General features: G+C 69.3%; 52 protein-coding genes (1 of these 52 cut by a window edge). 16 read left to right on the forward strand and 36 right to left on the reverse strand.

Going from position 1 to position 55,672, the window contains the following annotated elements:
• Positions 1-23: 23 nt before the first annotated feature.
• The 16 genes from D7Y13_RS02595 to D7Y13_RS02670 form a co-directional block, all read right to left on the reverse strand.
• Positions 24-1,928, reverse strand: coding sequence for an ATP-binding protein (locus tag D7Y13_RS02595; protein WP_120581804.1), 1,905 nt, complete (start codon positions 1,926-1,928; stop codon positions 24-26).
• A 98-nt stretch (positions 1,929-2,026) separates the two neighbouring features.
• A complete protein-coding gene (gene rplS, locus D7Y13_RS02600) occupies positions 2,027-2,431 on the reverse strand; it encodes a 50S ribosomal protein L19 (RefSeq protein ID WP_120530938.1) in 405 nt (134 codons plus the stop codon).
• A gap of 117 nt (positions 2,432-2,548) precedes the next feature.
• Positions 2,549-3,286: a tRNA (guanosine(37)-N1)-methyltransferase TrmD gene (gene trmD / locus D7Y13_RS02605; RefSeq protein ID WP_120530937.1), complete on the reverse strand. Its 738-nt coding sequence runs from the start codon at positions 3,284-3,286 to the stop codon at positions 2,549-2,551.
• Positions 3,283-3,828: a ribosome maturation factor RimM gene (gene rimM, locus D7Y13_RS02610; RefSeq protein WP_120530936.1), complete on the reverse strand. Its 546-nt coding sequence runs from the start codon at positions 3,826-3,828 to the stop codon at positions 3,283-3,285. The genes trmD and rimM overlap by 4 nt, the downstream gene beginning before the upstream one ends.
• A complete protein-coding gene (locus tag D7Y13_RS02615) occupies positions 3,825-4,109 on the reverse strand; it encodes a KH domain-containing protein (protein ID WP_120530935.1) in 285 nt (94 codons plus the stop codon). The genes rimM and D7Y13_RS02615 overlap by 4 nt, the downstream gene beginning before the upstream one ends.
• A 23-nt stretch (positions 4,110-4,132) precedes the next feature.
• Complete coding sequence (gene rpsP / locus D7Y13_RS02620; protein ID WP_120530934.1) at positions 4,133-4,393, reverse strand: 30S ribosomal protein S16; 261 nt, start codon at positions 4,391-4,393, stop codon at positions 4,133-4,135.
• A 100-nt stretch (positions 4,394-4,493) separates the two neighbouring features.
• Complete coding sequence (gene rlmN / locus D7Y13_RS02625) at positions 4,494-5,624, reverse strand: dual-specificity RNA methyltransferase RlmN (RefSeq protein ID WP_120530933.1); 1,131 nt, start codon at positions 5,622-5,624, stop codon at positions 4,494-4,496.
• 89 nt (positions 5,625-5,713) lie between these two features.
• Complete coding sequence (locus D7Y13_RS02630; protein WP_120581805.1) at positions 5,714-6,529, reverse strand: siderophore-interacting protein; 816 nt, start codon at positions 6,527-6,529, stop codon at positions 5,714-5,716.
• Positions 6,530-6,731: 202 nt separating this feature from the next.
• Positions 6,732-7,157, reverse strand: coding sequence for a nucleoside-diphosphate kinase (ndk, locus tag D7Y13_RS02635; RefSeq protein ID WP_120530931.1), 426 nt, complete (start codon positions 7,155-7,157; stop codon positions 6,732-6,734).
• A 38-nt stretch (positions 7,158-7,195) separates the two neighbouring features.
• Positions 7,196-8,095 carry a succinate--CoA ligase subunit alpha gene (sucD, locus tag D7Y13_RS02640; protein ID WP_120530930.1) on the reverse strand — a complete coding sequence of 300 codons (900 nt, stop codon included), beginning with the start codon at positions 8,093-8,095 and terminating at the stop codon, positions 7,196-7,198.
• A 32-nt stretch (positions 8,096-8,127) separates the two neighbouring features.
• The gene (gene sucC, locus D7Y13_RS02645) at positions 8,128-9,288 is read right to left on the reverse strand and encodes an ADP-forming succinate--CoA ligase subunit beta (RefSeq protein ID WP_120530929.1); all 1,161 of its coding nucleotides are present in this window, start codon (positions 9,286-9,288) and stop codon (positions 8,128-8,130) included.
• Between the two features lie 331 nt (positions 9,289-9,619).
• Positions 9,620-10,426: a succinate dehydrogenase iron-sulfur subunit gene (sdhB, locus tag D7Y13_RS02650; protein WP_120530928.1), complete on the reverse strand. Its 807-nt coding sequence runs from the start codon at positions 10,424-10,426 to the stop codon at positions 9,620-9,622.
• Between the two features lie 90 nt (positions 10,427-10,516).
• On the reverse strand, positions 10,517-12,394 hold the full coding sequence (gene sdhA, locus D7Y13_RS02655) for a succinate dehydrogenase flavoprotein subunit (protein WP_120530927.1): 1,878 nt from the start codon (positions 12,392-12,394) through the stop codon (positions 10,517-10,519).
• 233 nt (positions 12,395-12,627) lie between these two features.
• Positions 12,628-13,569, reverse strand: a complete 942-nt coding sequence (gene mdh, locus D7Y13_RS02660; protein ID WP_120530926.1) for a malate dehydrogenase — start codon at positions 13,567-13,569, stop codon at positions 12,628-12,630.
• A 30-nt stretch (positions 13,570-13,599) separates the two neighbouring features.
• Positions 13,600-14,895: an NADP-dependent isocitrate dehydrogenase gene (icd, locus tag D7Y13_RS02665; protein ID WP_120530925.1), complete on the reverse strand. Its 1,296-nt coding sequence runs from the start codon at positions 14,893-14,895 to the stop codon at positions 13,600-13,602.
• Positions 14,896-15,073: 178 nt separating this feature from the next.
• Positions 15,074-15,619 (reverse strand): histidine kinase, encoded by a 546-nt coding sequence (locus tag D7Y13_RS02670; RefSeq protein ID WP_120530924.1) that lies wholly within the window; start codon positions 15,617-15,619, stop codon positions 15,074-15,076.
• Positions 15,620-16,044: 425 nt separating this feature from the next.
• On the opposite strand from D7Y13_RS02670, the gene D7Y13_RS02675 reads away from it, so the two are divergent.
• Together D7Y13_RS02675 and D7Y13_RS02680 are read left to right on the forward strand one after the other, a co-directional pair.
• Positions 16,045-18,195, forward strand: coding sequence for a hypothetical protein (locus D7Y13_RS02675; protein ID WP_199732627.1), 2,151 nt, complete (start codon positions 16,045-16,047; stop codon positions 18,193-18,195).
• A gap of 14 nt (positions 18,196-18,209) precedes the next feature.
• Entirely contained in the window at positions 18,210-18,956 is a 747-nt protein-coding gene (locus D7Y13_RS02680; protein ID WP_120530922.1) for an iron-containing redox enzyme family protein, read from the forward strand.
• A gap of 93 nt (positions 18,957-19,049) precedes the next feature.
• Here D7Y13_RS02680 and D7Y13_RS02685 read toward each other — a convergent pair whose 3' ends face one another.
• Positions 19,050-20,690: a bifunctional 3-(3-hydroxy-phenyl)propionate/3-hydroxycinnamic acid hydroxylase gene (locus tag D7Y13_RS02685; protein ID WP_120530921.1), complete on the reverse strand. Its 1,641-nt coding sequence runs from the start codon at positions 20,688-20,690 to the stop codon at positions 19,050-19,052.
• A 463-nt stretch (positions 20,691-21,153) separates the two neighbouring features.
• Between D7Y13_RS02685 and D7Y13_RS02690 the strand changes: the two genes are divergently transcribed.
• Together D7Y13_RS02690 and D7Y13_RS02695 are read left to right on the forward strand one after the other, a co-directional pair.
• Positions 21,154-21,948, forward strand: a complete 795-nt coding sequence (locus D7Y13_RS02690) for a class I SAM-dependent methyltransferase (RefSeq protein WP_147444123.1) — start codon at positions 21,154-21,156, stop codon at positions 21,946-21,948.
• 107 nt (positions 21,949-22,055) lie between these two features.
• Positions 22,056-22,256: a hypothetical protein gene (locus D7Y13_RS02695; RefSeq protein ID WP_120530919.1), complete on the forward strand. Its 201-nt coding sequence runs from the start codon at positions 22,056-22,058 to the stop codon at positions 22,254-22,256.
• A gap of 60 nt (positions 22,257-22,316) precedes the next feature.
• Here D7Y13_RS02695 and D7Y13_RS02700 read toward each other — a convergent pair whose 3' ends face one another.
• The 7 genes from D7Y13_RS02700 to D7Y13_RS02730 form a co-directional block, all read right to left on the reverse strand.
• The gene (locus tag D7Y13_RS02700) at positions 22,317-23,555 is read right to left on the reverse strand and encodes a cytochrome P450 (protein WP_120530918.1); all 1,239 of its coding nucleotides are present in this window, start codon (positions 23,553-23,555) and stop codon (positions 22,317-22,319) included.
• Between the two features lie 219 nt (positions 23,556-23,774).
• Complete coding sequence (gene menE / locus D7Y13_RS02705; RefSeq protein WP_120581806.1) at positions 23,775-25,214, reverse strand: o-succinylbenzoate--CoA ligase; 1,440 nt, start codon at positions 25,212-25,214, stop codon at positions 23,775-23,777.
• A 178-nt stretch (positions 25,215-25,392) separates the two neighbouring features.
• Entirely contained in the window at positions 25,393-26,547 is a 1,155-nt protein-coding gene (gene menC / locus D7Y13_RS02710; RefSeq protein WP_120581807.1) for an o-succinylbenzoate synthase, read from the reverse strand.
• 9 nt (positions 26,548-26,556) lie between these two features.
• Positions 26,557-27,477, reverse strand: a complete 921-nt coding sequence (locus tag D7Y13_RS02715; RefSeq protein WP_120581808.1) for a 1,4-dihydroxy-2-naphthoate polyprenyltransferase — start codon at positions 27,475-27,477, stop codon at positions 26,557-26,559.
• Complete coding sequence (gene menH / locus D7Y13_RS02720) at positions 27,474-28,334, reverse strand: 2-succinyl-6-hydroxy-2,4-cyclohexadiene-1-carboxylate synthase (RefSeq protein WP_120581809.1); 861 nt, start codon at positions 28,332-28,334, stop codon at positions 27,474-27,476. The genes D7Y13_RS02715 and menH overlap by 4 nt, the downstream gene beginning before the upstream one ends.
• Positions 28,325-30,094, reverse strand: a complete 1,770-nt coding sequence (menD, locus tag D7Y13_RS02725) for a 2-succinyl-5-enolpyruvyl-6-hydroxy-3-cyclohexene-1-carboxylic-acid synthase (protein WP_120581810.1) — start codon at positions 30,092-30,094, stop codon at positions 28,325-28,327. The genes menH and menD overlap by 10 nt, the downstream gene beginning before the upstream one ends.
• Positions 30,078-31,388 carry an isochorismate synthase gene (locus D7Y13_RS02730; RefSeq protein ID WP_120530912.1) on the reverse strand — a complete coding sequence of 437 codons (1,311 nt, stop codon included), beginning with the start codon at positions 31,386-31,388 and terminating at the stop codon, positions 30,078-30,080. Before D7Y13_RS02730 ends, menD begins: the two co-directional genes overlap by 17 nt.
• A 119-nt stretch (positions 31,389-31,507) precedes the next feature.
• On the opposite strand from D7Y13_RS02730, the gene aroF reads away from it, so the two are divergent.
• The 8 genes from aroF to D7Y13_RS02770 all read left to right on the forward strand — a co-directional run bounded on the left by aroF (position 31,508) and on the right by D7Y13_RS02770 (position 39,684).
• Positions 31,508-32,404, forward strand: a complete 897-nt coding sequence (aroF, locus tag D7Y13_RS02735; protein ID WP_120530911.1) for a 3-deoxy-7-phosphoheptulonate synthase — start codon at positions 31,508-31,510, stop codon at positions 32,402-32,404.
• Positions 32,401-33,090, forward strand: coding sequence for a bifunctional demethylmenaquinone methyltransferase/2-methoxy-6-polyprenyl-1,4-benzoquinol methylase UbiE (ubiE, locus tag D7Y13_RS02740; protein ID WP_120530910.1), 690 nt, complete (start codon positions 32,401-32,403; stop codon positions 33,088-33,090). Before aroF ends, ubiE begins: the two co-directional genes overlap by 4 nt.
• Positions 33,091-33,208: 118 nt before the next feature.
• Positions 33,209-33,670, forward strand: a complete 462-nt coding sequence (locus tag D7Y13_RS02745) for a shikimate kinase (RefSeq protein WP_233595200.1) — start codon at positions 33,209-33,211, stop codon at positions 33,668-33,670.
• On the forward strand, positions 33,667-34,917 hold the full coding sequence (locus D7Y13_RS02750) for a shikimate dehydrogenase (protein WP_120581812.1): 1,251 nt from the start codon (positions 33,667-33,669) through the stop codon (positions 34,915-34,917). The genes D7Y13_RS02745 and D7Y13_RS02750 overlap by 4 nt, the downstream gene beginning before the upstream one ends.
• Positions 34,914-35,933: a chorismate synthase gene (gene aroC, locus D7Y13_RS02755; RefSeq protein ID WP_120530907.1), complete on the forward strand. Its 1,020-nt coding sequence runs from the start codon at positions 34,914-34,916 to the stop codon at positions 35,931-35,933. The genes D7Y13_RS02750 and aroC overlap by 4 nt, the downstream gene beginning before the upstream one ends.
• Positions 35,930-37,000, forward strand: coding sequence for a 3-dehydroquinate synthase (locus D7Y13_RS02760; RefSeq protein WP_120530906.1), 1,071 nt, complete (start codon positions 35,930-35,932; stop codon positions 36,998-37,000). Before aroC ends, D7Y13_RS02760 begins: the two co-directional genes overlap by 4 nt.
• Positions 36,997-38,292 carry a 3-phosphoshikimate 1-carboxyvinyltransferase gene (locus tag D7Y13_RS02765; protein WP_120530952.1) on the forward strand — a complete coding sequence of 432 codons (1,296 nt, stop codon included), beginning with the start codon at positions 36,997-36,999 and terminating at the stop codon, positions 38,290-38,292. The genes D7Y13_RS02760 and D7Y13_RS02765 overlap by 4 nt, the downstream gene beginning before the upstream one ends.
• A gap of 87 nt (positions 38,293-38,379) precedes the next feature.
• Positions 38,380-39,684, forward strand: coding sequence for a citrate synthase (locus D7Y13_RS02770; RefSeq protein WP_120530905.1), 1,305 nt, complete (start codon positions 38,380-38,382; stop codon positions 39,682-39,684).
• A gap of 77 nt (positions 39,685-39,761) precedes the next feature.
• Here the strand turns inward: D7Y13_RS02770 and D7Y13_RS02775 are convergent, their stop codons facing one another.
• Positions 39,762-41,582: an AMP-dependent synthetase/ligase gene (locus tag D7Y13_RS02775; protein WP_199732633.1), complete on the reverse strand. Its 1,821-nt coding sequence runs from the start codon at positions 41,580-41,582 to the stop codon at positions 39,762-39,764.
• A 94-nt stretch (positions 41,583-41,676) separates the two neighbouring features.
• Between D7Y13_RS02775 and D7Y13_RS46830 the strand changes: the two genes are divergently transcribed.
• The 3 genes from D7Y13_RS46830 to pyk all read left to right on the forward strand — a co-directional run bounded on the left by D7Y13_RS46830 (position 41,677) and on the right by pyk (position 44,575).
• Entirely contained in the window at positions 41,677-42,045 is a 369-nt protein-coding gene (locus tag D7Y13_RS46830) for a hypothetical protein (RefSeq protein ID WP_233595201.1), read from the forward strand.
• Between the two features lie 130 nt (positions 42,046-42,175).
• Complete coding sequence (locus tag D7Y13_RS02785; protein ID WP_199732630.1) at positions 42,176-42,973, forward strand: bifunctional nuclease family protein; 798 nt, start codon at positions 42,176-42,178, stop codon at positions 42,971-42,973.
• Between the two features lie 201 nt (positions 42,974-43,174).
• Positions 43,175-44,575 (forward strand): pyruvate kinase, encoded by a 1,401-nt coding sequence (gene pyk / locus D7Y13_RS02790; protein WP_120530903.1) that lies wholly within the window; start codon positions 43,175-43,177, stop codon positions 44,573-44,575.
• A gap of 43 nt (positions 44,576-44,618) precedes the next feature.
• Here the strand turns inward: pyk and D7Y13_RS02795 are convergent, their stop codons facing one another.
• From D7Y13_RS02795 to D7Y13_RS02835, 9 genes are all read right to left on the reverse strand, one after another.
• Positions 44,619-45,284 carry a DUF7986 domain-containing protein gene (locus D7Y13_RS02795; RefSeq protein ID WP_120530902.1) on the reverse strand — a complete coding sequence of 222 codons (666 nt, stop codon included), beginning with the start codon at positions 45,282-45,284 and terminating at the stop codon, positions 44,619-44,621.
• 19 nt (positions 45,285-45,303) lie between these two features.
• Positions 45,304-46,428: a glutamine-hydrolyzing carbamoyl-phosphate synthase small subunit gene (gene carA, locus D7Y13_RS02800; RefSeq protein ID WP_120530901.1), complete on the reverse strand. Its 1,125-nt coding sequence runs from the start codon at positions 46,426-46,428 to the stop codon at positions 45,304-45,306.
• Positions 46,428-47,729, reverse strand: a complete 1,302-nt coding sequence (locus D7Y13_RS02805; protein WP_199732631.1) for a dihydroorotase — start codon at positions 47,727-47,729, stop codon at positions 46,428-46,430. Before D7Y13_RS02805 ends, carA begins: the two co-directional genes overlap by 1 nt.
• On the reverse strand, positions 47,726-48,619 hold the full coding sequence (locus tag D7Y13_RS02810) for an aspartate carbamoyltransferase catalytic subunit (RefSeq protein WP_120581813.1): 894 nt from the start codon (positions 48,617-48,619) through the stop codon (positions 47,726-47,728). The genes D7Y13_RS02805 and D7Y13_RS02810 overlap by 4 nt, the downstream gene beginning before the upstream one ends.
• A 72-nt stretch (positions 48,620-48,691) precedes the next feature.
• Complete coding sequence (gene lepB / locus D7Y13_RS02815; protein WP_120581814.1) at positions 48,692-49,939, reverse strand: signal peptidase I; 1,248 nt, start codon at positions 49,937-49,939, stop codon at positions 48,692-48,694.
• A 4-nt stretch (positions 49,940-49,943) separates the two neighbouring features.
• The gene (gene lepA, locus D7Y13_RS02820) at positions 49,944-51,755 is read right to left on the reverse strand and encodes a translation elongation factor 4 (protein WP_120530898.1); all 1,812 of its coding nucleotides are present in this window, start codon (positions 51,753-51,755) and stop codon (positions 49,944-49,946) included.
• Between the two features lie 167 nt (positions 51,756-51,922).
• Positions 51,923-52,867 carry an NAD-dependent epimerase/dehydratase family protein gene (locus D7Y13_RS02825; protein WP_120530897.1) on the reverse strand — a complete coding sequence of 315 codons (945 nt, stop codon included), beginning with the start codon at positions 52,865-52,867 and terminating at the stop codon, positions 51,923-51,925.
• Positions 52,868-52,944: 77 nt separating this feature from the next.
• The gene (locus D7Y13_RS02830) at positions 52,945-53,904 is read right to left on the reverse strand and encodes a UDP-glucuronic acid decarboxylase family protein (protein ID WP_120581815.1); all 960 of its coding nucleotides are present in this window, start codon (positions 53,902-53,904) and stop codon (positions 52,945-52,947) included.
• Between the two features lie 24 nt (positions 53,905-53,928).
• A complete protein-coding gene (locus tag D7Y13_RS02835) occupies positions 53,929-54,111 on the reverse strand; it encodes a ribbon-helix-helix domain-containing protein (RefSeq protein WP_120530896.1) in 183 nt (60 codons plus the stop codon).
• A 93-nt stretch (positions 54,112-54,204) separates the two neighbouring features.
• On the opposite strand from D7Y13_RS02835, the gene D7Y13_RS02840 reads away from it, so the two are divergent.
• Complete coding sequence (locus tag D7Y13_RS02840) at positions 54,205-54,801, forward strand: hypothetical protein (RefSeq protein WP_120581816.1); 597 nt, start codon at positions 54,205-54,207, stop codon at positions 54,799-54,801.
• Positions 54,802-54,873: 72 nt separating this feature from the next.
• Here the strand turns inward: D7Y13_RS02840 and D7Y13_RS02845 are convergent, their stop codons facing one another.
• Together D7Y13_RS02845 and D7Y13_RS02850 are read right to left on the reverse strand one after the other, a co-directional pair.
• Positions 54,874-55,236: a cupin domain-containing protein gene (locus D7Y13_RS02845; protein ID WP_120530894.1), complete on the reverse strand. Its 363-nt coding sequence runs from the start codon at positions 55,234-55,236 to the stop codon at positions 54,874-54,876.
• A gap of 27 nt (positions 55,237-55,263) precedes the next feature.
• Positions 55,264-55,672: the end of an SPOR domain-containing protein gene (locus tag D7Y13_RS02850; RefSeq protein ID WP_120530893.1), read on the reverse strand. 500 nt of this gene lie beyond the right edge of the window; 409 of the gene's 909 nt are visible here — the last part of the coding sequence; its start codon lies beyond the right edge, outside the window; the stop codon is at positions 55,264-55,266.

A 55,672-nucleotide genomic window follows, 5' to 3' on the forward strand; every position in this document is an offset into this window, starting at 1 on the left:
GCACCCAACACTTCCGGCAGCGGCTACACGTTAACGGTGCCGTCCGACATCTGGGCGAAGCCGGGGTGGGCGGTGACGTGCAGCACCTGCGTCAGCGTGCCCAGGTGCTTGAGCATGCGCGCCACCAGGGGCAGCTTGGCCTCGTCCACGCCGGTGAGCACGTCGTCCAGCAGGAAGGGGCGCTTCACCCGGGCGCACGTCTTCTCCACCACCGTCATGCGCAGCGCCAGATAGTAGAGGTCCAGGTCCTTGGGGGGCAGCTCGCCCACCGGGATGCGGCTGTTCTGGGTGAGCGCGAAGGCGTTGCCGTCGCGGTCCCACTCCACGCCCTGGTAGCGACGGTCCGTGAGCGCGGTGAGGTACTGCACGCAGCGATCCTTCAGCAGCGCCTGCACCGACAGCAGGTCGGACGTGAGCACGTCCGCGGCCTGCGACAGCACCACCGGGGACGGATCCTCCAACGGATCCACCGGCGCAGGGGCCTGCCCTGGAGCCGTCGCGACCGGCACCGGCGGCGCCTTGGCCAGGGCGATGGACTCCTTCAGGCGGCCCAGCTCGCGCTCGACCTCGCGCAGGTCGCGCACGTAGGTGCCCTTGGCGGTCAGCTCCGCGTTGAGCTCCTCCTGCTGCGCGCGCATCTCCTGCCCCTGGCGCAGGGCGTCCTGGTACTCGGCGGACGCCTCGAACTCCTCCAGCTGCGTCTGCAGCTCGCCCAGGCGGATGCCCAGCAGGTCCTTCTTCTCCAGCGCGGGAGCGATCTCGTCGAGCGTCTCCACATCCAGGGCCTTGATGGCCATGCGCACCGGCGCGTCATCGACTTCGAACTCGTCGAGGATCTTCTTCTCCCGCACGCCCTTGCGGTTGTCCTTGGTGCCCCGGCGGGTGGCCTTCTGCAGGTCGTCCACGTAGCGCAGCGCCATCAGGGCGGCCGTGCCGAAGGCCGGGATGTTGAGCAGCGCCAGGTAGCGCCACATGGGCGCGCCCACGCTGGAGAAGCCCAGGCCCACGCTGAGCGCCAGGAACAACGCGCCTGAACCCAGGCCGCCCCAGAAGTAGCGGTTCTGGGTGAGCGGCGGCACCTTCAGCGCCGCGTCCTCCAGCTCCGGGTCGCGGTCCGTCTCCAGCCGCGCCAGCGCCTCGTCCCGCCGCGCCACCGCCTTCGGGTGCCGCTTCACGCGCGTGAGGATGTCCTGGGGCAGGCCCAGCGACTCCGGCGAGGGCGCCGCGCGCCAGGCCTTCTCCGCCTCCACGATGGCTTCCTTGAGGCCCTCGCCCCCCCGGAGCTTCGAGTCCGCCTCGAAGATGAGCGACGACAGCTCGTCCACCTTGAACTGGAGCTGATCCACCTCGCGGGAGACGACGATTTCCTTCTCCAGCGCCTTCACCTTCGCCTCGGCGGCCTGGAGATCCTCCGCGGGCCGCACCGCGCTGGCCGTCGCCAGGGACGGCGTGCTGCCGGAGGCCTTCGCCGCGGCCACCTGGGCGGACGCCTTGCGAGGCCGACGCGACGGCAGCATCACCAGTTGGAGGCAGTACACCTGCTCGAACGTGGTGCGCGGCGGCAGGCCCGCCTGGCCGCGCAGGTACTGGTTGATCTCCGCCGTGTCCGACGACATCAGCTCCGGCTGGCTGGTGGTGGGATTGAGCCGATGCAGCGAACCGGAACCGCCCAGCTCACGCAGCACGCGGTACGTCATCCCGTCCTGCCCCACGAACGTCAGCGCGGCCTTGCCGGAGCGCCCCCCCGAGCCCACGAAGCTGGAGTCACCGCCCCGGCCGTCCGAGAACAGCAGCGACAGCGACAGGCCCGCCAGCGGCAACACGTCCGCCGTGGGCGGCTTGAGGATGAGGTACCCGGTCTTCAACGGGAAACGGCCGGCGGGAGAAAACCCGCGGACGTTCTGGATGGCGACCTCGACGAAGTGCATGGCGTGCGCAGTCTAGCCCGAACGAAAAAAGGAGCGTCCAGTGACGGACGCTCCTTCTCGCACGCGGCCGCGAAGGCCGCGAGAGGGTTTCTCTGGACCTACGAGCCCTGGGCGGCGGCAGCGGCCTTGGCGGCCTTCTTCGCGGCGCGCTCCGGATCCACCTGCACGTCGACGCGAGAGGCCTTGCCCTTCAGGTCGCGGAGGTAGAAGAGACGCTTGCGGTTCACGTCGCCGCGGGTGAGGACTTCGATCTTCTCGTAGCGGGGGCTGTGGATGGGGAAGATGCGCTCCACGCCGACGCCGAAGGACATCTTGCGCACGGTGAACGTGGCGCGGTTGGTGCCCTTGGTCTTGCGGATGACCACGCCCTCGAAGGCCTGCACGCGCTCCTTCTCGCCTTCCTTGACCTTCCAGTGGACGCGAACGGAATCACCCGTACGGAACTGGGTGAGGTCCTGGCGCAGGAACTTGTTTTCGACGTGCTGAATGAGGCTGCGGCGCATGACGACTCCAAAAAGCGGAACTTGACGCGTAGGACGCGTGGAAAGAGCGGGCCGTACTAGCAGAGACTGCCGTGTCGGACAAGCCCGCTTCGAAGGGTTCCGCGAGGACGCGCAGGGTTACAACTCTTCCTCGCCCCTGGCGAGCAGTTTCTGATCCGCCTTGCCGAACTCCAGCCGCGAATACAGATCGGGACGCCGCTGCTGGGTGAGCTTGATGGCCTTCCAGCGCCGCCAGCGTGCGATCCTGGCGTGATCGCCGGACTGGAGGACGGCCGGGACCTCGACCCCCCGGAAGACGGGCGGCCGGGTGTAGTGCGGGTACTCCAGCAGACCCTCCTCGAAGCTCTCCGCCACCGAGGACGCCTCGTTGCCCAGCACGCCCGGCACCAGCCGCGTCACGGCGTCCACCACCGCCATCGCCGCGATCTCCCCGCCCGTGAGGACGAAGTCGCCCAGGGACAGCTCGCCATCCAGGTACGGCATCACCCGCTCGTCCACGCCCTCGTACCGGCCGCAGACGAGGATCAGCCCGGCCTCGTGCCGCACCAGCTCGCGAGCGGTGGCCTGGGTGAAGACGGGGCCCCGGGGGCTCATGAGCAGCGCCTTCGCCCCGGGCAGACGGGCGCGCGCGGCCTCGATGGCGGCCACCAGCGGCTCGGGCTTCATCACCATGCCGGCGCCCCCGCCGTAGGGCGAGTCGTCGGTGACGTGGTGCTTGCCCACGGCGAAGTCCCGCACGTCGGTGAGCGTGACGGAGAAGAGCCCCTTCTCCTGCGCCTTCCCGAGGATGCTCGCGCCCAGATAGCCGGACAGCATCCCCGGAAACAGCGTGAGGATCTCCACGGGGTAGCTCACCCCGCGTCTCCGTCGTCGCGCCCTTCGACCTCCAGGTATTCGGGAGGACGGATCACGATGCGCCCCGCGGCGATGTCCACCGACGGAACGAACTCGTCCGCGAAGGGCACCACCAGCTCCGGACGGCCCTTGGCGCGAATCACCAGGTTGGGAACTTCACCCGTGGCCCAGACCTCTTCCACCGTGCCCAGCGCGGTGCCCTGCTCGTCCACGGCGGCGAGCCCCACGAGGTCGCCCTGGAAGAACTCGCCCTCCTCGGGCGGCTCCAGGTCCTCGCGGTAGACGAGCACCTTCGCACCCACCAGGGCCTCGGCGGCGACGCGCGTCTCCACGCCCTCGAAGCCCAGCAGGTCTTCCTTGTTCGCACCGCGGAAGGTCTCCACCACCATCTCGCGCTCCTCACCGGAGCGCAGACGCAGGCGGACGCGATCGACGGTGCCCAGGGTCTCCGAGGCGGGGTCGAAGCTGCGGACCGCCACCTCGCCTTTCAGGCCGTGCGCACGCGCGACGTAGCCCAGCTCCAGACACGTGGACGCGCTCACCGCGCGTCGTCCGGAGCGGGCGGCACCACGGGAGCACCCGGGGCACGCCGATCGTCGAGAATCTCCAGGCGGACCTTCTGGCCCTGCTTCTGGGCGGCGGCAGTGAGCAGCGTCCGGAGGGCGTTCACCGTGCGCCCATCACGACCGATGACCTTGCCGACGTCCTCCGGGGCGACCTTCAGCTCATAGAGCCGGCCGCCATCCGCCTCGGAGATGCGCAGGGCGACCTGGTCCGGTTGATCGACCAGGGCCTTCGCCAGATACGTGAGCAGCGGCTCCACGTCTTGTCCAGACGGGTGCGAGCTCAGGCGGTGGTCGCCGGGGCCTGCTTCTTCGCCGTCTTGATCAGGTCCGCGACCGTCTCCGAGGGCACCGCGCCGCTCTTGATCCAGTAGGCCAGGCGCTCCTCGTTGAACTGCACCTTCGCGGGGCTGTGGTTGGGGTCGTAGGAGCCGACCTGCTCCAGGAACTTGCCGTCGCGCGGGCTGCGCGAGTCGGTGGCAACCACGTGGTAGTACGGCATCTTCTTGGCGCCCGCGCGGGCAAGACGGAGGACAACGGCCATGGAACGCTCCAGCGAACAGGTGACTTCAACAGTAACAGGCGGAGGGGGGCGCTCTTAGCGCCCCTACATCGGGATTGTCAAGGAAGCTCGGGTGCTTATGTCACGTCGGGGCTTCCGCGGCCGCTTCGCCCCGGTTGGCGAGCTGGCCACAGGCGCCGGCGATGTCCCGGCCCCGGTTCCTGCGGATGTAGGCCGCGACGTGGGCCTCGGAGAGGATGGCGCGAAACTCCTCCGCGCGAGCCTCCCCGGTGGTCTGGAACCCCAGGCCGGGGTTCTCGTTGTACGGGATCAGGTTCACCTTCGCCGGGATGTCCCGCAGCAGCTCCCGGAGCCGGTGCGCGTCCTCGTCGGTGTCGTTGAAGCCCTTGAGCAGCACGTACTCGAAGGTGATGCGCCGGCCCTGGCGAAGCGGGAACTTGCGGCACGCGTCCAGCAACGCCGCGATGTTCCACTTGCGGTTGACGGGCATCGTCTTGCTGCGCTGCTCGTCCGTGCTCGCGTTGAGCGAGATGGCCAGCTTGACGTCCGTCTCCTGACCGAAGCGTTCGATCATGGGCACCAGGCCCACGGTGGAGACGGTGATGTGACGGTGGCTGAAGTTGGGCCCATCCTGCGACTGGAGGATGGCGAGCGCCGTCTTGAGGTTCTCGAAGTTGTGCAGCGGCTCGCCCATGCCCATGAACACCAGGTTCGTGAGCGGGCGGAGCGTCTCCAGGGACTCGTTGCGCCGCACCTCGCGGTTCACCGCGTGCACCTGGGCGACAATCTCCCCGGGCGTGAGGTTGCGCTTGAGGCCCAGCGTGCCCGTCATGCAGAAGGTGCACGCCATCGCGCAGCCCACCTGGGTGGACACGCAGAGCGTCTTGCGGTCCTCCGACGGCATGTAGACGGACTCGATGAAGCGCCCGTCGCGCGTCTTGAAGCGGTACTTGATGGTCCCGTCGACGCTGCGCTGCTCCAGGTCCTTCACCAGCGGGACGATCTCCGCCTGGACCTTGAGCTTCTCGCGCAGGCCCTTGGACAGGTCCGTCATCTCGTCGAACGTCGTGGCCCCCCGCTGGTGCAGCCAGCGGTAGAGCTGCGCGGCGCGGAACGGGCGCTCGCCCAGCTGCTCGCTCAGGAACAGGGCGAGCTTCTCCTTGGACAAGCTGGCCACGTCGACCAGCTTCGCCGGCGTGGGCGCGGGCAGGGGCTCGGTGACGGGAAGGACTGTGGCGGTGGACTCAGACATCGTTCAGTCAGGCCTAACGGAAGGCAGCAGGGCGTGCTTCCCACAACAAGGCACGGCAAGTCAAAGGAGGGGCACGCCCCCTTCCCTGCCTACCCCTTGGAATCGTGATGCTCGGCGGCGCCGCGCTTCCAGTAGCCCGTCACGCGCATCCAGTCCTTGTTGAGACCGCGCTCGGCCACCAGGTGTTCCCGGATGGTCTTGAGCGACGTCGCCTCGCCCGCCACGAACACGAAACCCTCCCCGGGGGGCTGGGTCCACGCCCGCAGCGCATCCTCCAGGTGCTTCGTCGTGCCCGCGTCCGCGCTTCCCCGGTGCAGCCAGGTGAGCTGCACGTCCGCCTGGCTGTCGATGCGCTGCTCCTCCGACGCGTCCGCCACCTCGATGAAGGCGAACGCGCGCTTCCCCGCCGGCAGTTCCTCCAGGCGGCGGGCAATGGCCGGCAGCGCGCTCTGGTCACCCGCGAGCAGGTACCAGTCGAAGTCGTCCGCCACGTCGTGCGTGCTGCGAGGACCGCCAATGCCCAGGAAGTCACCGGGCTTCGTGTTGGCGGCCCACTGGCACGCGGGGCCTTCACCATGCAGCACGAAGTCGATGTCCAGCTCGCCCGCCTTCGGATCAAACCGGCGCGGCGTGTAGTCGCGCGACGCGGGCTTCGCGAGCCCCTCCGGCATGCTGAGGCCATGGGGGCCCACCACCGGCATGTTCGGCTTCTTCACCCCGGGCTCCGCGAAGAAGACCTTCACATGGTCGTCCGCGCCGGGCGAGGTGAAGCCCTCCAGCTCCGGGCCACCCAACGTCACCCGCAGCATGTGCGGCGTCAGCTGCGTCACCCGCAGCACTTCCAGCAGCCGCAACTTGACCGGGAACGGCCCCCGACGATTCACGCGCTCTGATCCACCGCTCATGCGTTCTTCCTTGCCGATAGTGACTTGCATTATCGGTAGCAAGGACCGTCCAAGAGGGCAACCGGATACCGCCCATGGAAGCGTTGTCCGGGCGAGCGTCCAGGCTTGGGAAAAGACGACGGCCCGGACCTGCGCCTCGTGAGGGGCGCGGGCTCCGGGCCGCAAGTCCTGTCCAGCGCGGTGGCTGGACGAAGCGTGACGACTAGTACTTCTGGGTCTCGGTCTCGCGGAAGAAGTACGCGATCTCGTTCTTCGCGTTCTCCAGGCTGTCCGAGCCATGCACCGTGTTCGCGTCGATGCTGTCCGCGAAGTCCGCGCGGATGGTGCCCTTCTCGGCCTTCTTCGGATCCGTGGCGCCCATGAGGTCGCGGTTGGCGAGGACGGCGTTCTCACCCTCCAGCACCATCAGGACCACCGGACCGGAGATCATGAAGGCGACCAGGTCCTTGAAGAAACCCCGGGCGCTGTGGACCGCGTAGAAGCCTTCCGCTTCCTTCTGGGACAGCTGCTGCAGGCGGATGGCGACGGGCGTCAGGCCCTTCTCCTCGAAGCGGGAGATGATCTTCCCGATCACGTGCTTCTTGAGCCCGTCCGGCTTGATGATGGAAAGCGTACGCTCGATGGCCATGGCGTTGAGTCCTCGTGTGTGTTCGCGGGGATGACTGCTTAGCGGTTCTTCTTGGGGGCGCCGCGCTTGACGACTTCCTGCAGCGTGGTGCCCAGCTCGGCGGGGCTCGCGGCCATCAGGATGCCCGCAGCCTCCATCGCCTTGATCTTCTCGCCGGCCGTACCCTTGCCGCCGGAGATGATGGCGCCCGCGTGGCCCATGCGCTTGCCCGGGGGCGCGGACTGACCGGCGATGAAGCCGGCGATCGGCTTGGTGAACTCACGGGCCACGTACTCCGCGCCCGCCTCTTCGGCGCTGCCGCCGATCTCACCGATCATGATCACCGCGTCCGTCTCCGGATCCGCGTTGAAGAGCTTCAGCACGTCCACGAAGTCGGTGCCGTTGACGGGGTCGCCGCCAATGCCCACCGCCGTGGACTGGCCCAGGCCCAGCTGCGTCAGCTGGTGCACGGCCTCATAGGTCAGCGTGCCGGAGCGCGACACCACGCCAATGCGGCCCGGCTTGTGGATGTGGCCCGGCATGATGCCGATCTTGCACTTCGCGCCGGGGGTGATGACACCCGGGCAGTTCGGGCCGATGAGGCGCACCGACTTGCCCTGCAGGTACCGCTTGGCGCGGATCATGTCGTTGACGGGGATGCCCTCGGTGATGGTGATGATGAGGGAGATGCCCGCGTCCGCGGCCTCCATGATGGAGTCGGCGGCGAAGGGCGGCGGCACGAAGATGACGGACGTGTTCGCGCCCGACTGCTTCACGGCGTCGGCCACCGAGTTGAACACGGGGACCTTGCCCTCGAAGTCGGTGCCGCCCTTGCCCGGCGTGACACCGCCCACCAGCTTCGTCCCGTACTCCAACATCTGCTTGGCGTGGAACGAGCCCGCCGAGCCGGTGATGCCCTGGACGAGGACCTTCGTGTTCTCGTTGACGAGGATGCTCATGGCGTTCTTTCAGGAAAAGAGTGCGCGACGAACTACTGGATCGCCGCCACGGCCTTCTCAGCCGCCTGGCGCAGGTTGTCCGCGGGAGTGATGGCGAGCCCGGAGTTGCGGAGGAGGTCCTTGCCCTTCTCCACGTTGGTGCCCTCAAGCCGCACGACGAGCGGGATCTTGAGCTGCACTTCCTTGGCCGCCGCGATGATGCCCTCGGCGATGACGTCGCACTTCATGATGCCGCCGAAGATGTTGACGAGCACCGCCTTGACCTGGGGGTCCGCGAGGATGAGCTTGAAGGCCGCCGTCACCTTCTCCTTGTTCGCGCCACCGCCCACGTCCAGGAAGTTGGCCGGAGCACCGCCCACCAGCTTGATGGTGTCCATGGTGGCCATGGCCAGACCCGCGCCGTTCACCATGCAGCCGATGTTGCCGTCCAGCGCGATGTAAGCCAGGTCGAACTCCTTGGCCTGCGTCTCGCGGGGCTCCTCTTCCGCGACGTCGCGGTACTCCAGCAGGTCCTTGTGCCGGTAGAGCGCATTCTCGTCGAAGGTGACTTTCGCGTCGAGCGCCACCACGCCGCCATCCTTCAGGATGACCAGCGGGTTGACCTCCACGAGCGCCGCGTCCGTCTCGATGAACATCCGGTAGAGCGCGGAGCAGAACTGCACGAACTTGTTCACCGTGGGGCCCGTCAGGCCCAGCCCGAAGGCCAGCTTGCGGCCCTGGAAGTCCAGGAAGCCCACCGCCGGATCCACCGACTCGCGGAGGATCTTCTCCGGGTGGTGCTCGGCCACTTCCTCAATCTCCACGCCGCCCTCGCGGGACGCCATGAAGGTGATGCGGCTGGAGGCGCGGTCGAGCGTCACGCCCAGGTACAGCTCCTGGCCGATGGCGAGCCCTTCCTCGATGTAGACCTTGTGGACCGTCTGCCCTTCCGGGCCGGTCTGGATGGTCTTGAGCTTCATGCCCAGCATCTGCTTGGCAAGCTCCTTGGCCTCCGCGGGGCTCTTGGCCAACTTCACGCCGCCGCCCTTGCCGCGGCCGCCCGCGTGGATCTGCGACTTCACCACGACGACCGGCGTGGCCAGCGTCTTCGCCGCGGCCTCCGCTTCGTTGGGGGAGAGCGCGAGGATGCCGCGCGGCGTGGGCACGCCATACTTCCGGAAGAGTTCCTTGCCCTGGTACTCGTGGATCTTCATCGAATCTCCGGGTGGGACGAGGGGAGACGGGGACGGCCCCATCGGGGCTGTCAACGCCGGCCCTCATTGCGCAGAAAGCGACGCTTGGCAAGGCCGTTTGGCCCCCAGCGTCGTCGCGGGACACACGCCCCGTCCCCGACATAACCCCCGGTGTCCGGGTGGATGAGGCGGCCTTCAGCACCCTGCCCCACGGGCGCACGCCGGGTGGAGGGCCCCTCCGGCAGGCATGGGCGCCGCAGCGGCGGGAACGACGGCGGCCCCGCCCAGCGCCCCACGAAGGGGACGCTGACACGGGGCCGCGAGCGAAGCACCAGCAAGCGTGCGGGAAGGGCTACCCCGGACCGCTCGACGCCTTCTGCTCCTCTTCCTTGAAGAAGATGTCCTTGATCATCAGCTTGCTCACCTCGCGGTTCATCACCGCGATGGAGGTCGTCAGCGGAATCTCCTTCGGGCAGACCTTCACGCAGTTCTGCGCCTTGCCGCAGTCCTGGATGCCGCCAGGGCCCATGAGGGCGCGCGTGCGCTCCTCGGAGTTGAGCTTGCCCGTGGGGTTCATGTTGAACAGGCGGGCCTGGCTGATGGCGGCGGCGCCGATGAAGTCGTTGTCCACCGTCACCTGCGGGCACGCCTCCAGGCAGCTGCCACAGGTGATGCACGTGGACAGCACGTACATCACGGAGTGGTCCTTCTGTGACTGGCGCGGGCCGGGGCCCAGGTTGTACGTACCGTCGACGGGGATCCACCCCTTCACGCGCTTGAGCGCCTCGAACATGCGCTCGCGGTCCACGGTGAGGTCGCGCACCACCGGGAACTTCTTCATCGGCTCCAGGGTGATGGGCTGCTCCAGCTTGTCCACCAGCGCGGAGCACGCCATGCGCACCCGGCCGTTGATGTTCATCGCGCAGCTGCCACACACCTCTTCGAGGCAGGCGGCGTCCCAGATGACCGGGGCGACCTTCTTGCCGTCGGAGGTGACGGGGTTGCGCTGGATCTCCATCAGACAGGAGATGACGTTGGCGCCCTTGCGATAGGGGACCTTGAACTCGTCGAAGTGGCCCGGCTGGTTCGGATCATCCTGCCGCCAGATGCGGAAGGTGATGGTCTGGGTGCTGACGGCGCTGGCCTGTGCGGTGTCCATGGTGCTCGAGCCCTTCCCTTCACTGCCCAATCAGGTAGCGGAGTCCCGCGCTGGAGTGCACGCGCGGGTCCGGAAAAACTGCCGCCCCGCCTATGCGTACCAGCGCGGCTCGGGATCCAGCACCGGCGTCGGCAGGTCCCGGTAGGTGATCTCCGGGCCCTGGGCGGCGTAGCTGGCGATCGTCGTCTTCGCCCACTTCTCGTGGCGCTTCTTCCACAGCTCCATCCAGTTCGGATCCTGGCGCGGGTCCTTCGTCGCGGGCTCCGGGAGGGAGAAGTCCGGCTTGTAGTGGGCGCCGCGGCTCTCATCGCGCAGGAGCGCGCTGGTGGCGATGACCTCGCCCAGCTCCAGCATGTTCCAGACCTGGTTGGTGTACGACAGCGCGCGGTTGGCGACGACGCCCGTGTCCAGCACGTTGACGCGGTTCCAGCGGTCCTTCAGGTCGCGGATGCGCTCCACCGTCTTCTTCAGGCGGTCGTTGTAGCGCACCACGGTGCAGTTCTCCGTCATCACGTCGCCCAGCTCCTTGGCGATCTGATACGGGTTCTCCGCGCCGTTCATGGCCTTGATGGTCGCGAAGCGGTCCACCCAGTAGCTCTTCGCGTCGTTGAAGTACTTCTCCGGGCTGGCCGCCGCGCTGACTTCCTGCGACTTGGCGAAGGACGCCATCGCCGGGCCGCCGATCATGCCCGAGTAGATGCACGACAGGAGCGAGTTGGCGCCCAGGCGGTTCGCGCCGTGGAAGGCGTAGTCCGCCTCGCCCGCCGCGTACAGGCCCGGGATGCGCGTGGTCTGGTTGACCGGGCTGCCGTCCTTCGGGGTCTGCGTCTTCGGATCCGACTCGAAGGACACGTGCAGGCCGCCCATCGAGTAGTGCATGCCCGGGAAGATGACCATCGGCGTGTGGCGCGGATCATCTCCGACGAACTTCTCGTAGATCTCCATGACGCCCTTGATCTTCGCATCCAGCGTCTTGGCCGGGATGTGCGTCACGTCCAGGTACACGCCGTCGCGCCCGCCGATGCCCAGGCCCAGGTCGCGGCAGACCATGAAGATCTCGCGCGTCGCGACATCGCGAGGCACCAGGTTCTTGTACTTGGGGTACTTCTCTTCCAGGAAGTACCAGCGCTCCGACTCCGGGATGTCCCGGGGGGCGCGCACGTCGCCCTTCTTGCGCGGCACCCAGACGCGGCCGCCCTCGCCGCGCACCGACTCGCTCATCAGGCGCAGCTTGTCCTCGCCCGGGATGGAGGTCGGGTGCACCTGGATGAACTCGCCGTTGGCGTACAGCGCGCCTTCCATGTACGCGCGGCCCGCGGCGGTGCCGGTGTTGATGATGGAGTTGGTGGAGCGTCCGAAGACGATGCCCGGACCACCCGTCGCGAGGCACACCGCCTCCGCTGGGAAGGTGCGGATCTCCATGGTGCGCAGGTCCATGGCCACGCTGCCGATGCAGCGGCCATTGCCGTCCTTCACCGTACCCAGCCACTCCCAGTACTCGTACTTCGTGACCTTGCCCTCCGCCTCGTAGCGGCGCACCTGTTCATCCAGCGCGTACAGCAGCTGCTGGCCGGTGGTGGCGCCCGCGAACGCGGTGCGGTTGTGCAGGGTGCCGCCGAAGCGGCGGAAGTCGAGCAGACCTTCCGGCGTGCGGTTGAACGTCACGCCCATGCGATCCAGCAGGTAGATGATGCCGGGCGCCGCGTAGCACATGCCCTTCACGGAGGTCTGCTCCGCGAGGAAGTCGCCGCCGCGCAGCGTGTCCATCACGTGGATGTCCGGGTGGTCACCCTCACCCTTCGTGTTGACCGCGCCGTTGATGCCGCCCTGGGCACAGACGGAGTGCGAGCGTTTGACCGGGACGAGCGAGAGCACGTCCACCTGGTGACCCGCCTCCGCCAGCTTGATCGTCGTCATCAGCCCGGCGAGACCGCCGCCCACCACCGTGAATCGCGCTGCTGCCGCCATCATCGTCTCCTTGACTGCCAGACGCCGGGCCTGCCTGCGGTGGGTCGCTCCAAAGCACTTCGCGACACCTCCCCGCGCCCGAGCATCCAGTGCGAGTCCTACACGCTAGTTAACTTGGAAAAATACCGCCGCAACGACGGTGGGCCGGACGATAAGCCCGGATCATTCACGGCATCAGGCGGCGGCCCGCCGGCAGCATTCCGGCGGGCCTGACCGACCGATGCGGAAAACGGCTACAGCTTGACGAGTTCGACCGTCTGCTTCACGGACTCGTAGGACTTCTTCAGCTCGGCCTTCTCCGCGTCGTTCAGCTCCACGGTGATGACCTTCTCCACGCCGCCCGCGCCGATCTGCACCGGGACGCCGAAGAAGAAGTCGCTGATGCCGTACTGGCCCTTGAGCATGGCCGCGGCCGGCAGGACGCGCTTGCGGTCGAACAGGAAGCTCTCCGCCATGGCGATGGAGGAGGCGGCCGGCCCGAAGTAGGCGCTGCCCGTCTTGTACAGGCCCACCAGCTCCGCGCCGCCCTTGCGGGTGCGGTCGATGATGGCGTCCAGCTTGTCCTTGGCGATGAGCTGGGTGAGCGGCACGCCGCCCACGGTGCTGTGGCGCACGAGGGGCACCATGTCGTCGCCGTGGCCGCCGAGCACCAGCGCCTCCACGTCACGGATGGAGGAGCCCAGGGCCTCCGCCACGAAGCACTTGAAGCGGCTGGTGTCCAGCACGCCCGCCATGCCCACGACCATGTTGTCCGGCAGGCCGGCGATCTTGTGGAGCGCGTACACCATCGCGTCCAGCGGGTTCGCGACGTTGATCACGAAGGCGCCGGGGGCGTGCTGCTTGATGTTGGCCGCCACGTCCCGCATGATCTTCAGGTTGACGTCGAGCAGGTCCTCGCGCGTCATACCCGGCTTGCGGGGCACGCCGGCCGTGATGATGATCACGTCCGAGCCCGCCACGTCCTTCCAGTCCGTGGAGCCGGTGACGCGACAATCCAGGCCGTCCACCGCGGACAGCTGGTTGATGTCCAGCGCCTTGCCCTTGACCAGACCTTCAGCCACCGGGATGTCGTAGAGCACGACGTCGCCGAGCTGCTTCTGGACCGCCAGCAGGGCCAGGTTGCCGCCAATCTGACCGCCGCCGATGAGGCCGATCTTCTTCTTCTTGTGCGCCATGGTTTCGCCCTCTTGCTTGCCGGGTGGGGACTACATGTTCTTGATGATGGCCTGACCGAACTCCGAGCACTTCACCTCGGTCACGGCGCCCTGCGACTCCAGCTTCATCAGACGCGCGAAGTCGTACGTCACGGTGCGCGCGGTGATGGCGCGGTCCATGCCCTTGATGATCAGGTCCGCGGCCTCGTGCCAGCCCAGGTGGCGCAGCATCATCTCACCGGAGAGGATGACCGAGCCCGGGTTCACCTTGTCCAGGTCCGCGTACTTCGGGGCCGTGCCGTGCGTGGCCTCGAAGACGGCGTGGCCGCTGACGTAGTTGATGTTGCCGCCCGGCGCGATGCCGATGCCGCCCACCTGCGCCGCGAGCGCGTCCGACAGGTAGTCGCCGTTGAGGTTCAGCGTGGCGATGACGTCGAACTCATCCGGACGGGTCAGCACCTGCTGCAGGGTGATGTCCGCGATGGAGTCCTTGACCAGGATCTTCCCCGCGCCCAGCGCCGCCTTCTGCTCGGCGTTGGCGGCGTCCTCGCCCTTGGCGGCCTTGGTCGCCTCCCACTGATCCCAGGTGTAGACCTTGTCACCGAACTCGCGCGTGGCCAGGTCGTAGGCCCACTTGCGGAACGCGCCTTCGGTGAACTTCATGATGTTGCCCTTGTGGACGATCGTCACGCTCTTGCGCTTCAAGTCCACCGCGTACTGGATGGCGGCGCGCACGAGGCGCTCGGTGCCTTCCTGGGACACGGGCTTGATGCCGACGCCCACGTTCTGCTCGAAGCGGATCTTCTTCGCTTCCTTGGGGAACTCCTGCTTGAGCCAGCCCAGGAACTTCTTGGCCGCGTCCGTGCCGGCCTCGAACTCGATGCCCGCGTAGATGTCTTCCGTGTTCTCACGGAAGATGACCATGTCCACCTTCTCCGGCTGCTTCACCGGGCTGGGCACGCCCTTGAAGTAGCGCACCGGCCGCAGGCAGACGTACAGGTCCAGCATCTGGCGCAGCGCCACGTTCAGCGAACGGATGCCGCCGCCCACCGGCGTCGTCAGCGGGCCCTTGATGCCCACCAGGTAGCTGCGGAAGGCCTCGACCGTCTCGTCCGGCAGCCAGTTGTTGACCTGCTTGAAGGACTTCTCGCCGGCCAGCACCTCGTACCAGGAGATCTTCCTCTTGCCGCCGTAGGCCTTCTCCACCGCCGCATCGAACACGGCCTGCGAGGCCTTCCAGATGTCGCGGCCGGTGCCGTCGCCCTCGATGTAGGGGATGATCGGGTTGGACGGCACGTTCAACTTGCCGTTCTGAAGGGTGATCTTCTCGCCAGAGGGAGGCGCCATGAACGCAAACTCCTGAGTAGGACCGGGTATTGAGAGGCGGCGGATACTCTGGAACCCGCCCCCGGTCGTCAAGGAGTTTGGCCGCGCGGCACCGGGTTTGGACGCACCGGTGGTGCGCCGCGCTTATCGCAGCCAATGGTCGAAAAAAGGCTGGGCCGCTTTTCCCAGGTTTCGCGGGCTAGAAGCTCGCGAGGCCGGGCGCGGGCAGCTGGATGCCCACGCCGGTTCCCGTCTCCAGCCGCTCCACCGACAGCTCGCCGCCCATGGCGTCCACCAGTTCGCGCGCGCGCGCCAGCCGCCGCTGGGTGGTGCCCACCCGCAGCGGGGACAGCACCACCGAGCGCAGCTCCCGCTCGGACAGGGCCACGCCCGGCATCACCACCTGGAAGCGCGGGCCCACCTCCCCGAAGTCGTCCGGGGGATCCACCACCACCCGCACCGTGCTGGCTTCGGGGGTCGCCGTGTCCGCCGCGTGGGCGATCAGCAACAGGAAGACCTGCTCCAGGCGGCGCCGACTGACCCGGGCCATCACCGGATATTCGGGCAGCTCCAGCGCCACCTCCACGCCGTGCAGCCGCCGCGTCGCGCCCAGGAGCTTGAGGGCGTCGCGCGCGGAAGCCGCCACGTCCACCTGGAAGACGTCCGGCAGATCCACCGACTCCAGACCGCCAGACGCAGCCGCCCCGTCCCCCGGCCTTCCGTTCGTCTCGAGCGCTGCGCTCATACGCGTCTCCCCACCCTTGACCTGGAGCGCCGACAATACCGGCCGCCTCCGACAGGCGTCCATTGCACGGCCGTCTGACTGTGTTCGTTTCTCGGTTTCTGTATTGGGGGGATTACAGTTATGCGCCATCTTGCCGGTGAAGATGCGCTTGCCGGGTACGTAATACTCCTCGGAAACCCCGTATCCCGCCCTGGAACTTCCTATCCCCTGCCCTGGTCAATCTTGACCCAGGGTGAGTCACCCAAGGGGACGGAAAAACAGCCCAGGTGCATAAATTCGATTTGACTGTTACGGACGAACTCCCCATGATGCGGTCACAGAATCCAGAGCCGTCAGCGTCTTCACTGAATCAGGGAGGAAGTGTTGTGCTCGCAACATCGCCGACCATGACTGGTGACGCTGCCCGGAGAAGGGGTGTCCTGACGATGGATGGAGGGATTCCGGCGTCCGCGAAGTTCCAGCACGCGATCGAATTCGGCAGTGGAGATGCACTGCGCAACGTGATTCCCCTTCCCCCCGCGGAAGCAGCCCTGGATGACTCGGGCTATTCGCTGCACGGCACCGGCCCCACGGCCATCACCTGCGCGCTCGGCAGCCCCGACGCGGTGCTGGGTGAAGTGACCCGACTGAGCCCCACGGTGGTGTGGGTGGCGCCCCGGGAGCCGCAGGTCGACACGTCGGAGGCCCGGACCTTCCCCGTGTACCTGTCCTTCAATGGCGTCACCATCGGGCCGCTCAACGCCGCCTTCATCCGCACGGACGCGGACATGCCGCACGCGCCGGTGGGGCTGCAGCTGGTGGGCGTGTCGGTGGAGCAGGGTCGGGAGATCCTGGGGTTCCTGGCGGACGCGCTGCGCCGGGGCATCGCGGAGCCGGCCGCTTCCGCGCTGCCCGTGCAGGACATCATCGTGGACCCGGAGCGGATCCGCTCCATCTTCTCCGCCATCTGCGCGTCCGGGAACAAGGGCGTGCTGCGCCGCCAGGGCCGCGTGGTGCGCATGGTGCTGGAGCGCTTCCACGCCTCCACCGGTCAGCTGGAGTGGCGCACCGAGGAGTCCACCCCGGACTGGGGTGACCCGGCGTACGACATCGACGTCATCGGCTACAACTCCGCGTACCGCATGCGCGCGGAGACGGGCCGTGGCGAGGGCGACCGCCTCTTCACCACCCTGCCCGCCCAGCTGTTCCGCATCCGTCACCGCTGGCACCGCCGCGTTCCCGCCCCCGAGGGCATCCGCGCCCGCTTCCACCACCCGCTGTGGCGCGAGCAGGGCCTGCTGCGCCGCGAGGTGCTGGACCTGTCCTTCTCCGGCCTGTGCGTGCGCTGCCTGCCGCAGGACCTGATGTTCCCCGGCCTGCTGCCGCCCCTCATCGAGTTGGAGCTGGGCGACGGGCTGATGGTCAGCGTGCGCGGGGAGATCCGCTACGTCAGCGGCGTGCGCGCCGACGGCACCGTGCTGTGCGGCCTGAGCGTGCTGCCCTATTCGTCCGACGAGGCGCGCTGGGTGCGCTTCGTGTCGCAGACGATGTCCCCCGCCACGCGCACCAGCGAAGGCCTGGTGGATCAGCTCTGGGATCTGTTCAACCGCTCCGGCTTCTTCAGCCTGGGTGGCAGCTCCCCGGAGGAGTTCGAGGAGCTGAAGCTCAACTTCGCGTCGCTCGCCAAGCGCGCCGCGGAAGTGCCGCAGCTGTTCTGCCAGGCGGTGTGGCCGTCCGAGCGCGGCATCGAGGCGACGCTGTCCTTCACCAAGCCGTACCGCCACGCGTGGCTGGGCCACCAGGTGGCAAAGCGGCCGGGCAAGCCGCCTCCGGGGGTGCAGGAGGCGGGGCAGATCATGCGCGACATCTACCTGCGCACGTTCGAGCACCCGCAGAGCGACCCGGACTTCCACTGGGTGATTGCCTACGTGGAGGCCCTCAACCCGTGGATCGCCAAGGCGCACGTGCGCTACGCCGAGCGCCAGATGGAGAGCGGCGCGGGCCTGGCCTTCACGCGGAAGATCCAGAAGATGAAGGCCTTCAGCCACGAGCTGAGCGGCCGCGACCACCGCGAGTTCGAGGTGGGCCCCGCCACCGCCGGTGAGCTGAGCCTGCTGGCCGCGACCATCGCCCGCAAGTTCCCCACCTGCTACGTGGAATCGCTGGACCTGACGCGGGACCGGCTGGACATGACGCCCGTCACGCAGAAGTGGAAGAGCTTCGGCATGGAGCGCGAGCGCTCCATCCTCGTGGCCCGCCGCCACGGCATCCCCTACGCCGCCGCCGTGATGGAGCTGGGTCAGCTGGGCGCGAACCTCTTCCGCCTGCTCGACAACACGCGCATGTTCTCGCTCGTCGAGGACGGGACGCGCGCCTATTCGGCCCTGATGGACGCGGCCCGGAACTGGTACCTGGCGCGCCGCCGCCCCTCCTTCCTCTACCTGCGCGAGGACGAAGGCGGCAGCTACGTGCAGGAGTGCGGCCTGCACGACGGGCCGGATCCCTACATGTGGATCATCTCCTCGAAGCTCGTTCCGGACTTCCTGGAGCACATCAGCGAACTCACCATCGGGCGCCGCGGTGCCCACTCCCGTTGAGGACTGACCCCCCCATGAGCAAGCCCCTCGTCGATACCCAGTACCTCCCCCACGTCTCCGATGTCCGCCACGTCCTGGCGGCCGGCCCCCACGTCACCACGCTGCTGGATGAGAACGTCGATCCCGCCCTGCTGGAGGGGTTCCTCATCCAGCTGTGCGCCCTGGGCGTGTACATGACGGAGCCCGTGGACGGGTGGATCCGCCGCGCCGGTGAGGCCTGTACGAAGGTCGAAGGTCTGGAAGAGGTGGGCCGGCAGCTCATCTCCCACGCCAAGCACGAGGCCGGTCACCACCTGATGATGGTGGAGGACACCAAGAGCCTGGTGGCCGGTTGGAACCAGCGCCGCATGCCCAAGCTGGACGCGGAGCAGCTGCTCGCGCAGGCCCCGACGCCGGCCATGCAGGAGTACCGGCAGATCCACGAGGACACCATCAACGGCGCCATGCCGGGCGCGCAGGTCGCCATCGAGTACGAGATCGAGAACCTGTCGGTGGTGTTCGCGCCCCGCCTCATCGAGCAGTGCAAGCGCGTGCTCGGGCCGGACGTGATGAACTCGCTGACGTTCATCAAGGAGCACGTGGAGCTGGACGTGGGCCACACCGCCCTCAACGAGGTCATGCTCAACAAGCTGCTCAGCCAGAAGCCCGAGCACGCCGTGACGATCGGCAAGACGGGCGCCCGCGCGCTGGACATCTACCTGCGCTTCTACGGCGACTGCATGGAGAAGGCGAAGCGGATGCTCCAGGTCGCCACGGCCTGAAGTCCCCGCTGAAAACACCACGGGCGCCGGGGCCAGGAAGGCCACCGACGCCCGACAGGTGCTCCGTGTCCGGTATGGACCGGGACTCCAGGCTCACGCGCCGATGGACGCGATGCGACGCGGGATGCGGCTGCCCCGGCGGTTGAAGGGCCGGACGTCCTTCTTCAGCGCGGCGTGGACCTGCTCGACGCCCGCGCGGTTCGTGGCCGCGTAGACGTACCGGTCCGGCCGCAGGACGACCAGGTCGGACGCGTGCTGGGCGAACCACTCGCCCAGCTTGCCTTCCAGGTCCACCACCTCTCCCGCGCGCCCCGCGCCGGAGCGCGCCGCGGGCGCCACCGACAGCCAGACGCCGCCGATGTCCTCCGCCAGGGCCTTGGCGGCCTGCTGCACGTCGGCGGGCGCACCCGGCCGCGTCAGCACCGCGAAGCGCTGCCCGATGACGTCGTCGAGCGGACGCTCCCCTTCCTCACCGTGCTCCACGCGGGGCTGCGGGAAGTAGGCACCCTCCCCGGCCGTCTTGGCCTTGCCGCGTTTGCCGCCGAAGAGGAACCCTTCCGCGTGGAAGAGGTTCGGCTTCATCTTGTATTCGCGGATGAAGGGGCCGGTGACGGGCATCCGGTACAGCAGGTTGATGAACACGTTGCGGGCGCGGGCCATGAGCGGGCCGCCCGAGGACAGCATCGACCCGAGCGCGTCCGACATCCGCATCATCTCCGCCGCGTGCGGCCGGCGCTCCACCTCGTAGGTGTCCAGCAGCGCCGCGTCCGCGGCGCCGTTGAGCACGTGGGCGATCTTCCAGGAGAGGTTCGCCGCGTCGCGCAGGCCGGAGCACACGCCCTGGCCCAGGAAGGGCGGCATGAGATGCGCCGCGTCCCCGAGCAGGAACACCCGGCCCACCCGCCACTTCTCCGCCATGCGGCTGTGGTAGGCGTACAGGTTGACGCTCTTGATCCGCACCGAGTCCGGATCGATGTACGGGGAGATGATGCCGCGCACGTACTCCGCGCTGCGCACGTGCTCCAGGTCCTGCCCGGGCCGCACCACCGTGTCGAAGCGCATCTCGTCGTGCGCGGTGCGCGTCACGATGCCCACGCGCTTCGGGCCGCAGGGGTAGTAGGTGAAGTCGGGCGCCGACGACGGCGTCTCCACGGTGATGGCCAGTGCGTGCGCGAGCGCCGTGGTGCCCTCCAGCTTGAGGCCCAGCCGCCGGCGGATGCCGCTCTTCGCGCCGTCGCAGGCCAGCAGGTAGCGCGCCCGCACCGTCAGGGTGCGGCCGGTGGCGTTCTCCTTCACGCGCACCGACACGCCGTCCTCGTCCTGCATGAAGGATTCGACTTCGTGGCCGCGCCACAGCGCCACGTTCGGGAAGCGCTCCATGCCGCGGGTGAGGGACGCCTCCAGGCGCGGCTGGCTGAACAGCGAGCCGATGGCGTGCCCGTTGGGACGCTCCACCTTGGTGAAGTCCACCTCCGCCAGCACCCGCATCTCGTCGTCGACGTACGTCATCTTCAAGCACGGGTGGAAGCTCGGCCCCAGTTCGCCCGTGAGGCCGGCGGCCTGGAAGATGCGCTGCGCTTCGTCGTCCGCGTTGATCGCCCGCGACTGCGTGTGCGGGACCGTCTCCTTCTCGATGACCACGGTGCGCAGCCCGTACTGTCCCAGCAGGTTCGCCGCCATGGCACCCACCGGGCCGCTTCCGACGACGATCACATCAACAGATTCCGGAGCCATTACTCCCCTCCCGTTGTGTGCGAGCTGATCCGTTCAACCGTGCGGCCTAGCGACCGAAGCCCCCCTCGGTCGTAGTTAAGGATACCGCCAAACCCTTGCAACCCCACCGGAACACGTTGTTTCAACGCGCCCTCCGGTGATCCACCTCCCGGTCGCCCCAGCGCCGGGTCCTTCGAACATCCACCTGTTCTTAAAACGCACCCCTCCAAAAACCTTGCATGTCTGCCCATGCATCTCCGCCATTCTCCTGGCGGGCGCGCCTCCGCACGGACTTTTCGCGTCGCGTTTTCCTGCGAGGATTCAAAGTTTCGCGGTGGCCGTATGGATTCAGTGTCTTGTTTTGATTTCGAGGCAGGTGGATGTGCGCTGATACACCCGGAAGGCGCCTCTTGTGCGTCGCGCCGGACTGGGCGACAGTTGCGGGGCCGTCCTCCCCCTGAGCCCCTTGGAGTGCCCAGCGATTATGCCCAGACTGCAACTTTTCGAGCTAGAGGATCAGCCCTGGTTCCCGAAGGTCCTGCGCCGTGGGGTGACGGACTTCCTGGCGTACGTGTGGAGCCTCTCGGACGACCGCTACGTGGAGTTCGTGCGGCGGCTCAAGGGCGCGATGGCGGCGATGGGTGAGACGCAGCTGCTGGACATGGCGTCGGGCAGCGCGGGGCCGGTGCCGAAGCTGCTGGAGATGCTGGAGTCGCAAGAAAAATACACTGCGACAGCGCTTCTCACGGACCTGTATCCGGAGGTGTCCGCGTTCGAGAAGGTGAAGGCGGCGCACCCGGGGCGCGTGGACTATGTGTCGACGTCGGTGGACGCGACGGCGGTGCCGGCCACGTACAAGGGCTTCCGCATCATGTGCAACTCGTTCCACCACCTGCCGCCGGAGGCCGCGCGCAAGGTGCTGGCGGATGCCGTGGCCCAGCGCCGCGGCATCGCCATCATGGAGCTGGTGGAGCGGCGCGGGCCGGCCATCGCGATGACGGCGGCGGCCCTGATCAACGTGCCGCTGACGACGCCCTTCATCCGGCCCGTGCGCATGGACCGGCTGGCCCTCACCTATCTGATGCCCCTCATCCCCATCGCCGCGGCGTTCGACGGCGTGGTGTCCTGTCTGCGGACCTACTCCATCGAGGAGATGCGCGAACTCACCCAGGGCCTGAGCGACGACTACATCTGGGACATCGACCGGCTCACCAACGAGGGGAACCCCTTCGGCCTGATGATGCTCATCGGCCGACCAGCCAATCCGTCGCAGGCATGAGCGGGTTGTCACCAGGAGGTCAGTAACGCCCCGGGCCAACGCGTGGCGTCGTGATTTCCGGGTTTGAAGGGCGTTCAATGGCGGCTCCTTCAAGGAGGAGCAGGCCCATGGAATGGCTCGAATTCAAGCGCTGGTCTCCGGAAGTGCAGCACGCGCTGGCGCTGCAGGCGGCCCGGTTGGGACAGACGGCGATGCACACCGAGCCGCCGCGGCAGTCCGCCGCGATGCTCGCCGCGCACCGCCTCTGCACGCTGCTGCGCCAGTACCCGCGCACCAACCCCTGGGGCCACCCCGCCTCGGAGTGCTGAGCACCGGGAGGCCCCGGCCCGTCCGTGTCATCCACGGGCGGGGCCGGAGCACCGGGCGTCTCAGCCGTTCCTGGGGGTCCACTCCACCGGCAGGTGCTGGATGGCGCGGATGGTGAGGTTCTGCATCGTCCCGAAGTCCGGGTTCGGCGCGAGCCGCATGTCGGGCAGCTGATCCAACAGGAGGTTGGTCGCGATGAGCGCCTCCTGCCGGGCCAGGGGTGCGCCGATGCAGAAGTGGATGCCCCGGCCGAAGCCCAGGTGCGAGGGGTGGTGGCGGGAGATGTCGAAGCGATCCCCGTCCGCCAGCAGCGCGGGATCCCGGCTCCCCGACGCGTAGAGCAGCAGCAGCCGCGAGCCCGCGGGCAGCGTGACGCCGGCGAGCTGCACCTCCTCCGTGGTGGTGCGGATCATCCCGTGCGACACGGAGTCGAAGCGCAGCGTCTCCTCGATGAGGTGCGGCACCAGCGAGCGGTCCTCGCGCAGCCGCTGCCAGAGGCCGGGCTGCAGCAGGGCCTGCTTCCAGCACTGGGCGAGCAGCGCGGTGGTCGTCTCATGGCCCGCCGCCAGCAGGCTGCCGGCGATGGCGATGATGAGCTCCGGCAGCGTGAGGGCCTCGCCGTCCGTGTCGGTGGTGACGAGGTAGCTGGCCAGGTCGTCGCTCGGCTCGTAGCGACGGGCGGCGATGAGGCGGGCGACGTAGTGCTGGAAGGTGACCCAGCTACGCGCGAGCGGCGGCTGCTCCTCCGCCGGGACGCGCGTGAAGATCATCCGGAAGAAGTCGTCGCACCAGTGCTTGATGTTGGCCATGTCCTCCTTGGGCACGCCCACCATGCCCAGGATGACCCGCACGGGCAGCGGGTACGCCAGTTGCGTCACCAGGTCCGCCTTGCCCTGGTGCACGAACGCGTCGACGAGTTCCTGCGCGACGGCGCGGATGGGCCCTTCCTGCGCGGCGATGCGCTGCGCGGAGAAGCCCCGTCCCATCAGCTTGCGCAGACGGTTGTGCGTGGGAGGATCCGAGTTCAGCAGGCTGTCGGCCAGCGGGTAGCCCTCGGCGAGCACCGCCAGGGTCTCCGGCGCCAGCACCGAGCCCACGTTGCCCATGTCCGCCGACGAGAAACGTGCTGGGTCCTTCAGCACGTGACAGATGTCGTCGTAGCGACTGACCAGCCACATCCCCAGCATGGGGTTGAAGCTGACGGGCGCGTCCCGTCTGAGCTCCGCGTAGAACGGGTGGGGATCCTCGACGTGAGGCCCCGAGAACGGATTGTACTGGGCGCCCAGATGGGGGCACTTCATCGCGCTCGGCGCCCGGTTGCCGTGCGCTTCAGGTCCAACGACTCCAGACTGCGCTTCTGACTTCACTGCTTCCGCCGTGTTGCTCACCGTGAGCTCCCTCCCAGGAGTGCCCCCCACGGCGGACGACTCTATCCCGACCTCACAGGTTCACTCAGCGAGTCTTGTCCAACCCACTTGACTGGTTGTGCGGGTGTTTCAAGACCCTTGTTGAGACACGGGCTAAGACATCGCCTGGCGGCGGAGGACGGTGCGCTCCACCTTGCTCATGGCATTGCGCGGCAGTGTTTCAAGGGCGACAAAGCGGGTGGGCACCTTGAAGCGCGCGAGCGACTGACGGCACCACGCGTCCAGGTCCTCGGGGAGCGGGTGGCCGGGGCGCGGGACGACGAAGGCCACGGGGACCTCGCCCCAGTGGGGGTCGGGCACTCCGACGACCGCGGACTCCGCGATGGCCGGGTGGTTGGCGAGCACGGCCTCGATCTCCGCCGGGTAGAGGTTCTCTCCGCCGCGCACGATGAGGTCCGTGCGGCGCGACAGCAGCGTGAGGCGCCCGCGCTCATCAAGGACGCCCACGTCCCGGGTTCGCAGCCAGCCGTCGTGGAGGGCCTCGTTCGTGGCTTCGGCCTGGTTCCAGTATCCGGCCATCCGCGTGGGGCCACGCACCTCCACGTCCCCCTCCTGGCCCACGTCGAGCAGTGCGCCGTCGGTCCCGACGATGCGCACCTCCAGGCCCGGCAGCGGCGGGCCCGCGGTGCGGCCATCGGCTTCGTCGGGCCGCTCCGTGGTGACCTGGGAGCAGGCTTCGGTGAGGCCGTAGGTCTGGAGGGCTCGCAGTCCGGCGGCCCGGGCCCGGGTGAGGAGGGCCGTGGGGACGGGACCGCCTCCAATCAACGCGAACCGGAAGGTGTCCGGCAGCCTGCGGTCCGCGCGCGCGTCCAGCACCCGCTCCAGCGTGGTGGCGACGAAGCTCGCGTACGAGGCGCCTTCGGTGTCGATGGCGCGGTTGACGGCCTCCGCGTCGAAGCGCTCGTGCAGGAGCAGGCAGCCGCCTTCGTAGGCGGTGCGCGTGAGCATGGCGAGGCCACCGACATGGAACAGGGGCAGCGTGCCCAGCCAGCGGGGTGAGGGATGCGCTCCCAGGTTCGCCGCGGAGGCCCGGCAGGACGCGCGGAAGGCGCCCTCCGTGAGCACGGCGCCCTTTGGACGGCCCGTCGTCCCGCTGGTGAAGAGGATGACCCGGGGCGTGTCCTCCTCCCAGGCCCGGAGGGGCGTGGGAGATGCGGTGGCGGCTTCCGGAAAGGACTCCAGCGACAGCGAGCCGGAGAGGCGATCCCCCAGGGAATCGAGCGCCAACGTGAGACGGGGCGCGACGGCGTCCACCAGGGGTTGCAGCTCCGCGCTCGTGAGCCTTGCGTTGAGCGGCGCGAACACCGCGCCCACCCGGCCCAGCGCCCAGAAGAGGAACGTCACCATGGGGTGGCTTGTCGACAGCAGCGCCACGCGATCGCCCTGCCCTACCCCTCGCGCCTCCAGCGCCGCGGTCCAGCGCGCCACCTCCGCGTCCAGCGTGCGGTACGTCCAGGACTGGCCCATGAAGCGCAGGGCTTCCGCTTCGGGGTGCCGCTGCGCGCCTTCGCGAATGGGACAGGTGACTCGCATCGTCAGGTGACTCCGAAGGTCCAGGCACCGCGTGCGAATCGCCGGGGCCCTGCTTCCTCGTGCCGGGGCATTGCCGCTTCGAGTGCATGATCGAAGCGCATCGTCGGTTGGCTCCGAAACGCTCCGATGGCCCGGTGCCGCTGCGCGCCGTCGTGGAGCAGGCAGCGGCAGCGCAGCTTCACGGCACTCCGAGCAGCTCCGGCGTCAGCCCCAGGCCCGGCACATCACGCAGACGCAGGAGGCCGTGCTCCGGTCGATAGGGATGGTCGAGGGGTTCGTCCGCGAAGAGCCGCCCCACCGCGAGCCCGGAGGCAAGCTCGCCCGACGGCAGCGCGGAGGCCAGGTGCGTCGCACCGGCCCGGGCCACCACCCCGTCGATGGAGCTGGTCACGTAGGCGTGCATGCCCAGCCGGGCCGCGCGCAGCGCCACGACCATCGAAGGCAGCAGCCCTCCGAGCACCATCGGTTTGATCACCACGGCGCCCACCACCGGCCCGCCCCCCAGGTCCATCGTGAGGAGCGCGCGCACGGCCGCGGGGTTGGCCAGCGTTTCATCCGCGGCGATGATGCACGGAGCCCGGCGCTGGACCCGCCACAACGCCTGGAGGTCTTCGGGCGGCGTGGGCTGTTCCACCAGCTCCAGTTCGTACCAACCCAGGCGATCCAGGGCGCGGTTGGCCTCGGGCTCGGTCCACCCGCCGTTCGCGTCCAGCCGCAGTCGCACCCGGGGACCCACCGCGTCGCGGACCGCCTTGACCCGCGCTTCGTCGGCGTCCAACGGGCGGCCGGACACCTTCACCTTCAGCGTCTGGAAGCCCTCCGCCACCGCATCCCGCGCCTCCTGGGCCAGCGCCTTCGGATCCTCCGCGCCCAGGAGCGCGTTCACCAGCACCTCCGGCCGCGCCTCCTCCGCGAGGAGCCAGCACAGGGGTACGCCCTTGCGCTGCGCCAGCAGGTCCAACAGCGCCAGCTCCAGGCCGTGCTGCGCCGCGGGGGCGTGCTCCTCCGGATCCCCCGAACGGATCTTCGCGCCCAGGGGCCGCAACATGTCGCTCGGCGAGGGCACGAGGGTCGCCTCGATGCCTTCGATGCTGTCATCCAGCGACTGGCCCTGGAGGGCGTCCAGCCATCCGCGCAGCACCTGATGCGTGGTGGCCAGGGACTCCGTGCCGAACTCCGGCAGGGGCATCGCCTCGCCCTGCCCCACGCGGCCTTCCTCATCCCTCAGGCGCACGATGAAGCCGTCGCGCGTGGCGTAGGTTCCCCTCGCCGTCTTCAACGGGCGGGCCAGCGTGAGCCGCAGGGGGGTGAGCGTCGCCTCGGTGATGCGCATGACGCTCCTTCAGCGCAGGAAAAGGCCCAGCGCGAACAGCAGTCCAAACACGAGTTGCAACTTCGCCGTAGCCCCCAGCGCGGGGTTGAGCGCCGCCCCTTCCGACTTCAACATCAGCTTCAAGGGCGTCACCACCAGCGGCAGGCTCAAGAGCGGCAGGAACACCCAGGCGCTCGCCAGGCCCTTGGCGAACAACACGAACGGCGTGGCGTAGGAGGCCACCAGCAGCAACACGTACTCCGCCCGGCCGAAGCCCGCGCCGAAGCGGACCACCACCGTGCGCTTGCCGGCCTTCACGTCCGTGCTCGCGTCGCGCTGGTTGTTCACCACGATGAGGCACGTGCCAATGGCGCCCACCGGCAGCGACGCCCACCACGCCGCGGGGCCCACCACGCCGGCCTGCACGTAGTACGTGCCCGTCACCGCGACGATGCCGAAGAAGATCAGCACGAACAGGTCGCCCAGCCCGTGGTAGCCCAGAGGATACGGGCCGCCCGTGTACGCGTAGCCGCACAGGAGCGACATCGTGCCGATGGCCACGATGGGCCAGCCGCCCACCCAGACCAGGTACACGCCCACCAGCGTCGCCAGCGCGAAGCACGTGAGGCCGCCCAGCAGCACCGTGGCGGGCGCGATGAGCCCGCTCTGCGTGACGCGCTTGGGCCCCAGGCGCTCTTCCGTGTCCGCGCCCTTCTTGAAGTCGTAGTAGTCGTTGATGAAGTTGGTGCCGATCTGGATCAGCACCGCGCCCACGAGCGCCGCGAGCGCGGGCAGCCAGCGCCCCACGCCTTCACCGTACGCCAGCGCCGTGGCCACCAGCACCGGCACCGCGCCCGCCGTCAGCGTCTTCGGGCGCACGGCCATCAGCCACGTCTTCAGCGTGGGCCGGGGAGGAACGATGTCGGAAGGACTGGAAGCCAGGGTGCTCACGAGTGGGCCGCCTCACGCGCCAGGATGGCGGGTTCGAACTGGGGGGCTTCGTACCAGGGCGTCTGGAGGAACGAGAGCACTTCCCGCACGTACTCCTCCGGGGCCTCCAGGTGGGGTGCATGCGCGCTGCCCGCGAAGGCATGGCGCCACACCACCGGCAGCTCCGCCGCCATGCGCCGCGCCAGGTTCGTGAACTTCGCGTCCTGATCTCCGGTGAGCAGCAGCGTGGGCAGCCGCTGACGGTGCAGCGACGGCCAGTAGTCCGGCTGCACGCCCAGACCCAGGCACTCCAGCGCCCCGGCCAGGCCTTCCGTCGTGCACGCCTTGCGGCGCTCCCGCAGCGCGTCCTGCTGCGGCGCGGGCAGGCGGCGCAGCCCGTCGAAGAGCGGCAACGCTTCCCACCGCTCCACGAAGGCGTCCACGCCCTTGGTCCGGATGAAGCCCGCGAGCTTCGCGTCCGCTTCTCGCCGCTCGGACCGCTCCTGACGGCGGTGCAGGCCCGGCGAGCCGCTTTCCATGATCAACCGACCGAAGCGCTCCGGCGCCTGCACCGACGCGGCCAGCGCCAGCCGCGCGCCCTGCGAATAACCGAGCAGGTCCACCGACTCCGCGGCTCCGCCCAATTCGCGCGCCAGTTGGACCACCGCGTCCACCGTCTCCAGGAAGCCGTCGCGCCCCGTCTTGTCGGGCAGCGGCGTGCGTCCGTGGCCGGGCAGATCCACCGTCACCACGCGCACGGAGCGACCGATGAGCGGGCGCAGGTGATCGAACGAGGCGCCGCTGCCGGTGAACCCGTGCAGCGCCAGCAGCGTGTGGGGACCTTCGCCCCAGGTGTCATACGCAAGCTTCACACCCATGGTCCTTCTCCCAGTGCGGTGGCCATCCGCGCGAAGAGGTTTCGATGCTCGTCCACGTTGGTGGCCCGGTCGACCTGGACCTCCACCAGGTGGAAGCCCCCCTCCAGCCCCGTGCGCACCGCCGTGCGCAGGGCCGAGGGCGTCGTGGGGCGATGGAACCGGGCCCCGGCGAGCGCCGCCGCGTGCGACAGGTCCACGCCGTGCGGCGTTCCGAAGAGCGCCTCGAATTCGTCCGGCTTCGCCGTCCGGGCCAGCGGCAGGAACGAGAAGATGCCGCCCCCGTCGTTGTTCACCACGACGATGGTCAGCGACACCCGCGCCCGCGCCGCCGTCACCAGCCCGCCCACGTCGTGCAGCAGCGCCAGGTCGCCGGACAACAACACCGCGGGCCGTCCCGCCGCCGCGGCCACGCCCGCCGCGCTGGACACGATGCCGTCGATGCCATTGGCGCCGCGGTTCGCCAGCACGCGCAGCGGCACCCCGCCCCCTTGCGCGAAGGCGTCCACCGCGCGGATGGGCATGCTGCTGGACACGAAGAAGAGCGCTCCGGCCGGCAGCGCCGCCACCACCTCGCGCGCCAGCCGGGGCTCGGTCAGCACGTCGGGGCGCTCCGCGAGCGCGCTCTCCAGCGCGCGACGGGCCACGTGTTCGGCGGCCATGAAGCCCTGGGCCCAGCGGCCGGCGCCCCGCGACAGGCCTTCCGTCAGCGCGCGACACGCGAGCACCGCGGAGCCCTCCACCACCACCGAGGCCCGGTGCGGCGGATCATACAGCGCGCCCTCGTCACTGAAGACGATGAGCTCCGCGCTGGAGCCATCCATCCACTGCTGCGGGGACTTGGGCGTCAGCCCGCCGCCGAAGCGGAGGATCAGCTCCGGGGCATGCACCCGCGTGAAGGGCTCGTGCCGCAGGAGCGCGTCGTAGAGCGACACCGTCAGGGGGCCGCCGCCATAGCGCGCCTGGGACGCCGCCTCCGCCAGCACCGGGTAGCCGGTCGCGAGACTCAGCGCGGTGATGGCCTCCGCGAAGCCGTCGTCCTCGTCGCGCGGGCCGCAGATGATCACCCCCCGCTCGGTGGCGGCGATGCGCGCGCGCACGGCGTCCAGCCCCGAAGCCTCCGGCATCCGCGACGGCGGCAGGATGCGGGTGAGCGGCGCGTCCGGACGCCCCTGCCTCGCGAGCGCCGTCAGGTGCTCCGCGCCGAAGTCCTGGGCGACGGGCGCCAGGGGCTCGCGGAACGGGACGTTGAGCTGCACGGCGCCCCGGGGCGCGCGGCAGGCGGTGTTCACCGCGCGGGCGGCCGTGGCGCGCAGGTGCGCGATGGCGCCGCTGTGCGACTCGGGCAGGCCCACGTCCGCGAACATCCGCGCGAACTCGCCGTAGAACCGCGCCTGCGGCACCGTCTGCGGCGCGCCCCAGCCCTGCAGCTCCAGCGGCCGGTCCGCGGTCAGCACCACCAGCGGCACCTGGGCCATGGCCGCCTCGATGACGGCCGGATAGAGGTGCGCGCCCGCCGAACCGCTCGTCGCCACCACCACCACCGGCTGCCGCGAGTGCTTCGCCATGCCCAGCGCGAAGAACCCCGCGCTGCGCTCGTCGATGACCGACCAGGTGCGCAGGCCCGGCGTGTGCGCGCACGCGAGCGCCAGCGCCGACGAGCGCGACCCCGGACACACCACCGCGTGCCGGACCCCGCCACGCACCAGCTCTTCCAACAGGGCGCGCGCCCACAGCACGTTGAGGTTAGCGTCGGACGACATCGCCGCCCCCGAGCGCGCGCAGCATGGCCAGACTCTTCATCTCGGTCTCCCGCCACTCGGACTCCGCGCTGGAGCCCGCGACGACGCCCGCGCCCACGAAGAGCCGGGCATGCGCGCCGCGGACCAGCGCCGAGCGCAACGCCACCACCAGATGCGCACGCCCCGGTCCCACCCAGCCTACCGGCCCCGCGTACCAACCCCTGTCCAGCGCCTCGTGCTCCACCAGGAAGGACAGCGCGAGTTCCCTCGGCGCGCCACCCACCGCCGGTGTGGGATGCAGCGCGGTGACGACCTGCGCGGTGTCCACGCCCTCGCCCAGCCTCGCGCGGATGCCCGTGCGCAGGTGCATTACGTTCTTCAGCGCGAGCACCGACGGCTGCGCGTCCGCGGACACGCTCGCCGCCACCGGCTGGAGCGCCTGGAGGATGTAGCGCACCACCGCCGCGTGCTCTCGCTGGTCCTTGTCGCTGGCATCCAGCGCCACCTCCGCGCCCGGTGCCGCCGAACCCGCGAGCGCCTCCGTCTCCAGCACGCGCCCGTCCACCCGGCACAGCGTCTCCGGCGTCGCGCCCAGGAAGCCCGTCCCGTCCGGCGCGCGGAAGAGGAACGTGGCGCAGCGCGGATTCTGCTCACGCAGGCGCGCCAGCACGTCCACCACGTCGAACGGCTCCGGCCCTTCCGCATCCATCGCCCGCGCCAGCACGACCTTGTGCAGGGGGCCCGTGCTGATGGCCTCCACCGCCCGGTCCACCAGCGCCTCGAAGTCCCGCCGCGACGACGACGTGCGCAGCGCCACCGGCGCGCCCTGCGCGTGGCGATAGCCTTCCGGGAAGGACGCCCGCACGCGCTCCAGCCGCGAGCGCACCGTGTCCTCACCGCCCTGCGCTTCGGTGGCGAAGGCCGCGACGTACAGCGCGTTGTCCTCGCGCCACACCAGCACCTCCGGCAGCGTCCAGCGCGCGAGCCCGTGCGAGCGCCAGGCGCCGTCCACCTGCCCCGTGGGGCTGAAGCGCATGCCGCCGAACCAGGGCCCCGGCATGCGGGTGGGCACGGGCCCCAGCCACCGCACGCTGTCGTGCCCCAACGCGCCCAGCACCGAGGGAAGCTCCGTCGCCACGTGCGCCTCGCGCACTCCTGCCTCGCCCCAGCCCGCCGCCGCCTCGCGATCCACCGGCCGCTCCCAGTAGAGGGAGGGAACGCCCAGGCTTCCAGCCCCCGCGAGCGGATCCACTCCCGCCAGGAGCATCATCCCGGCGACCCAATGCGGGCCCTCAGCGGGACTGAGCGGCGTCATCAGCAGTTCTCCTAGTGGCTCCGCGAGCCATCACCTTCGATTGTCTTCTAAGCGATCTCGGCTATACATGCACCAAGGAGTTCAAAACCGCTTGAACTCCGCCGACCGGAGGAGCCGCCGTGGGAGGCCAGCAACCAGACGACCCAGCCGCGCGGCGTGAGCCGGGCGCACACCGCGTCCTTCGCGCAGCGCGTCCCGAGGGCAGCCGGGTCCAGGTGGGCGGCGTGGAGGTGGGCGGCCCGGGCTTCGTGGTGATGGCGGGGCCGTGCGCGGTGGAAGGCACGGAGCAGCTGGAGCTGACGGCCAGGGCGGTGGCCCACGCGGGCGCCCACCTGCTGCGCGGCGGCGTGTTCAAGCCCCGCACCAGCCCCTACGCGTTCCAGGGCATGGGCGAGCCGGGGCTCAAGCTGCTGGTTGACGCAGGCCGCCGTCACGGGCTGCCCATCATCAGCGAGGTGATGGAGACCGAGCAGCTGCCGCTGATGGCGGAGCACACGGACATCCTGCAGGTGGGCGCGCGCAACATGCAGAACTTCGGGCTGTTGCGCGCGCTGGGCCGGCTGCGCAAGCCGGTGCTGCTCAAGCGCGGGCTGTCCGCCACGGTGCAGGAGTGGCTCAACGCCGCCGAGTACATCCTCGCGGGCGGCAACGAGCAGGTCATCCTGTGCGAGCGCGGCATCCGCACCTTCGAGACCGCGATGCGCAACACGCTGGACCTGGCCGCGGTGGCGTGGGCGAAGGAGAAGTCGCACCTGCCCGTCATCGTGGATCCGTCGCATGCGACGGGCCTGCCGTCGCTCATCACGCCCATGTCGCTGGCGGCGGCGGCGGCGGGCGCGGATGGACTGTTGATTGAAGTCCACGCGAAGCCGGAGCAGGCGTTATGTGACGGGCAGCAGGCGATGTCGCCCGAGGATTTCGCTTCGTTGATGCGACGGCTGCCCGGCGTGCTCGCCGCGGTGGACCGTCACCTTTGGACGCCGGAAGGTCCGGCACAGATTGCAGGGGCGCGATGAGCACCGAAGTCCGTCAGATGTTCTCCTCCATCGCCACGCGCTACGACGTGACGAACGAAGTCCTCTCCTTCGGCGTGCACCGGCTGTGGCGGCGCACGGCGGTGAAGCTGAGCCAGGCGAAGGAAGGCAGCCAGGTGCTCGACTGCGCCACCGGCACGGGTGACCTGGCGCTGGCGTTCAAGCGCAAGGTGGGCCCCACCGGCCGCGTGGTGGGCACGGACTTCTGCCCGGAGATGCTGGAGAGCGCGCCCGCCAAGGCGGCCAAGGCTGGCCTGGAGGTGGAGTTCCAGGTGCAGGACGCGATGGCGCTCACCCTGCCGGACAACACCTTCGACGTGGCGTCCATCTCCTTTGGCATCCGCAACGTGGATGATCCGGTGAAGTGCCTGCAGGAGATGGCGCGCGTGGTGCGCCCGGGTGGCCGCGTGGTGGTGCTGGAGTTCGGCCAGCCCACCGGCGCCTACGGCGCGCTGTTCCGCTTCTACAGCAAGACCATCATGCCGACGGTCGGCGGTCTGCTGACGGGCAACCGCGCCGCGTATGCGTACCTGCCTCGCACCGCCGCGGCCTTCCCCGCGGGCGAGCGCTTCCTCTCCCTGATGGACCAGGCCGGCGCCTATTCTGAGCGCGCCGCCCACCCCCTGCTGTTTGGAACCGCCTACGTCTATGTCGGAACCGTCCGCTGAAAACCGACGCCACCTCGTCGCCCAGGTCGTCGCGTCGGTAGACCCCAGACTCCAGCAGGCGCTCCAGGGGGCCCTTTCGTCCCCGGGGCCCTGCCCCCGACCACGGGACACCCAGACCGTGGTCATCGCCGGTCATCGCGCCGCCGGCAAGACGCGCCTCCTGCCGCTCGTCTCGAAGCTGCTCGGGCGCACCGGGTTGGATCTGGACTCGGAGCTGGAGCGCCGTCACGGGCGCGCGCTGCGGACCTGGGTCGCGGAATCCCCCTCCACCTTCCGCGCCGCCGAACGCGAGACCCTGGGCATCCTGCCCGGGGGCAGCGTGGTGTCCGTGGGCGGAGGCTTCCTGTCGCACCATCCGGACGCACTTCAGGGCCACTTCACGCTCGTCGTCCCGGTCACCTTCGACACCTACCGCGAGCGGCTGACGGCGGACACCACCCGGCCTCGCCTGCGCGCGGATGTTTCGCTGGAGGAGGAGCTGCACTCGATGTTCCACGAGCGCGAATCCCTCCACGCCCGCGTTCCCACCATCTCCCTGGCGGACTTCCTCCGGGGCTGCCTTGCCCAGGAGTCCACGTGAGGGCCACCCGGCGCGTCATCACCCTGCCCCCCACCCTCACTGGCGCGGAAGCCGTGGCCTTCGCGCGCGACGGTCTGCGCCGGGGCGCGGACGTGGTGGAGGTGCGGACCGACCTGCACGCCCCCGACGCCATCGACCCGGAGGCCCTGGCCGGCGTGATGCCGCTGCTGGTCTCCGAGCGCGGCAAGCCGCTCCCCACGGACTGGGTGAAGGCCGCGTGGCGCGTGGACCGGGACGTGGAGCGCGCCAATGATCTGGATGCGCCTCCGGGCCGCCTGCTCGCGTCGCACCACGCGGAGGGGCCGCTGACGACGGCGGAGGCGCTGCGGCGCTGGTCCCGTCCGCTTCCGGCGGATGCGCTGGTGAAGCACGTGGAGCCCATGGACGTGCCCTCGGACCTGGAGGGGCTGCTGGAGACGCAGCGCCAGCTTTCGGCCCGGTTCGGCGCGGAACGCGTCACCGTGCTGGGCATGGGGCCGGTGGCGCTGCCGGCGCGCGCGGTGCTCTCTTCGCGCAACGGGCTGGAGTACGTGGCGATGGGCGGGGCGTGGACGGCCGCGCCGGGCCAGCGCCTGCTGGACGACGTGGTGCGCGAGCACCGCAAGGCGAAGGGGACGGACACGCCGCGCCTGGGCATCCTGGGCACCGCGATTCCCCACTCGCGCTCGCCGCGGATCCACCGTCAGCCGTTTGATCGCATCGACCTGGCGGAGGGCGCGCCGGTGGAGGCGGTGGTGGATTCGCTGCTGCCGCACTACGCGGGCTTCGCCGTCACCAGCCCCTTCAAGATGCGGCTCGCGCGGCACACCGGTTCGTCGCTGGAGGCCATCAACACCCTGGTGCGCCGGGGCTCGCGGTGGGAGTCCTTCAACACCGACACCGAGGGCGCCCGCGCGGTGCTCGAGCGCCTGGGTTCGACGTCGGTGTCGGTGCTGGGCGACGGTGGGTCCACGCAGGCCCTGCGACTGGTGGCGACAGAACAGGGTCTTGCCCTGCGGGTCGTGCGCCGCGCCGAGGTCCTGGCCCCGCTGACCGGGGACTGGGTGTGGACGTGGCCAGACCGGGTGGCCCCGCCCGAAACCCTGCGATTCGAGGGGGCGCGAGTGGCGGTGATCGCATACGGTGCGCCCGGCCGGCGCGTCGCCGCGGAGATTGTTAGCCGCGGGGGCACCCCTCTCCTGCTCGGTGCGGCGTGGTTCGTCGCCCAGGCCCGGCGGCAGCGACAACTCTGGGAAACGGCGACATGAATACTTTTGGCACCCTCTTCCGGCTGACGACCTTCGGCGAAAGCCACGGCCCCGCGCTGGGCTCCGTCCTGGACGGCTGTCCCGCGGGCGTCCCGCTCACGCGCGACCTGCTCCAGGCGGCGCTGGACCGCCGGCGTCCCGGGCAGTCCGCGCTCGTCACCGCGCGCAACGAGCCGGACAGCGTGGAGATCCTCTCCGGCGTCTTCGAGGACAAGACGCTGGGCACGCCCATCGCGGCCATCGTGCGCAACACGAACCAGCGCTCGCAGGACTACAACCAGCTGGCGGCCGTGGACCGGCCCGGCCACGCGGACGCCGTCTGGCGCGAGCGCTACAAGCACCGCGACCACCGGGGCGGCGGCCGCACCAGCGGGCGCGAGACGCTCTGCCGCGTCATCGGCGGCACCATCGCGGAGGCGTACCTCGCCCGCGACCTGCCCACGCTGAGCACCGTCGCCTACGTGTCGCAGGTGGGTGAGCTGGTCGCCTCCGTCCCGGCGCCGGGCCTCACGCGCGCGCTCGTGGACGCGCACCCCACGCGCTGCCCGGACGTCACCCTGCGCGACGAGATGTCACGACAGATCCTCGCCGCGAAGGAGGCCGGGGACAGCCTGGGCGGCGCCATCGACGTGCGCGTGGAGGGCCTGCCCGTCGGTCTGGGCGAGCCCATCTTCGGCAAGCTGAAGGCGCTCATCGCGCAGGCGCTGGGCAGCATCGGCGCCGTCACCGGCGTCGTCTGGGGCCCGCCGGATCTGCTCCAGCGCATCGGGCAGCCCGGCAGCCAGTTCCACTCCGTGAAGGACGCGTACGGCGGCATCCAGGGTGGCCTCGCCAACGGCGAGCCCATGCAGGTGCGCGCCTTCTTCAAGCCCCCCGCGACGCTCGCGGATCACGCCAAGGGCGGCCGACACGACCCGTGCATCATGCCCCGCGCCGTCCCGGTGCTGGAAGCCATGGTGTCGCTCGTCATCGCCGACCTCGTCCTGCAACTCAACGCCCGGCCCCACTCCGCATGAGCTCCCTTCCTCCCGGTGCCTATCGCCCCCCGGCTGACCGCTGGGGTTCCTTCACGAAGCTCGCCTCCCGCCTGCCCGAGGGCAGCGTGGCCGTGGTGGACCGCACGGTCGCGCGCTTGCATCCCACGCTCATCCCCACGCTGGAGGCCCGCTCGCCGCGCGCCATCATCCAGCTGGTCGGCGGTGAGCGCGCCAAGAGCATGGCCTCCCTGGAGAAGGTGCTCGCGGGCGGGCTGAACCTGCCGCGCTCCGGCACGCTCGTCGCCGTGGGCGGTGGCACCGTGGGCGACGTGGCCACGGTGGCCGCGCACCTGCTCAAGCGCGGCGTGCGGCTGGTGCAGGTGCCCACCACGCTGCTCGCGGCGGTGGACAGCAGCCTGGGTGGCAAGGGCGCGGTGGACCTCACCGTGCGCGGCCGCGTGGTGAAGAACCCCGCTGGCGTCTTCCACTACGCGGATGAGACGTGGCTGTGCCCGGAGCTGTACGCCACGCTGTCCGACGCACAGGTGCGCGAGGGCTCCATCGAGGCGTGGAAGATGGTTGCCTCGCTGGATGCGGGCCTCTTCAAGCGCTACGTGCGCACGCCGCCCGCGCTGGAGAAGCTGGTGAAGGACGCGCGCGGCCTGAAGGAAGGCATCTGCGCGAAGGACCCCTACGAGCACCAGGGCCTGCGCCGCGTGCTCAACTTCGGCCACACCTTCGGCCACGTGCTGGAGAGCCTGTCGCGCTTCAAGCTGTCGCACGGCGACGCGGTGGGCCTGGGCATCCTCTGGGCGCTGGATGTGGGCCGGCACCTGGGCATCACCCCGGAGCCGGTGGCGCACGAAGTGGAACGCGCGCTGACGCGGGGCCCGGGCGTGCTGGGCCGCGACCACGCCGCGGAGCTGTCCCGCCGCGAGTCGCTGAAGGACGTGGCCGCGCTCCTGGACGCCGACAAGAAGGCCGGCGCGAAGGGCGAGCTGCGCATGGTGCTGCTCACGGCCGTGGGCACCGCCGAAGTCGTCGATGTGATGCCGAAAACCTGGCGCGCCCTGTGGCCTGCCTGGACCCGAGGAGCCCGCCCTTGAGCCATGCCTCGCCGAGCCGTCTCACCGTCGACCCGAGCGCCCTGAGCGCCTCCCTGCTCACCCCGCCCGTGTCGAAGTCGGACGCCCAGCGAGCCCTGGTTCTGGGACACCTCACGGGTGCCTGGCCGTTGCCGTCGGTGCAGGCGGAATCCGACGAGGACCTCCCCGCCGACGTGCGCGTGCTGCGCCGGGGCGTGGAAGCCCTGCGCCTGCCCCCCGGCCCCGTGCGCGACGTGGACTGCGCGGACGGGGGTGCTCCGTTCCGCATCCTCGTCACCCAGGCCGCGGTGACGCCCGGGGCCCGCGTGCGCTTCACCGGCACGCCCCGCCTGGGCGAGCGGCCCCATGGCCCGCTCTTCACGTCGCTCAAGGAGGCCCTGGCCGCCTCGGGCCTGACGCTCACCGAAGGCACCCCATGGCCGGTGGAGCTGCACGCGCCCCAGGACACGTCGAAGCTGAAGCCGGTGTTCCGCGTGCCGGGCGCGCAGAGCAGCCAGTACGCCTCCAGCCTGCTGCTGGGCTGCGCGGAGCGGTTCCTGCGCGAGCAGCGCGCGTGGAGCGTGGAGATTGAAGGCACGCTCACCAGCGCCGGCTACATGGACCTGACGGTGTCATGGCTGCGCCGCTTCGGCTTCACCGTGGAGCAGTCCGAAGGTCACTACGCCGTCACGGCGTATCAGGCCCCGGCTTCGGTGCCGTCGCTGCCCGGGGACTGGTCGTCCCTGGGCTACCTGGTGCTCATCGCGTGGCGCACCGGCGGTACGGTGGAGCGGGCCGAACCGGAGAGCGCACATCCCGACCAGGCGATCCTCCGGCTGGTCGCCGACGTGGGTTTGCGAATGGTCCCGGCAGGCGCTGCTAATACCTGGCGCTTCGAAGGCGCCGCGACCGGAGAGCTGCGCGCGACGGGCAAGGAGTGCCCGGACCTGCTGCCCACATTGGCGGCGCTCGCGTGCGTGTTGCCCCGGCCCACGACGCTGACGGATGTGGGCATCCTGCGGGTCAAGGAGAGCGACCGGCTGGAGGGCATCCGCTCCCTGGTGGCGGCCTACGGCGGCACCACCGAATTGACGGCCGGCCCCGAGGGAGAAGTGCTGCGCATCGTGCCTCCGGCGACGAAGCCCGCGCGCTTCGCCATGGACAGCCGGGGTGACCACCGACTGGCGATGTCAGCGGCCACCCTGTGTGTGCTGTCCGGGGTGCCCCTGGAACTGACGGGGCCGGAGTGCGTGGAGAAGAGCTTTCCGGGCTTCTGGCGGCAGCTCGCGCGTTCGGGCGTTCGCTATTCCTGAGCGGGGCGAAACGCCCCGAAGGTTCGCCTCTCGGACTTATCGTTCTTTTTTGTTGAAAGCGTCCGCCGCCCTGTGAAATCTCCGCCCATGCCCAAGGACACGCTGACGATCACCGACAATCGGACCGGGAAGACGTACGAGGTCCCGATCGAGAACGGCTGTATCCGGACCCCCGACCTGCGCCAGATCAAGACCGGTAGCGATGACTTCGGCTTGATGGGCTACGACCCGGCGTTCCTGAACACGGCGAACTGTAAGAGCGCCATCACGTTCATCGACGGCGACAAGGGCATCCTGGAGTATCGCGGCTACCCCATCGAGCAGCTGGCGGAGAAGTCCAACTTCCTGGAAGTGGCGTACCTGCTCCTGAAGGGCGAGCTGCCCACGGAGAAGGAGCTGGAGGTCTTCACCAACCTCGTCACGCACCACACGTACGTGCACGAGAACGTGAAGTCCTTCATGGACGGGTTCCGCTACGACGCGCACCCGATGTCCATGCTCGGCTCCACCGTGGCCGCGCTGTCCGGCTTCTACCCGGACGCGAAGAACATCCGTGACGAGCGCAGCCGCGAGATCCAGATCACCCGGCTCATCGCGAAGATGCCCACCATCGCCGCGTTCTCCTACCGGCACACGATGGGCCTGCCCTACGTCTACCCCAGCAACGAGCTGTCCTACGTCGCCAACTTCCTGACGATGATGAAGCACATCGGCGGGGCGTACAAAGTGCACCCGGTGCTGGAGAAGGCGCTGGACGTGCTCTTCATCCTCCACGCGGACCACGAGCAGAACTGCTCCACGACGTCCGTGCGCACGGTGGGCTCGTCGCAGGTGGATCCGTACTCGGCGGTCGCCGCGGGCGTGGGCGCCCTCTACGGCCCGCTGCACGGCGGCGCCAACGAGGCCGTGCTGCGGATGCTCCGCGACATCGGCCACGTGTCGAAGATCCCGGAGTTCATCAAGCAGGTGAAGGGCGGCGAGGGCGAGAAGAAGCTCATGGGCTTCGGCCACCGCGTCTACAAGTCCTACGACCCGCGCGCCAAGGTCATCAAGCGCGTGGCGGACGAGGTCTTCGAAGTCACCGGCAAGAACCCGCTGCTGGACATCGCGCTCGAGCTGGAGCGCATCGCGCTCGAGGACGAGTACTTCGTGAAGCGCAAGCTGTACCCCAACGTCGACTTCTACTCGGGCCTCATCTACGAGGCGATGGGCTTCCAGGCGGAGATGTTCCCCGTCCTGTTCGCCATCCCCCGCACGGTGGGCTGGTGCGCGCAGTGGGAGGAGATGGTCACGGACAACGAGCAGAAGATCGCCCGTCCCCGTCAGATCTACACGGGCGCCACCCGCCGCGACTACGTCGCCCGCGAGAAGCGCACGGGCGGCCAGAAGTAGCCGTCGCTTGAATCCCTGAAGCACGTCAGGGGCGAAGGATCCGCAAGGGTCCCTCGCCCCTTTCGCTTGTCCGGGCCTCAGTCGTGAGGCGCGGCGGCCCCGTTCGGCTCGCGGTAGAGCGCGTCGATGGCCGCCGCGAACTTCTCCTCCACCACCTTGCGGCGCACCTTCATGCTGGGCGTGAGCTCCCCGCTCTCGGTGGTGAACTCGCTGGTGAGCACGGTGAAGCGCTTGATGGTCTCGAAGCGCGACAGCTTCGGGTTCACCTCCCGCTCCAGGGCCTCGTGCAGGTGCTGCTGGAGCCGCGCGTCCTTCGCCAGGGTGGCCACGTCCTCCGGCCAGCCGCGCTCCTTCGCGAGCCTGCGCACCCGGTCCGGCTCCAGCGTCACCAGCGCCACCAGGTAGTTGCGCCGGTCTCCCACCACCACCGCGTGGCCCACGGGGGACACGGCTTTGATCAGCTCCTCGATGTTGGCGGGCGACGTCTTCTTGCCGCCGGAGGTGACGATGATCTCCTTCTTGCGCCCGGTGATGCGCAGGAAGCCCGCGTCGTCCAGTTGCCCCACGTCCCCGGTGTGCAGCCACCCGTTGTCCAGCAGGTCCTGCGTGGCGGAGGGGTTGCGGTGGTAGCCCAGGCACACGTTGCCGCCCTGGACGAGGATCTCCCCGTCCTCCGCGATGCGCACCTCCACGCCCAGCATGGGGCGGCCCACCGTGCCCAGGCGGGCGCACTCGGCGGTGTTCACCGTGGCGGGGCCCGTCACCTCCGTCATGCCCCAGGCCTCCAGCAGGACGACGTCGATGGAGGCGAAGAAGTCCAGCACCTCCCGGCCAATGGGCGCCGCGGACGTGGCGAACACCTTCGCTTCATTCAGGCCGATGCGCGTCTTCAGGGGCGTGAACACCAGCTTCTTCGCCAGCGCGTACTTGGCCTCCATCAGGATGGGCACGCGCTCCTGGTTGAGGATGCGCGTGTTGCGCTCCAGGGCCGTGCCCCGGGCCCACGCCACCAGCGCGCGCTTCAGGGGCGGCTGCGCGGCAAGCCCCTCCTCCGCCTTCGACTTGAACTTCTCCCAGACGCGCGGCACCCCGAAGAAGAGGGTGGGCCGGACCTCCTGGAGGTTCTTGCCCAGCGCGTCCAGGGAGTCCGCGAAGTACACCTGCATGCCCATGAGCAGCGGCCCATGCAGGGACACCACCTGTTCGGCGATGTGCGACAGCGGCAGGTAGGACAGGAGCCGGTCGTCCTCCATGTTCCGGAAGTCCATCGTCTCGCCCAGCTGCTTCGCCGTCCACGCGAGGTTGCGGTGGCTCAAGGCGACGCCCTTGGGCTGGCCGGTGGTGCCCGACGTGTAGATGAGCGTGCCCAGGCCGTCCGGGTGGAGCGCGTGGACGCCGTCCCAGTAGGGGCCTTCATCCGCCCTGCCCCCGGAGGCCACCACGTCCGCGTACGTCTCCACGCCTTCGGGGAGCGTCATGGGCTCGTCCACGACGATGACGTGCTTCAGCGCCGGCAGCCGCTTCTGGAGCTCCAGGGCGGTGGCCAGGTGCTTCGCGTTCTCCACCAGGAGGAAACGCGCCTCGCAGTGTCCCAGGATGTAGGTGAGCTGCTCCAGGCTGCTGGTGGTGTAGAGCCCCACCGGGACGCCGCCCAGGGCCATGGCCCCCAGGGCCGCCACGTGCCACGCCTCGCGGTTGAAGCTCAGGATGCCCAGCGGGTCCCCCTCCCGGAACCCCCGCCCGTACAGCCCCAGGGCGAAGCGCTTGACGCGCTGGGCATAGTCGAACCAGGAGGTGGGCACATAGGTGCCCTCCCTGTGGGACCAGAGTGCCGGCCGGTGTTCCAGCCGGGCGGCCTGGTCATGCAGCGCATGCAGCATCGTCTTGGGCAGGTCCATCGGCTGAACGTAGTGGAAGCGCCCGGGCAGAACCAAGTCTCCGCGTCTCCGACGTTGACAGCATGTTCACCTGCTTTGTATGCCGCGCCCGACCATGAGCATCGACTTCACCTGTCAGAAGTGCGAGGCGAGCTTCGAGTTGGAAGCCCAGGACCTCATCGAAGGGACGGAGAAGATCATCTGTCCCCACTGCGATACGAAGGCGCCCGCCAACCTCTCCGAGGACTTCGTCGCCGCGCTGACGGAGATGCGCGCGCAGATCGCCACGTTGAGCAAGAAGTACTTCGCCGTCACCTTGGCGCTGGAGGCCGAGGAACTGGAGGACGACCTCGACGACGATGACGACGAAGGCGACGAGGAGTCGGAGGAGGACGACGACGTCGATGAGGACGACGACGACGAGGAGTCCGAGGACGACGAGGACTACGACGACGAAGCGGAAGACGAGGAGCAGGACCGCTAGGTCGCCCCTTACGTCTTCTTCCCGCCTGCCCGCCTGCCCTCCAACCCGGAGGGCAGGGCCCCGTGGGCCGCTCGCGTCAGCGGGAGTGCGGTGCCCTTTCGGTGAAGGGAGAGGTGCGTAGGTTAGGGATGTGAAAACGTCCAACCGCGCCAACTTCTTCGTCGCTCCGTTCACGGCCGTGGTGCTGGCGCTGGGAGGACTGCTCTTCCTTCCTGCTTTCGGCATCCCCGGCGCCATCGCGGCCTCCGGGCTCACGGAAGGAAAAGAGAAACCCTGTCTCACCGAGAAGGGCAGCGACCCCAAGGCCTGCACGGAGCTGGTGGAGCTGGAAGTGAAGGACGTGGTTCCCCTGATCGAAGCGCAGACGCACGCCGTCGTGCTGACCACCAAGGACGGGCAGACGGTGCTCCCCCTCTTCGTGGACGAGGGCGCGGCGGTCTCCATCGCCTTCCGTCTGGCCGAGCGTCCGCCTCCGCAGCCGCTGTCGCAGGACCTGCTGGACGACGTGGTGTCCAAGCTGGGCGGGAAGGTCACCGAGGTCCGCATCGACGACCTGCGGGACAACGTCTACTCCGGCCGCGTCTTCCTCCAGCAGGGCCAGAAGCAGCTCGCGCTGGACGCCCGGCCTTCGGACTCCATCGCCATGGCCATGCACAGCAACGCGCGCATCCGCGTGACGCGCAAGGTGCTGGCGCTGGCGGGCATCACCCGCGCTGAAATCGAGGCCCTCCAGAAGCAGCAGGGCATGGGCGTGGGAGGCAGTGGCCAGGGAGGGGACATGGACGTGGGTCCCCTGCCCCCGCCGCCGCCCATGGGGCCCAGCGCTGGCTCGCCGAAGCCGCCCTCGGAGGACATCGGCATGGACCGCTCCGCCCCGGAGCACCCGCTGATGACGCCGGTGGGCAAGGGTCAGCAAATCGACCTCTAGCGCACCCCGCACCGCTGAACGGCGAAAGCCCGGCCCCCCCTCCCAGGGTAGCCGGGCTTTCTTCGTCTCAAGTGTCTGAGAGCCACGAATGGCGTGCGCCGGCTGGCGGTAACTTTCCGCCCAGCGCGTGGGCGAAGAGTTAGTCCTTCGGGCGCAAGCCTGTCAAGCCGGCCACCCCGTGGGGCTAGGATGCGCAGCCCTATGCGCAAGGCGAAGATCATCTGCACGCTGGGGCCGGCTTCGGACTCCCAGGAGGTCATCGAAGGGCTGGTCCGCGCGGGCATGAACGTGGCCCGGCTGAACTTCTCCCACGGTACGCACGACGAACACCGGCAGCGCATCCAGCGCATCCGCGCGGTGTCGAAGAAGCTGGGCGTGCCGGTGGCCATCCTCCAGGACGTGCAGGGTCCCAAGGTGCGCCTGGGCAAGTTCGAGGGCGGCCAGCTGCTGGTGACGGCCGGCGACACGGTGACGGTGACGACCCGGGCCGTGTTGGGCCAGGGCCGCGTCATCCCCACCCCGGTGCGCTCGCTGCCCCGGGACGTGGAGAAGGGGCATGTGGTGCTCCTGGACGACGGCCGGGTGCGCCTGCGCGTGCTCAAGGTGGACGGCCGGGACGTGTCCTGCCGCGTGGAGGTGGGCGGGCTGCTCAAGGACCACAAGGGCCTCAACCTGCCGGGCACGGCCATGTCCGTCCCAACGCTCACGGAGAAGGACAAGGTGGACCTGGCGTTCGGCCAGGAGGTGGGCGTGGACTACGTGGCGCTGTCCTTCGTGCGCACCGCCCAGGACGTGCGGCAGGCCCGCGCGCTGGTGACCCGGCTCAAGACGCCCCTCATCTCCAAAATTGAAAAGCCCCAGGCGGTGGAGAACCTGGAGGCCATCGCCGCGGAGTCGGACGGGGTGATGGTGGCCCGGGGGGACCTGGGCGTGGAGATGCCGCTGGAGCAGCTGCCGGCCATCCAGAAGCGCGCCGTGCGGGAAGTGAATCGCATGGGGGGCATCGTCATCGTCGCGACGGAGATGCTGGAGAGCATGGTGAACAACGCCCGGCCCACGCGCGCGGAGGTGTCCGACGTGGCCAACGCCATCCTCGACGGAGCGGACGCGGTGATGCTGTCCGGAGAGACGGCAGCGGGCCGCTACCCCACCGAAGCGGCGGCCACCATGGCGCGCATCGTGGAGGAGACGGAGCGCACGGGCACCACCTCCCTGGTGCACTCCCCCTTCGAGCGCTCCGAGGACCTGGGCACCGGCATCGCCGCGGCGGCGGTGGCGGCCTCGCGGCAGCTCAACATCGGGACCATCATCGCGTACACGGAGAGCGGCCACACCGCGCGGCTCATCTCCGAGTTCCGCCCCGGCGCGCGCGTCATCGCGCTGACGCCCAACGCGGACACGGTGAACCGGATGGCGCTGTACTGGGGCGTGACGAGCCGCCTCGTGAAGCGCGTCGCGACCACGGACGCCATGCTCAAGCAGGTGCGCCGCATCTGCCACGAGGAGCGCCTGTGCGAGCCCGGCACGCCCGTCATCGTGGTGGCCGGCGTGCCGCTCAACGTCCCGGGCAACACCAACCTGATGAGCATCCACCGCGTCTAGCGCGCGGTGGACGCCCGGACACCGGACACAAGCCCTGCTCGACTCAGAAGGGCTTCTGCGTGAAGTCGTAGAGCTTCTCCACCGACAGCTGGCGATAGCGCTCCACGTTGAGGGCCCGGCGCGCGCACTCCCACACCAGGTCGCGCGCCGGACGCTCCGGCTCCTTCTTCTTGCGGCGCTTCACCTCGGCCTTGATGGACTTGAGCGCCATGGCCGGGTGGTAGCAGAAGGCGGAGGAGAACAGCAGGTGGCCACCGAAGGGGACGAGGCGCGCCTCCAGCACGTCCCCCGTCTCCAGGCCCGCGACGTGGCGGCGCTCCGTCACGTCGAAGTCCTTGCCGGTGAAGAGCTCGCGCAGGCGCACCATGCCCTTGCCCAGCTTCCTCACCTCGAAGAGGCCGTGCACCGTCTCCGTGAAGCTGCGGAAGGCGTTGGCCTCCTCCGGCGGAGCGGACTGGGTGCGCTGCTCGTACAGCTCCACGGCCGGCGTCTTGCCCGTGAGCGGCGAGACGCGATCGTAGAGGTAGTAGTCCAGGAACGACGCCATGCGCAGCTCGAAGAACTTGTCGTCCTCGAACACCTCGCCGGTGAGGCGGAAGTACTCCGCCTTCGCCTCGAGCAGGTCCGGCTTGCGCGGCTCCTCGCTGCCAAAGGCGATGAGCTGGTCCAGGTACGGCTGGTACGACAACGGGGTCAGCGCGGTGTCCATATGAGCGGTGGGCGCCTTTTTACCCCGCCATCAGCGTCGCGAAGCGGCTGAACAGGTAGCGCGCGTCGTGAGGGCCGGGCGAAGCCTCGGGGTGGTACTGCACGCTGAAGGCCCTCGCGTCCGGAACGGCGAGGCCCTCCACCGTGCCGTCGTTGAGGTTGATGTGCGTCACCACGGCCTTGCCCTTGAGGCTGGCGTCGTCCACCGCGAACCCATGGTTCTGCGCGGTGATCTCCACCTTGCCCGTCGTCAGGTCCTTCACGGGCTGGTTGCCGCCGCGGTGGCCGAACTTCATCTTGTACGTCCGGCCGCCCAGCGCCAGCGCCATGATCTGATGCCCCAGGCAGATGCCGAACACCGGCACCTTGCCCAGGAGCGCCGCCACCGTGCGGTCCGCGCCCTTCACCGCGGCCGGGTCGCCCGGGCCGTTGGCCAGGAAGACGCCGTGCGGCTTGCGCGCCAGCACCTGCTCCGCGGTGGTGTTGGACGGCACCACCGTCACGCGGCAGCCCACGTCCACCAGGTACTGGAGCATGGAGCGCTTGAGGCCATAGTCGTACGCCACCACGTCGTACTTCAGCTCCGGCTCCGGGCGCTTGTCACCGGGCGCCAGGAACACGTCCGGCGACGGCGTGGTGAACAGGTACGGCTCCTTGCAGGAGACGCCCGTCGCCAGGTCCATGCCCTCCATGCCCGCGGCGTTCCGGGCGCGCTCGGACAGCGCGGCCAGGGAGACGTTCTCCGTGGAGATGATGCCCATCTGCGCGCCGTGCGTGCGCAGGTGGCGCACCAGCCTGCGCGTGTCCACGCCCTCGATGCCGGCGCGGCCATGGCGCGCGAGGAACGCGTCCAGCGTCTCCTCCGAGCGCCAGTTGGAAGGCGTCCGCGTGAGCGAGCGCACCACCATGCCCACCGCGTGCGGCTGACCTGACTCCTCATCCGAGGCGTTCGCCCCGATGTTGCCCATCTCCGGGTAGGCCATGGTGACGATCTGCCCGACGTACGAGGGGTCCGTGAGGATCTCCTGGTAGCCGTACATGGACGTGTTGAAGACCACCTCACCCACCGTCTCGCCGGACGCGCCGAAAGCGCGCCCTTCGAAGGTGGTGCCATCCGCCAGTGCGAGCACCGCCCGCTTCGTCATCACCGCGACTCCTTGAGCTGACCGTCCTCGAACACACACCGGCCCCCCACCCACGTCTGCGTCACGCGCCCCTTGAGCGTGCGCCCGTGGAAGGGGGTATTTCGACTGCGGGAATAGAACCGGTGGGCATCCACCGTCCACTCCTCCCCAGGTGATACGACCGTGATGTCCGCTGGTGACCCGGGCGCCAGGTGACCGCCTGGCAGGCCGAATACCCTCGCGGGCCCTTCCGACAGCAGCTCCACCGCCCGGCGCGGCGTGAGCACGCCCTCGTGCACCAGCGCCAGCGTGAGCCCCAGCGCCGTCTCCAGCCCGACGATGCCGTTGATGCCCTTCTCGAACTCCACCTGCTTGTCGGACACGCCGTGCGGCGCGTGGTCCGTGGCGATGGCGTCCACCGTGCCGTCCACCAGCGCCTCGCGCAGCGCCTTCACGTCCGCGTCAGCCCGCAGCGGCGGCGCCATCTTCGCGTGGGTGTCGTAGTCCCCCACCGCCCGGTCATCGAGCGTGAAGTGGTGCGGCGCCACCTCGCAGGTGACGCGCAGGCCGCGCTTCTTCGCCTCGCGGATGAGCCGCACGCTGCCCTCGCACGACACGTGCGCGACGTGCAGGCGGCCCTTCGTCTCCTCCAGGAGCACCAGGTCGCGCGCCACCATGGCCACCTCCGCGGAGGCCGGGATGCCGCGCAGGCCCAGGCGCGTGGACGTGGCGCCCTCGTGCATCGCGCCACCCGCGGACAGCGTCAGGTCCTCCTCGTGCACCATCACCGGCACGTCGAAGAGCGTGGCGTACTGGAGCACCCGGCGCATCAGCGCCGCGTTCATCACCGGGCGGCCGTCGTCGGTGAGCGCCACGCAGCCCGCGCCCACCAGTTCGCCCGCCTCCGACAGCTCCTCGCCCTTGAGGCCCTTGGTGATGGCCCCCGCCGGGTACACGTGGCACAGGGCCGCGTCCCGCGCGCGCGACAGCACCAGCTCCGTGACGAGCGCGCTGTCGTTGACGACCTTCGTGTTGGGCATGGCCACGACGCCGGTGAAGCCACCCGCCACCGCCGCGCGGCAGCCGGTGAGCACCGTCTCCTTGCCCTCCTCGCCCGGCTCGCGCAGGTGCACGTGCAGGTCGATGAAGCCCGGCACCACCCACTTGCCGGTGGCGTCCACCACGCGCGCGTCCTTCGGCGCGGGGAGCACGGCTTCCGACACCTGGGCCACCCGTCCGTCCGTCACGAGCACGTCACGGATGCCGTCCACCCCATTGCGCGGGTCGATGACGCGCGCCCGCTGGAAGAGCACCGACGTCATGATGCGCACCTCTCCAGGATGGCCCGGCGCACCGCGACGCCGTTGGACACCTGCTCCAGGATGACGCTGCGAGGCCCGTCCGCCACCACCGGGGACAGCTCCACGCCGCGATTGATGGGGCCCGGGTGCAGCACGGGCGCGTCCGGCTTCATCCGCTCCACGCGGGCGGGCGTGAGGCCGAACAGTCGCGAGTACTCCCGCTGCGAGGGCAGGAAGGCCTCCGCCATCCGCTCCGTCTGCAGCCGCAGGCACATCACCGCATCCGCTTGCGGCAGCACCGCGTCCAGCTGATGCGTCACCTCCCCACCCATCTCCTCCAGCCTGGGGGGCAGGAGGGTGGGTGGCCCGCAGAGCACGACACGGGCCCCCAGCGCCTTCAGGCACACGAGGTTGGAGCGGGCCACGCGGCTGTGCAGCACGTCCCCGACGATGAGCACCGTGCGCCCTTCCAGCGAGCCCCAGCGCTGGCGCAGGGTGAAGGCGTCCAGCAGCGCCTGGGACGGGTGCTCGTGGGCGCCGTCACCGGCGTTGACCACGGCGCACTTCACGTGCCGGGCGACGAGGTGCGGCGCGCCCGAGGAGCGGTGCCGGATGATGATGATGGCCGGGCCCAGGGCCTCGATGTTGCGGGCGGTGTCCAGGAGCGTCTCCCCCTTGGACACCGAGGAGCCCACGAAGCTCCAGTTGAGGACGTCCGCCCCCAGGCGGCGCGCGGCCACCTCGAAGGAGGAGCGCGTCCGGGTGGAGTCCTCGAAGAAGAGGTTCGCCACGACCTTGCCGCGCAGCACGTGCGAGGCATCCGGTCCGCCGGGCAGATGCGCCTGTGCGCGGTCGAGCAGCGCTTCCAGCTCGTCCCGCCGCCAGCCTGCGATTCCGAGAAGATGTCTCATGGGCCGGGGCCGCCGCGTACCGCGCGCCGCACGTTGCGTCAAGCGTGGCGCGCGGCGGTCCGACAGGGACGTTCAGCGCACCGGTTCGAAGAAGCGCTCCACCCGCAGGCCCGTGCCGCCAAACAGGTTGCCCAGCAGGCCGCCCCAACCGAGCGACAGCCACACCACCATGGCCTTGCCCTTGATGTGGCCGTACGGCACGTACTCCACCTCGTGGTGGCCGGGGGCGCCCAGGCCGTAGCGGCTGTCCGCGCTGTTGTCGCGGTTGTCGCCCATCACGAAGACGCTGTCCGCGGGCACCGTGTAGGGACCTTCCCGCTCACGGCCCGGCAGGCGCAGCGGGTGCTGGAGCGCCGAGTGCACCACGCCGCCAATGTCCTCCCGGTAGAGCACTTCCTCCTGGTCGAACCACTGGCCCGTCGTGTCGTCCTGGTTGTGGACGATGTAGTCCGCCGACACCAGCGTGCGCGGCTGCGGCTGGCCGTTGATGTGGATCACCCCGTCGATGATCTCCACCACGTCCCCGGGGATGCCGATGACGCGCTTGATGAAGTCCGTGGACTCGTTCACGGGGTTGTTGAAGACGATGACGTCCCCGCGCAGGGGCGCCCGCACGATGCGGAACGGCACCACGTTCATCAGCGGGATGCGCACGCCGTAGATGAACTTGTTGACGAAGACCTGATCGCCGATCTGCAGCGTGGGCAGCATGGAGCCGGACGGGATGCGGTACGGCTCCACCAGCACCGTGCGGATGATCAGCGCGATGAGCAGCGCCTTGGCGAAGCCGCCCACGAAGTCCCACGCGGACTGCTTGCGGTACGCGCCCAGGTGCTCCTGGGTCATCAGCTCCAGCGTCTTCACCTCGGCGCGCAGCGCCTCCGCGTCACCCGCCACCGACGCGTTGTCCACGCGCACGGCCTGCTCGGTGATCTTCTCCGCCACGGCCGGAGACACCTTGTCCTTCACGCGCCCCAGGATGCGCTCGTCCTCCGCGATGAGCTCCCGTGCCTCGTGCCGCAGCGTGCGCAGCAGCGACTCCTTCCTGGAGGCGGTGCGCCACACCAGCAGGCCCACGAAGGCCAGGACCATCAACAGGCCGAACCCCTTCATCAGGGGCTGCGCCCAGGACGCCGTGTGCGGCGCCATTTCGATCAGCGTGACGTAGGGCAGGAACGCCAGACCCACGCCGCACAGGGGGGCCCAGAGGCTGGTGAGCAGCTCGCGCCACAGCAGCTGGCGGCGGGCCTTGAGCTGCTCCGGCGTGCGACGCGCGGCCATGGCCGCTCCCAGCTTCGCGGAAGGACTGGCCGTGCTCATAGGGCTACTGCTCCGTCTTGAGGACCGCGAGGAAGGCTTCCTGCGGAATCTCCACCGTGCCGACCTGCTTCATGCGCTTCTTGCCCTCCTTCTGCTTCTCCAGGAGCTTGCGCTTGCGGCTGATGTCGCCGCCGTAGCACTTGGCGAGCACGTTCTTGCGCATCGCGGAGATCGTCTCACGGGAGATGATCTTCGCGCCGATGGCGGCCTGGATGGCCACCTCGTACATCTGCTTGGGAATCACTTCCTTGAGCTTCTCGCAGACCTCGCGGCCGCGCTGGTACGCGCGCTCGCGGTGCACGATGACGCTCAGCGCGTCCACCGGCTCCCCGTTGATGAGGATGTCCAGCCGGGCCAGGTCCGCTTCCGCGTAGGCGGACAGCTCGTAGTCCAGGCTCGCGTAGCCGCGCGACACGCTCTTCAACCGGTCGAAGAAGTCGAACACGACTTCCGCCATGGGCATCTCGTACGTCACCTGCACGCGCGTGCCGCTGGAGCCCAGGTACTTCATGTCCTTCTGCACGCCACGCCGGTCCTGGCACAGCTTCAGGATGGCGCCCAGGTGCTCGTTGGGCACGTGGATGTGACAGGTGAGGATGGGCTCCTCGAACTTGGTGATGTTCTGCGTCGGCGGCAGCTTCGCCGGGTTGTCCACCAGGAGCACCTCATCCTTGGTGGTGGTGATGCGGTAGACCACCGACGGGGCCGTGGTGATGAGGTTGAGGTTGTACTCGCGCTCCAGCCGCTCCTGGACGATCTCCATGTGGAGCAGGCCCAGGTAGCCGCAGCGGAAGCCGAACCCCAGCGCCGTGGACGACTCCGGCTCGTAGGTGAAGGCGGAGTCGTTGAGCGTCAGCTTCGCCAGCGCGTCGCGCAGGTTCTCGTAGTCGGACGAGTCCACCGGGAAGATGCCGCTGAAGACCATCGGCTTGACTTCCTTGAACCCCGGGAAGGGTTCCGCCGTGGACCGCAGCTCCTCCGTGACGGTGTCGCCGACCTTCGCGTCGTTCAGCTCCTTCACGTTCGCGACGAGGACGCCCACCTCGCCCGCGATGAGCTGCGTGACGGGGCGAGAGAACGGGCTGAACACGCCCAGCTCCTGCACCTCGAAGGCCTTGTTGTTGCTGAACATCTTGATCTTCTGCTTGAGCTTCAGCGTGCCTTCCAGCACGCGCACCAGCACGACCACGCCCCGGTAGTTGTCGTACCAGGAGTCGAAGATGAGGGCCTTGAGCGGCGCGTCCACCGCGCCCGTGGGCGGCGGCACCAGCTTGACCACCGACTCCAGGATGTCGTGGATGCCGATGCCCTCCTTCGCGGAGGTGGGCACCGCGGTGGACGCGTCGATGCCGATGACGTCCTCGATCTCCGAGCGCGTGCGCTCCACGTCCGCGCTGGGCAGGTCGATCTTGTTGATGACCGGGATGATGGCCAGGTCGTGCTCCAACGCCATGTAGACGTTGGCCAGCGTCTGCGCCTCCACGCCCTGGCTCGCGTCCACGACGAGCAACGCGCCCTCGCACGCGGCGAGGCTGCGGCTCACCTCGTAGGCGAAGTCCACGTGCCCCGGTGTGTCGATGAGGTTGAGGACGTAGTTCTGGCCGTCCTTGGCGGTGTACGTCATCCGCACGGACTGGGCCTTGATGGTGATGCCCCGCTCACGCTCGATGTCCATGTTGTCGAGGAACTGGGCCTGCGCCTCACGCTTGGTCAGCGTGCCTGTCTTTTCCAGGAGGCGGTCGGCCAGCGTCGACTTTCCATGGTCGATGTGGGCGATGATGCAGAAGTTGCGGATGTGCGCGTTTTCAGCCGGCATGTTCAGGGCGCTCGATCAGTCGCGAAGCGGGCGTAGGTAACACCGAACCGCCCGAAAATCCACGACTGCGCACACGCGCCCGCCCGGCCTTCCACCCACCTGACGACGGCCGTTCCCCCCGGCCACCCAGGCCAGGGGGAAGCTGCCGCCACCGGGGCGTTTGCCGACTAACCCCGGGCCCGCGCGGGGCCGGCGGCCTTGTCGCGGAAGAACTGGAGCGTGTGGCGCAGGCCGTCCGCCAGTTGCACCGTGGGCTCCCAGCCCAGGACCTTCTTGGCCAGCGACGCGTCGATGCAGGAGCGCATCTGCTCGCCCGGCTTGCCCGGCGCGTGCGCCACCTTCAGCGAGCTGCCGCCCGCCTGCGCGATGAGCTCATAGAGGCGGTTGATGTCCGTCTCCACGCCGGTGCCGATGTTGGCGGCGCCCACGTAGTCGCTCTGGAAGGCCAGGTAGTTGGCGCGCGCCACGTCCGGACCGAAGACGAAGTCCCGCGTCTGCTTGCCTTCCCCGAAGATGGTGCAGCCCTGCCCCGCGATGACGCGCTGGCTGAAGATGGCCACCACGCCGGCCTCGCCGTGCGGGTTCTGACGGGGACCGTACACGTTGGCGTACCGCAGGGCGACGAAGGGCAGGCCGTACTGGGCGCGGTAGTAGCCCAGGTACAGCTCGCCCGCCGCCTTAGAGACGCCATAGGGCGACACCGGCCTCGTGGGGTGCGACTCCGTCGCGGGGAAGTAATCCTGCTCGCCGTAGATGGCGCCGCCGGTGGAGCTGAAGATGACCTTCTTCACCTCGCTGTGACGCGCGGCCTCCAGCAGGTTGAGCATGCCGCGGATGTTCACGTCCGCGTCGAAGCCGGGGTCGTCCACGCTGCGGCGCACGTCCATCTGGGCGGCCAGATGGCAGATGACCTGGGGCTTCTCCGCGCGGATGAGCTCTGCGGCCTCGCGGCTGCGGATGTCGTGCACGGCGAGCCGCACGCGCGGATCCAGGTTCTCCTTCTTGCCGCCCGACAGGTCGTCCAGCGCGATGACCTCGTGGCCATTGCGCAGGAACTCGTCACACACGTGCGAGCCGATGAAGCCCGCGCCGCCGGTTACCAGGACTTTCACGCCGTTCTCCCCCGGGCCCGCCGCCGCCAGGGGAGCAGGGCCGTTGAAACCTTCGCGTTCACTCGCGCGCGGCCAACCTAAGTCCCAGAGGGACGACCGGCAACCTCTCGGAAGTACGCGATGGTCTCCCGCAAACCGTCCTCCAGCAGGACCTTGGGCTCCCACCCGAGCAGCGTGCGCGCGCGGGTGATGTCCGGCTGGCGCTGCTTCGGATCATCCTTGGGCAGCGGGTGGTAGACGATCTCCCTACCCCCACCGGACGCCGCGCGCACGGCCTCCGCGAACTGCTTGATGGTCATCTCGCGCGGGTTGCCGATGTTCACCGGGCCCCGGACGTCCGACAGCACCAGCCGGACCAGGCCGTCCACCAGGTCCTTCACGTAGCAGAACGAGCGCGTCTGGCTGCCGTCACCGAAGACGCTGAAGTCCTCGCCCTTGAGCGCCTGGCCCACGAAGGCGGGCACCACGCGGCCGTCGTTCAGGCGCATGCGCGGGCCGTAGGTGTTGAAGATGCGCACGATGCGGACCTCCACGCCCCGGCTGCGCTCGTAGGCGGCGCTGATGGCCTCCGAGTAGCGCTTGGCCTCGTCGTACACCGAGCGCGGCCCGATGGGATTCACGTTGCCCCAGTAATCCTCCTTCTGGGGGTGCACCAGCGGATCGCCGTAGACCTCCGACGTGGAGGCCATGAGGAACACGGCCTTCTTCTTCTCCGCCAGCTTGAGCGCGTTCTCCGTGCCGATGGAGCCCACGCGCAGCGTCTCCAGCGGGAGGTTCGCGTAGTCGATGGGCGATGCCGGCGAGGCCAGGTTGAGGACGTAGTCCACCGGCCCGTCCACCTCCAGGCCGTCGATGATGTCCTGCTTCACGTACTGGAAGCCCGCGCGCGGCTTGAGCGTGCGCACGTTCTGTTCGTTGCCGGTGATCAGGTTGTCGACCGCGATGACGGACGCGGCGCCGTCATCCAGCAGCCGCTCACACAGGTGCGAGCCGACGAATCCGGCACCACCCAGCACCACCGCCCGCTTGCCACGCATGCTCGTCACGTCACGCCTCGTTCTTCAGGAGAGTTCGTCGAAGGTCGACTGGCCCGGCAGCTGCGCCTTGTACTTCTCCAGCACCAGGTCGATGCCCTGCCGGATGTACTCGGCCACGGGCACCTTCGTCTTCTGGTTCAGCGCCTTGAGCAGTTCGTTCTGCTCCGGAGTGATGTAGATGGTGGTGCTGACTTTCTTTCGGGCCATGGCGATACGTGAAAATATATGGAATGACGTGGCCTGCGAAAGCACGGAGTGCGAGCGGCGCGAACAAGGCGCCCTGCCCGCCCAGGAGGCAGCGTGTTTCCTAGCAACCGTTTGATTTTCCTGGGATTCCTCGTAGCCGGAACGTTGTCTGGCTGTGCCTCCCAGAAGCCGGCGGAGAATCCTGACGCGGCGCGCAAGCGTCCGGAGGCCGAAGCCATCCGGGGCAAGCCCGCCGCCGGGGAGACCGTCACGGAGCTGGACGCGAACGGCGACGGCCAGACGGACGTCTGGGAGTTCCGCCAGAAGGACCTGCTGGTGCGCAAGGAGCTGGACCTGAACTGGGACGGCCGCGTGGACGTCACCCAGTACATGGATCCGCAGGGCGCGAAGGTCCGCGAGGTGATGGACCTGGACTACGACGGCAAGGTGGACGCCACGTACCACTACGCCGAGGGCAAGCGCACGCAGGGCCAGCGGGACCTGGACGGCGACGGCAAGGCGGACTCGTGGCTGTACTACGAGAACGACACGCTCGTGCGGAAGGAGCGCGACGCGAACCACGACGGCCGGGTGGACTACTGGGAGTACTGGGAGGGCGGCCAGGTGGACCGCATCGGCGAGGACCTGGACGGCGACGGCACCGTCGACCAGTGGACCCGCAACCCCAAGCCGAAGCCCGCCGCGGAGTGAGGCCTCGACGCGGCCGGCGCGCTCCCGGGTCTCCTCGGGTGGGCGCCGGCGCGGAAGCGGTACCGCGGACGGCTACGCCTTGCTGGTGCCGGCGCGGCCGTATGAGTCTTCCAGCCGCACGACGTCATCCAGCTCGGGGGTGCTGACCTCGAGGATGTCGCAGTCGGTGATGGCGACCATGCGGTGCTTGGTCAGCGGCTTGATGTGGTAGCTCTCGCCGGGGTTCATCTCCTTCTCGATGAGGCCCTGGCCTTCGTCGACGACGAAGAGGAGCTTGCCGCTCTGGACGTGGATGGTCTCGTCCTTGCGGTTGTGGAACTGGAGGCTGAGCTTGTGGCCCGCCTTCACGTGCAGGAGCTTGCCCACGTAGCGCTCCGTGTGGGCCCAGATCAGCTCGTGGCCCCAGGGCTTCTCCACCCGCTTCGTCGTCGTCATGGTGCTTCTTCTCTTCCTTGCCCAGCGCTAGTTCGTGCCGGCCACGTAGGCGTCGAGCTGGGTTTCGCGCTTGAAGTCCGTCAGGTACCGGCCCGCCGCCTCCTTCGAGGCGAAGGAGCCCATGCGGACGCGGTACCAGGTGCCCTTTCCGGGCACCTCCGCCGCCAGGATATACGGGGCATAGCCTCGGTCGCGCAACCGGGCGGCGAAGCGGTCGGCATCCGGGCGGCTCTGGAACGCGGAGAGCTGGAGCGTGAACGCCCCACCCTTCACGGCCTCCGCCGGGCGCGGAGGCTCGGCCGGAAGCTGCTGGGCCCGCGCGATGGCCTCCTTCATGCCCCCGTCACGTGCGGCGGTGCGGGTGGCGACCGGCGTCTCCTCCACCTTTCCCTTCACGGGCTCGGGCTTCACTTCCGGCTTCGCGGCGACGACGGTG

This window comes from Corallococcus praedator, from assembly GCF_003612125.1.
Taxonomy (GTDB): Bacteria; Myxococcota; Myxococcia; order Myxococcales; family Myxococcaceae; genus Corallococcus; species Corallococcus praedator.

What these genes read in the sequence shown, in the direction of transcription:
- D7Y13_RS02595 (WP_120581804.1), bottom strand. Translation starts at nt 1,928, where the DNA reads ATGCACTTCGTCGAGGTCGCCATCCAGAACGTCCGCGGGTTTTCTCCC.
- rplS (WP_120530938.1), bottom strand. Translation starts at nt 2,431, where the DNA reads ATGCGCCGCAGCCTCATTCAGCACGTCGAAAACAAGTTCCTGCGCCAG.
- rpsP (WP_120530934.1), bottom strand. Translation starts at nt 4,393, where the DNA reads ATGGCCGTTGTCCTCCGTCTTGCCCGCGCGGGCGCCAAGAAGATGCCG.
- rlmN (WP_120530933.1), bottom strand. Translation starts at nt 5,624, where the DNA reads ATGTCTGAGTCCACCGCCACAGTCCTTCCCGTCACCGAGCCCCTGCCC.
- D7Y13_RS02630 (WP_120581805.1), bottom strand. Translation starts at nt 6,529, where the DNA reads ATGAGCGGTGGATCAGAGCGCGTGAATCGTCGGGGGCCGTTCCCGGTC.
- ndk (WP_120530931.1), bottom strand. Translation starts at nt 7,157, where the DNA reads ATGGCCATCGAGCGTACGCTTTCCATCATCAAGCCGGACGGGCTCAAG.
- sucD (WP_120530930.1), bottom strand. Translation starts at nt 8,095, where the DNA reads ATGAGCATCCTCGTCAACGAGAACACGAAGGTCCTCGTCCAGGGCATC.
- sucC (WP_120530929.1), bottom strand. Translation starts at nt 9,288, where the DNA reads ATGAAGATCCACGAGTACCAGGGCAAGGAACTCTTCCGGAAGTATGGC.
- sdhB (WP_120530928.1), bottom strand. Translation starts at nt 10,426, where the DNA reads ATGGACACCGCACAGGCCAGCGCCGTCAGCACCCAGACCATCACCTTC.
- sdhA (WP_120530927.1), bottom strand. Translation starts at nt 12,394, where the DNA reads ATGGCGGCAGCAGCGCGATTCACGGTGGTGGGCGGCGGTCTCGCCGGG.
- mdh (WP_120530926.1), bottom strand. Translation starts at nt 13,569, where the DNA reads ATGGCGCACAAGAAGAAGAAGATCGGCCTCATCGGCGGCGGTCAGATT.
- icd (WP_120530925.1), bottom strand. Translation starts at nt 14,895, where the DNA reads ATGGCGCCTCCCTCTGGCGAGAAGATCACCCTTCAGAACGGCAAGTTG.
- D7Y13_RS02670 (WP_120530924.1), bottom strand. Translation starts at nt 15,619, where the DNA reads ATGAGCGCAGCGCTCGAGACGAACGGAAGGCCGGGGGACGGGGCGGCT.
- D7Y13_RS02675 (WP_199732627.1), top strand. Translation starts at nt 16,045, where the DNA reads ATGGATGGAGGGATTCCGGCGTCCGCGAAGTTCCAGCACGCGATCGAA.
- D7Y13_RS02680 (WP_120530922.1), top strand. Translation starts at nt 18,210, where the DNA reads ATGAGCAAGCCCCTCGTCGATACCCAGTACCTCCCCCACGTCTCCGAT.
- D7Y13_RS02685 (WP_120530921.1), bottom strand. Translation starts at nt 20,690, where the DNA reads ATGGCTCCGGAATCTGTTGATGTGATCGTCGTCGGAAGCGGCCCGGTG.
- D7Y13_RS02690 (WP_147444123.1), top strand. Translation starts at nt 21,154, where the DNA reads ATGCCCAGACTGCAACTTTTCGAGCTAGAGGATCAGCCCTGGTTCCCG.
- D7Y13_RS02695 (WP_120530919.1), top strand. Translation starts at nt 22,056, where the DNA reads ATGGAATGGCTCGAATTCAAGCGCTGGTCTCCGGAAGTGCAGCACGCG.
- D7Y13_RS02700 (WP_120530918.1), bottom strand. Translation starts at nt 23,555, where the DNA reads ATGAAGTGCCCCCATCTGGGCGCCCAGTACAATCCGTTCTCGGGGCCT.
- menE (WP_120581806.1), bottom strand. Translation starts at nt 25,214, where the DNA reads ATGCGAGTCACCTGTCCCATTCGCGAAGGCGCGCAGCGGCACCCCGAA.
- menC (WP_120581807.1), bottom strand. Translation starts at nt 26,547, where the DNA reads ATGCGCATCACCGAGGCGACGCTCACCCCCCTGCGGCTCACGCTGGCC.
- menH (WP_120581809.1), bottom strand. Translation starts at nt 28,334, where the DNA reads ATGGGTGTGAAGCTTGCGTATGACACCTGGGGCGAAGGTCCCCACACG.
- menD (WP_120581810.1), bottom strand. Translation starts at nt 30,094, where the DNA reads ATGTCGTCCGACGCTAACCTCAACGTGCTGTGGGCGCGCGCCCTGTTG.
- D7Y13_RS02730 (WP_120530912.1), bottom strand. Translation starts at nt 31,388, where the DNA reads ATGACGCCGCTCAGTCCCGCTGAGGGCCCGCATTGGGTCGCCGGGATG.
- ubiE (WP_120530910.1), top strand. Translation starts at nt 32,401, where the DNA reads ATGAGCACCGAAGTCCGTCAGATGTTCTCCTCCATCGCCACGCGCTAC.
- aroC (WP_120530907.1), top strand. Translation starts at nt 34,914, where the DNA reads ATGAATACTTTTGGCACCCTCTTCCGGCTGACGACCTTCGGCGAAAGC.
- D7Y13_RS02760 (WP_120530906.1), top strand. Translation starts at nt 35,930, where the DNA reads ATGAGCTCCCTTCCTCCCGGTGCCTATCGCCCCCCGGCTGACCGCTGG.
- D7Y13_RS02770 (WP_120530905.1), top strand. Translation starts at nt 38,380, where the DNA reads ATGCCCAAGGACACGCTGACGATCACCGACAATCGGACCGGGAAGACG.
- D7Y13_RS02775 (WP_199732633.1), bottom strand. Translation starts at nt 41,582, where the DNA reads ATGGACCTGCCCAAGACGATGCTGCATGCGCTGCATGACCAGGCCGCC.
- D7Y13_RS46830 (WP_233595201.1), top strand. Translation starts at nt 41,677, where the DNA reads ATGAGCATCGACTTCACCTGTCAGAAGTGCGAGGCGAGCTTCGAGTTG.
- pyk (WP_120530903.1), top strand. Translation starts at nt 43,175, where the DNA reads ATGCGCAAGGCGAAGATCATCTGCACGCTGGGGCCGGCTTCGGACTCC.
- D7Y13_RS02795 (WP_120530902.1), bottom strand. Translation starts at nt 45,284, where the DNA reads ATGGACACCGCGCTGACCCCGTTGTCGTACCAGCCGTACCTGGACCAG.
- carA (WP_120530901.1), bottom strand. Translation starts at nt 46,428, where the DNA reads ATGACGAAGCGGGCGGTGCTCGCACTGGCGGATGGCACCACCTTCGAA.
- D7Y13_RS02805 (WP_199732631.1), bottom strand. Translation starts at nt 47,729, where the DNA reads ATGACGTCGGTGCTCTTCCAGCGGGCGCGCGTCATCGACCCGCGCAAT.
- D7Y13_RS02810 (WP_120581813.1), bottom strand. Translation starts at nt 48,619, where the DNA reads ATGAGACATCTTCTCGGAATCGCAGGCTGGCGGCGGGACGAGCTGGAA.
- lepB (WP_120581814.1), bottom strand. Translation starts at nt 49,939, where the DNA reads ATGAGCACGGCCAGTCCTTCCGCGAAGCTGGGAGCGGCCATGGCCGCG.
- lepA (WP_120530898.1), bottom strand. Translation starts at nt 51,755, where the DNA reads ATGCCGGCTGAAAACGCGCACATCCGCAACTTCTGCATCATCGCCCAC.
- D7Y13_RS02830 (WP_120581815.1), bottom strand. Translation starts at nt 53,904, where the DNA reads ATGCGTGGCAAGCGGGCGGTGGTGCTGGGTGGTGCCGGATTCGTCGGC.
- D7Y13_RS02835 (WP_120530896.1), bottom strand. Translation starts at nt 54,111, where the DNA reads ATGGCCCGAAAGAAAGTCAGCACCACCATCTACATCACTCCGGAGCAG.
- D7Y13_RS02845 (WP_120530894.1), bottom strand. Translation starts at nt 55,236, where the DNA reads ATGACGACGACGAAGCGGGTGGAGAAGCCCTGGGGCCACGAGCTGATC.